This window comes from Geobacillus sp. BK01 (genome assembly GCF_052220245.1).
Classification (GTDB): domain Bacteria; phylum Bacillota; class Bacilli; order Bacillales; family Anoxybacillaceae; genus Geobacillus.
In genome coordinates this window covers 395,889-441,705 of the sequence record NZ_JBQPTH010000001.1, presented here as the reverse complement: position 1 = coordinate 441,705, position 45,817 = coordinate 395,889, and the positions used below count along the sequence as shown (strand labels likewise).

The window sequence follows — 45,817 nt, the reverse complement described above, 5'->3', positions numbered from 1 at the left end:
CGGGTTATGGCATTCGAAAATAAAATTGTCGAAGCGTTTATCGAAATTCCAACCGGCAGCCAAAACAAATACGAGTTCGACAAAGAGCGGGGCATCTTCAAGCTCGACCGCGTCTTGTACTCGCCGATGTTTTATCCGGCTGAATACGGCTACTTGCAAAATACATTGGCGCTTGACGGCGATCCGCTCGACATTTTGGTCATTACGACGAACCCGACGTTCCCGGGCTGTGTCATCGATACGCGCGTTATCGGCTTTTTAAACATGATCGACAGCGGGGAGGAAGATGCGAAACTAATCGGCGTGCCGGTTGAAGATCCCCGCTTTGATGAAGTCCGCTCGATCGAAGACTTGCCGCAGCACAAACTGAAAGAGATCGCCCACTTCTTTGAACGTTATAAAGACTTGCAAGGCAAGCGGACGGAAATCGGCACATGGGAAGGGCCGGAAGCCGCCGCGAAACTGATTGAAGAGTGCATCGCCCGCTACAATGAGCAAAAAAATCAGTAATTGACATTAGACACTCATCACCATCGAGACCGCAAACCTTGTTGATTTCCGAACTATCTCGCCCATATCTTTTGGTATGGGCGTTTTTCTTTTTCTAAACCCGAACATTCTTACACAAAAAAGCGCTTTCATTTGTATAACCTCTTCAGACCCCATTGACAGAACCCATTTTCGTATGTTAAATTATCAGAAATTTAACATCTCCGAAAAAGAAAGGGGCACCGACTGTGTTTCGCGTACTCGTTTCTGACGCCATTAGCGAAGAAGGCTTGGCGCCGTTGCGCACATCAGCGCATATTGACATCGTGCAGCAAAAAGTGAGTGAAGTGGAGGAACAATTGCATACGTTTGACGCCCTGCTTGTACGCAGCGCGACGAAAGTAACAGAAGAGCTATTGGAGAAAATGACGAACTTGAAAATTGTCGGCCGCGCCGGGGTTGGCGTCGACAACATCGATATTGACGCGGCAACAAAACGCGGCATTGTCGTCATTAATGCACCGAACGGCAATACGATTTCGGCTGCCGAACATACATTCGCGATGATGGCAGCGCTCGTCCGTCGCATTCCACAGGCGCACATTTCCGTCAAATCGCGGGAATGGAATCGTTCCGCGTTTGTCGGCAACGAGCTGCTCGGCAAAAAACTCGGCGTGATCGGCTTCGGCCGCATCGGATCGGAAGTCGCAAAGCGGGCGCGCGCGTTTGGCATGACCGTGCACGTCTACGACCCATTTTTGACAAAGGAGCGGGCGGAAAAACTCGGCGTCTCGATCCATTCGCTCGATGACGTGCTGGCTTCTGCCGACATCATCACCGTCCATACACCGTTGACGAAAGAAACAAGGGGCTTGCTTGGCACGGAAAATTTGGCGAAAACGAAAAAAGGAGTGTATTTAGTCAACTGCGCCCGCGGCGGCATCATCGACGAGCAGGCGCTCATTCCGTTTTTGGAAAACGGCCATGTCGCCGGCGTCGCCCTCGACGTCTTTGAACAAGAGCCGCCGGGCGACCATCCGCTTTTGGCGTTTGATAATGTCATCGTTACGCCGCATTTAGGGGCGTCGACGGTCGAAGCGCAGCTAAACGTCGCCACCCAAGTGGCCGAAGAGTTGCTCCACTTTTTCGAAGGGCAGCCGGTCACCTCGTCGATCAACTTGCCGGCTTTGTCGAAAGACGTCTATGAAAAAATTCAATCATTCTATCATTTAGGACGGAAACTCGGCTTAATCGCTTCGCAGTTTATGAACATCCCGGTGCAAGAGTTGTCCGTCACGTATGCTGGTACGGTCGCCGATTTGGAAACAACATACATCACCCGCAGCTTGCTAGCCGGCTTCTTGCAGCCGCGCGTCGCCTCTACCGTCAATGAGGTCAACGCCGCCATGGTTGCCAAAGAGCGCGGCATTACGTACGGTGAAAAATTTTCCGATGAAACGCATGGGTATGCGAACTCCATTTCGCTCACCGTCCATGGCGAGAACAAAACGTTCACGATCAAAGGAACGCACGTGCCGAACTACGGCGACCGCATCGTCCACTTTGACGGTGTCGCCATCGACTTCGCCCCGGAAGGCCATCTCCTTTACATTCAGCACCAAGACCGGCCTGGGATGATCGGCAAAGTCGGGAACGTGCTCGGGGCGCATGATATCAACATCGCGACGATGCAAGTCGGCCGGCAAGAAGCGGGTGGAAAGGCCATGATGATCCTCTCGCTTGACAAGCCGGTTGATGATGCCGTATTAAAAGCATTGACCCAAATTGCGGACATTGAAACCGTCAAACGGCTTGAGGCGTAATCATAAAAACGCAGGCTTCCTGTTTCGAAGCCTGCGTTTTCTCGTGATTATCGTTCCGTTCAGCCGAGCGGCACCGCTTTCCGCTCCCCTTTCGAGAACGTCATCAGCTCGGTGTAGCCGACGCTGCGGGCGAATTCGATCGCCTTGTCAAAGTCCGCACCGACATGTTCCGGCACGTGCGCGTCAGAGGAGAAGACGATAGGGATGCCTTTTTCATAGCACATTTTCAGCAAACGAGGATCCGGGTACAGCTCGCCGACCGGCTTGCGCAGTCCAGCCGTGCTGATTTCAACGCACGTTTTCGAATTGGCAAGCGCCGTCGTCGCCCGGTCGTATTGTTCGAGCAAAAATTCCTCATCTTCCGGGACATATTTAAAAATTTTCACCAAATCAAGGTGCCCGATAATATCAAATAAGTTCGATTCGGCTAGCGTCACGACTTGATCGAAATATTTGCGGTATGTATCGTACAAATCGCGCCGTTCCCACTCGCGGCGATATTCGACTAAATCGATGCCGAAATCGTCCACCCAATGAATGGAACCGATCACATAGTCAAAATCGTATGCGCGGATGAACGCCGCCATCTCTTCATGCTTGCCTGGCGTATAATCCATTTCGATCGACATTTTTACATCGATGCCGGCATCCCACGCTTCATGGAACAGCCGGACGTAGTCAGCCATATCGTAGCAGCGGCGCGCTTCCACCCATGGATTGGACAAAATGTTTTTTGTTTGGTAAAAATGATACGCGTGTTCGGAAATGCCGAAATGTCTAATCCCTTTTCTCGCTGCTTCGTCCGTAAACCGGCGCAAATAATCAAGCGTCAGCGTCCCCCGTTCGAGATGGTTATGGTAGTCGGTCAACATCTGCCCTTCTCCTCTCCTGATGTTTTCCTCATTATAACGCATCACCGCAAAAGAGGACAACCGTTTTGCGAATATTCATCCAATCATCCGCTAGCGCCAACAAGAAACAACAACCCGACACATACCGCCACACCGGCGACCGCCAAGAGCCTTCTCATGACATCGTCCATTCTTCACCCCTCCTTGCCTTCTTCATGCCATATATGTCTTATGTTAAAACGATGGCCGATAGAACAACACCGCGACGACATTAACAAAACTGTAACAAAATGCACGGCCGGAAAGCGGGCGAGGGCGGCACCGAACGCTATGGCCCGGCGGCTGTCAGCAGCCCGGCGTTCGGACCGGCCGGCACTTTGATCGCCTTCCCGAGCGGATACGGACCGATAGCCGAGCGGTCATTGGCCGCCAACGTCACCTCAAGCAAGCCGAACTCTTTCGCTGTCAATAAAATCGCTTCTGCCATGCGCGCTGCATCCGTTGTGTCAGGCGAGGCGGAAAAGCGAAGCGACACGGCGGCATACCGTCCGTTGACATCGACCCGCTCAACCTCCACTTCCGGTGGAATGGCCGGCTCAAGTCCGCGGCCGCCCGATTTTTTCATCCGCTGCACCGCCTCAGGAAACGAGCGGGCGTTGCTCGGGGCCGAGATGAGTACCGCATGGCCGAACGAAGAAAGGCGGTTTATATAATAAATTCGTTTTTGCTGATCCACTTTTGTCGTTTTAAGCTGTCCGGACGCCGACAGGTAAAGGCCTTCCTCCGCTCCGGTGAAAAAGCGGATGTTCTGCCCGCCCATCTGCCTCACTGTTTCCGCCACCGCCACTAAAAACAGCCGCTGCTCCTCGCGATCGGCAGTAAATATGCGATGGCGGGCCGGAACGTGCACCGCCCACACGCGCCCGTTGCCTGCTTCTGGCGCCATCGTGACGCCATCTAGCCATTTGGCTGCGCCCCGCAGCGCCGAGCGGCTGAGTTCATCCAGCGCTGCGGCCAGCCGTTCTCCCGGGGCAAAACGACCGAAAAGCGGGACGGCCACCGGTACAACCATGCCGATTTTCCGGTCAGGCAGGGCGATGACCGCTGTGCTTGCCGCTTCATTCGCCATGAGCGGCGCCACGTCAGCTGCCATCATCACTTCGGCGCGGGAAGAAGCGTCCTTCCTCTCCCATGTCTGGACAGCGGATGAAGAGGCTTCCTGTTTGTCTACCCGTTCTGGAATGATTAGACGGGAACCGGCAAACACAGTGACAATCAACACCGCCGCCGATGCGGCCGCCGGAAGCCAGCGTCGCCTCCAACGCGCGGCCCGCCGGGCGCGCTCCAGCCGCTCATAAACGTCCGCTTTCGCTCGGCGGTCTTTGACGACGGGCAACTGTCTAAGGCCGTGTTGGATGCATCGCTCATTCCAGTTGAGCTTTTTCATGTTGCCCCCCCTCTCGTTCTTCCTCTTCCTCCATATATTGCTTCAGCGCTTTTAGCGCACGATGTTGCGTCGTCTTCACCTTGCTCTCTGTCCAGCCGAGCGCCGCCGCCGTTTCCGCGATCGACAGTGACTGGATGAACCGGAGGACGAGCACAAGCTGCTGATCAACCGTACAGCGCGCCAAACAGCGGTACATAAGTTGAATTTCCTCCTTTTGAATGGCGACCTCCTCCGGCATCGGTTCATCCGCACCGATCGATTCCGCACTCCATTCCGGCGGACCGGCCCATTTGCGCCGATGCTTTTGCCGGCGGAAAAAATCGATCGCCACATGGCGCGCAATGGACAGCAGCCACGTTTTTTCACTGCATTGCCCTTTAAACCGCTTATACGAACGCAGTACTTTCACATACACTTCTTGGACTAAATCTTCGGCATGCTCTCGATTCCGCACCATGTAAAACAAAAAATTAAACAAATCATCATGATATTTTTCATACAACTGTTCAAAGACGGGGTCCATCGTCTCTCCCCCTATTCTTTCCATGGACTGCAGCCAAAAAAAATCCCATTATCTTCATGATAACGGGTGAAAAGCGAAAAGGGAACTGTTTTTTCGGTGAACGACTCACCGGTTAGCGAACGCTTGAAGCGGGAGCTTCTCTATTCCACGACGAACGCAACCTTTCGTCTCCCTGAGCGCGACTTCGGGTCGTTCCGACTCTAGGCATCCGATGATTCGGGGTTCTTTCGCGCCTTGGATCTTTTCCACATGGAAGGCGCTGCCTAGTTTTTGCATCGGATGTTCTCCATGCACCCCCTTCATCTCCCGTTCACAACGAACATGATCGATATGGATTGTATCATGCGTTTTGGCTGACGCCAGCCGACATTCCTCTCCCACCTACTGACCGGGTTACACCCTTCACGGTCCTTGAGGTGGGAGATTTCTTTCGGAAATTGCGTTAAAAACGACAGGCGGTTACAGCTCGGCAAACAGCGGAAAAAAAAGACGGCCAGCCCGTTTCCTTAACACTTGCTCTCCGGCCGGGTCATAGCTGATGAGCAAAGATGTCGCCGGACCACCGGAGACAAAGAGCGGCAGCGGGCACGCACAGGCGCGCCATTGGCGGCCATTGGCGGCCAACAGCTGTGTATATTCATAATAAATGCCTTTTGAACCAACCGGGATCAACTCATAAACATACGGCGAAGCGAGAAGTTCGGCAATCAGTGAAAGCGGCGCGATCCAATCCGGGTGCGCCAACACGGCCGGACCGACGAGCGGGCGGCCGATGACAGCAAACTTGGCCTCTTCCGGCGTGATGCCCATTCGCTTTTGTCCGCTGGCCACCGTTCCAATCGCCGTCACCCCAAGCGCCGACTGCACGGTGGCAAAGTTCGATTCACTGCTGCCGGTGATCGGGAGGGCGAGCCCCAGCTCACTGCCCGCCCGTCCGATGCCGCGGCACAGCGCTTCCCAACATTCATCGGCGATAAAGTTTTGCAGCACCATCGCCTTCGCTTCCGCCCCCACGCTTACTAACTCCATCAAGGCGACGCGGGCGGCAAAATAGGCGGTCGTCTCGGCCGGAACAAAAACAGCGTCGCCCGGTTTGTCTCCTACTGCCGCTGAACCGTCGGCGGCAATCGCTAGTTCAACACTATCGGTGAGCGGGAGAAAGAGCACATCACGCATGCGGCGCTCTCACCCCTGCTTTCGCAGCCAAACGGGTGACAGACGGCATAACCGTCATTGCCACCAATACATTGACGGCAGCGGCCGCCGACAGCGGCGGAATGACCGCGATAACGAACGGCCAGCCGAACGGAATCACAAGCGGCAGCGGCGCCAGCAACACGTTGCCGGCAAAAAAGGCGGCAGCTCCCGCGAAGCGCCAGCCCCGCTCATACATCGCGGCAAACAAAGCGCCAAGCCCCGCCATTTCACAGGCGATAAGCCAATGGAACGGACCGAGCGGCCAGCCGCCGACATAGGCGGAAATGAAGTGGCCAAGCCCGGCGACCATTGCGCCGGCGCGCGGGCCGAGAACAGCAGCAGCGACGAGCGCCGGCGCGCTGTCTAACGCGATGCTGCCGACAAACGTCGGCAGCTTGATGAACGATCCGATGATAGAAAGCGCCAAACAAACAGCCAGCCAGGCAAAACGGCGGTTCATTGCTTCTCCTCCTTGTCGCGGAACACGATGGCGCTCCGCTCGTACTCGACATCGCCCACCCCCAGGCGGGCGTTCACGACACGCGCAGCAGCGAACAAATAATCCGATAAACGGTTCATGTATTTAAGCACGACATCATTGATCGGCTCCGCTTTTTGCAACGAAACGATGCACCGCTCCGCCCTTCTTGTCACCGTACGCGCCAAATGAAGCGCAGCCGCCGCCTTCGAGCCGCCCGGCAAAATGAACTTCTCAAGCGGCGGTGCTTCCTGCACGTACGCATCAATGCGCCCCTCTAAAAACGTGACCATCTCCTCGGTCGCTTTATACGGCAGCTTGCCGTTGACAATGGCCAAGTCGCCGCCGCAGTCAAACAGCTCGTGTTGGATTTTTTGCAGCTCAGCGCAAAGGTCGCGAAACCGCGCATCGTCTGCCAATAAAGCGAGCGCCCAACCGATGAACGAATTGGCCTCATCGATCGTTCCGTACGCCTCAACCCGCAAGTGGTCTTTGTCGACGCGTCCGCCGACTAAACTCGTTTTTCCTTGGTCCCCCGTTCGTGTATACAGCTTCATTCGTCCTCTCCCCCTTATTTTAATCGTTCCGCCAACCCGCACCAAAGCCGGTCGACGCAGCAGCACATGGCAACAAGCCGCTGGTAACATACCCCAACTGCATCGCGCCAACGCCGATCCTCCCGATCGGTAGGAACGACACCTTGCGTTACGTCGGTTCCGATCCAGACGACCGTGCGGCCGCCTGCTCCTTCCTCCCACTGCTTCCAAGCGCAGAAAAACCGCTCCCATTCCTCCGGATCCGGAAGGCGGCGAATGGCGGCTTCGAGCCCGTCCAAGACAACCGTTTTCGCCGTCTTGGCGCCATCCGGCCACCCGTATGGCTCTTGATAACCGTCATGCCATACTATATGAACGCCATCGCTTATTCCGTATCGTTCCCGCACCCATTTTCGTTTTCCTTGGAACGCACCGCCGACAACGAAATGCATCGCTCTCCCCCTTTCCAGCGCTCGATCGTCGATTCCAGCGTATACCCGCCGGAAAACGGCACCTTCCATTCCCAAAACGGACGAGAAACCGGCGCATATTGCTCGAGCACGAAACGGATCGGGCCGCTGTGGGTGACGATCGCCACATGACGGGCGCCCGTTCGCTCAGCCAACGCGATCGTCTCGGCGAGCGCCCGTTTGATGCGCGCTTGAAACGCGGCATAGCTCTCCCCGCCGGGAGGCGCCGTCGAAAATGGCGCTTCGAGCCATCGATTGTACGCACGATCTGTTTTAAGCTCGGTGAACGTTTTCCCTTCCCAGGCACCGAAAAAAAGCTCGCGCCATCCGTTCGTACACCAATCCGGCCCGCGGCTGCCAAACAGCAGGGCCGCCGTTTCCCGGCAGCGGCGAAGATCGCTTGCCACGATGCGGTCAACCCGGCCCGGCCACTTGATCTGCAAACGGCGCAGCCTGCTATGTTCCGCAGCCGAAAGCGGCGCGTCCGTCCAGCCGATATATGCGTTGCGCCGATTCAGTTCCGTCATCCCATGACGGATGAGTGTAAGAGCCAAAGGACGCCCCATAGCACCGTCTCTCCTCCTTCGATGAGCGCGCCAAGCACATCGCCGGTTACGCCGCCAAACTGCTTTTCCGCCCACGGCTTTGCCGCAAGGGAACAAAGCGCCATCACCGCAGCCAGCGCCGCAACCGCCGCCGGCGGAACGCCCGCCGCCGGAAGAAGCAAAAGCACGAGGCACGCCAATCCGAGCGCCCATGCCGCGTCGCGCCATGAACTATATTCGCGCAGCGAAGCCGCCATTCCTGTCGGCTTCGCCAACTTGCCGGCGGAAAGAAGCCAGACGGCCCCGGCCCTTGACAACAGCGGAATGGCGATAAACAGCGCAGCAGAAATGTTTGCTTTGATCGCTTCATACAAAAACAGCCATCGAAACGATAACAAACAAACGAGCGCCAACACAGCAAACGCGCCGACGCGCGAATCGGACATAATCTCTTGCCGCCGCTTGGCGTCACGGTACGAAAAAAAGGCGTCGCTTACATCCATAAAGCCGTCAGCGTGCATCCCGCCGGCAAGCCAAATGCCGAGCCAAAGAAGAAGAAGCGCCAAAAAGGGCGGCGCGCCGAGTGAAAACGCGGCACATAAAGCATATATTCCGGCAACCAGCGCGCCGAGCAGCGCCCCAGCCAGCGGCATCGTGCGCACAAGCCAGCGAACATGGGCAGCGCTCCATTCGATCGGCCGTCGGACCGGGATGATCGTAAACAGCTGCAGCGCCAGCAGCCATCCATTCCATGCCCGCTTCATTGCGGCCACCGTCCTTTCTTCACGCGAAGAAGGCCGCATTCGACCACGGCGGCCGTCGCCGCTTCCGCAACCAACTGTTGATGAAGCCAGCCGAGCGTTTTCATGTAGCGGAACGTGCCACAGTCATCCGGCACGCCGCCGGAAAACAGCTCATTGGACACAACGACAACAGCGCGGCACGCCGCCGCCCACATCCGCACTTGGTCGAGCAGGCGACGGGCGGCGGCAAATGCTCTTTCCTCCGTTTTCCATTCATCGCCGGCAAATAACGCGTTGGCCCACCACACAGTCAAGCAGTCAACAAGCACCACATCAGACGGACGAAGCGCCGCTGACAGCCGATCCGGCCCTTCCGGCGCTTCCCACACCGTCCAAGATGCCGCCATCGCCATCCGCCGCGCTTGATGACGGCGAATGCGCTCTTTCATTTCCGCATCGGTGGCCCGGGCGGTAGCGACATAATGAAGCGTCCCGCCAGCGGCAAGCCGGATGGCGCACGCCTCTGCCGCTTCACTTTTGCCGCTGCGCACCGCACCGCTCACAAACACGATCATCCATCCCACCTCTCAAGCGCCTCAAGCAGCCGGTCGTTTTCGGCCGGCGTTTTGACGGCAAGCCGGATGTAGCGGCCGTCAAGCCCCGGGAAATTCATCGTATGGCGCGGCACAATCCCTTCCTTCAACAAATGAAAAAACAGCGCTTCGGTCCGTCCTGAACGCGGGCGCAACAAATAAAAGTTCACGACCGATAATGAGACATCGTACCGCCCGGCCGGAAGCGACCGGAACACCCGCTCCCGCTCGGCGGCGATCCGCTCTCTCGTTTCGTCAACGAACGATGCCATCGGCAAAAAACGAAGCGCCAACTGTTGGGCGACTTGGCTCGCACTCCAAGGCGGCTGCCGTGTTTTCAGCGCGGAAATCACTTCCTCATCGGCGGCGACATAACCGAGGCGCACCCCGGCCAAATGGTGGATTTTCGTCAACGACCGGAGCACGATAAGGCGCGGATAGCGCCCCAGCCAGCGCATTGCCGTAAACCCGCCGCGCCAAAACGGATAAAACGCCTCATCCACCACGATATACGTACCGGCTTGATCCGCCGCATCAATGAATGACCGAAGTTCATGCTCCGGCATCACCGTTCCGGTCGGGTTGTTCGGATGGCATAAAAAAATGATGTCTTGGCTTGCCGCCCACGCCGTCGCTTCATCAATGTCATATGAGAAACCACATTCTTTCCTAGCCATAAACACGGCCACTTCGCAATCGTAGGTGAGGCAGGCGCGCCGGTATTCGGAAAACGTCGGTTCGAACACGCCGACCTGGCGGCCGGCAAACAGCGACGCCAATAAATAAATAGCTTCTGCCGCCCCGTTGGTGGGGAGCACTTGCCCTGGCCGAATCCGCTCCTGCCCGGCGACGAGCTCCCTGAGCGCCCGCGTTTCCGGATCCGGATACTCGCCGGCCCAGTGAGCCCACTTCTCATCGTCCGGCCAAGCCGACGGCGGCAACCGGTACGGGTTCGTATTGACACTGAAGTCAATATACTCATTTGGGGGCGTTATCCCGCACTGCTCATAGAGTGCGCGCGGATTCGCCCCATGCGCCGGCCAACGCAACGATCATCCCCCCGATCCATAGCAATAGCGTAAACATAAGCACCGTTCCAATCATGATGCGGGTCGCCTGGTGAATATGCGCGGCGCGAAGCGGGACGTCCGGGTCGCCGATCGTCGGCCGCCTTGAGACAACGCCGCCGTATGTATTCGTTCCGCCGAGCTGTACGCCAAGCAATGCCGCCATCCCGGCCTCGGGCCAGCCGCTGTTCGGGCTCGGATGGCAGCGGGCGTCGCGAAACAAAACCGCCAAAGAGCGGCGAAGCCGGCGGCCGCCATAGGCGAGCACCATCACGAGCGCCGTCAGCCGCGCCGGAATGTAGTTAAGCATATCATCGAGCCGGGCGGCCGCCCAGCCAAATTCACGATACGTTTCATTTTTATAGCCGACCATCGAATCGCACGTGTTTACTGCCCGGTACAGCAAGGCGAGCGGCGCGCCGCCCAAGGCCGCATAAAAGAGCGGCGCGGTAACACCGTCACTCGTATTTTCCGCCACCGTCTCCACGCAGGCGCGGGCGATGCCGGCTTCATCAAGCCGCTCGGTGTCGCGGCCGACGATCATCGACAACGCACGCCGCGCCGACAGGAGATCGCCCGCTTCGAGCGGCCGGCGCACGTCTTCCGCCGCCTCCGCCAAACTTTTTGGCGCAATGGCAGTAAAAATGAGCACTGCCTCGACTGCCACTCCAACATACATCGATAAGGCGTAGCTAGCCTGGACAACGGCCGCCGAGAGTCCATAGACGATCACGAGCACCGCTGCCACGGCCGCCGCTCCTTTCAGGCGGCGGCCATTTCCACCGTTCCAGCGCCGGTCAAAATAGGTGATCAACCATCCCATCCCGCGCACCGGATGCGGCAGCCAGCGCGGATCGCCCATGAGGGCATCAAGACACAACGCCAACGTTAATGCAGCCAAATGGGTCACCGCCGTTTCCCCCGCTTCTCCCAACGGTCAAGCGCCTCAACCGTCGCCTCATACACAAGCCGGCCGATCTCCCGCCCAAGCTCCGTTGCCGTTCCGGCATAGGCAAAGACCCGACCAGTTTGCGTGGCCGCCACCGCCACCGAGTCGGTCGATGTTCCAGTGGCGATCGTTCCCGTTTCCCGATCGCCAATCAAACGGTCAGCAAGCGCTTTTGTCTTCGCTTCTGTCGCCGTCATGACCGCCTGAACGAACGCCGCCTCGGTCAGCGTGCCATCGATGACAATGATGAGATTGATCGTCCCCGGCTTGACCGCGAGCGGCTGATGCTGCCAAGCGCGGGCGGCGTCGACCGCATTGCCGACGCCGGCTGTCGCCAAAACCGAAACAGAAAAGGCTTCCCCGTTTTCTCGACGCCAGACGGCATCGCGCACATCGACCGCCGTCATCATCCCGACCGTCCGGGCGACGGGAAACCGATGCCGTTCCAAATAACGCCGCATTTCCTCTTCCGCGTCGCGGCAATCATAGTCGAGGCCGACATGGCGGTTGACGAAATGGGTCGCCCATTGAAACCCGGCGCCCACGAGCGCTGAAGACAAGACGCGCAGCGGTTGGCGGGCGGCAAGAACAACCGCGTCATCGAGAAATGACGGGCGCAGCCCGCCGGTGAGCAATGTCTCCTCGCGCTTGTGTTGCGGCACAAACGAAAACACTGGCTTGGCCGCCGCCGGATGGGCCTGGCGCACGACCGGGACGGCAAACACTTCATTCAGCAACCCCGGCGTCATGACGTCCGCCGGTGCACCGAGCGCAGCGGTTTTCCCCTCTTTTAAAACGAGCACCCGGTCGCAATATAAACTGGCAACACTCATATCGTGAAAGACAGCGACAACTGTCAAACCGCGCGCGTGTGCGGCTCGGGCGAGTTGGTTCAGAAGCCGGACTTGGCCGCTCATATCCATATGGTTCGTCGGCTCATCCAACAAAAGCAGCTGCGGCTCTTGGGCGAGCGCGCGGGCCAAATAGGCGCGCTGCCGCTCGCCGCCGCTCAACCGCTCAAGCGGCTCATCGATTTTGCCGGCCAAGCCGACAGCGGCAAGCGCCTGTTGAACCGCGGTTTCGTCCTCGGTCGTCCACGTCGGAAACAAGCCATGCTGATGGGCGTAGCGTCCGAGTGCCACCATCTCTTTCACCGTATAGCCGTGCGCCGTTTCCACTGTTTGCGGCAGGACGGCGGCCAACCGCGCCCATTGTTTCGCCGAAAGCGCCATCAGCGATCGGCCATCGATGACGATCTCCCCGCTTGTCAGCGGCAACTCTTTGCTGATGAGTTTGAGCAATGTCGTCTTCCCGCTGCCGTTCGGCCCTAAAATGCCGAATATTTCGCCCTTTTCCACGGAAAATGTCACGCCGTCAAGCACTTGTTTCTGTCCATACCGATGCGATATGGCACGCACGTCGAGCATGGTCATCCCATCTTTCGTTTCGTTTTTCGGAAAAATAGGGCGGCAAACAGCGGGGCGCCGATGAGCGATGTAATGACGCCGATCGGCAGCTCGCGCGGCTCAATGATCGTCCGTGCCGCCACATCGGCAAGCACAAGAAACGCTCCGCCGTACAAGAGCGACAGCGGCAAAAGCACCCGATAGTTCGGCCCGCACACAAGCCGGACCATGTGTGGAACGACAAGCCCGACAAAGCCGATCGTTCCCGACACCGACACTGCCGCGCCGGTGAGCAGCGCGGCCGCCGTTAAAATGATGATTTTGCGGCGTGTCACATCGACGCCGACGTGAAGCGCCGCCGCCTCGCCGAACGCGAACGCGTTCAGTTCGCGGCCGTTGGCGATAAGCGTTGCCGCACCAACGAGAAAAAACGGCAACAATAGCCCGCTATACTTCCATCCGCGCATCGCCACGCTCCCCATCAGCCAGGAGATGATTTGCCGCAGCTCCTCGCCCGTCAAGGCGATCATGAGCGAAATGAAGGCGCTGAAAAAGGCGCCGAAAATAATGCCGGCTAAAATGATCGTCTCGACCGACATTCGCCGTTCAACCATGCGGGTGAACGTCAAGACAGCGGCAAGTGTCGCCATGCCGCATAAAACGCTCACGATCGGCAGCGTAAACGTGCCGAGCAGCGGCCATTGCCAGCCGAGAAAAATAACGAGCACCGCCCCGACGGACGCGCCGGACGAGACGCCGAGCGTATACGGGTCGGCGAGCGCGTTTTTCAACAATCCTTGAAACGCCGCTCCGGCCAGCGCCAAGGAAGCCCCGACCAAAAAGGCAAGCACCACGCGCGGCAGGCGAATCGCCATCACAATCGGCACCCAATCCGCCGGAATGTCGGCTGGAAGCGGCACGCCAACCCATTCAGCAGCAACAATCCGGACAATAGAAGAAAAGGGAATCGACAGCGACCCGGTCGATATCCCCACGAGCAGTGAAAAGACAGCCGCAGCAGCGGCCACGATATACATCCACGTTTTACTTAAACACATCCGGGTAAATGGCTTTGGCAAGTTCCTCGACCCCTTCGACAAGACGCGGACCCGGCCGGCTCACTAGGTCGGTGTTGACATCATACACCCGCTTGTTTTTCACGGCCGGCACGTCCTTCCAAGCGGCGCGCTCAAGCACTTGTTTCGCTCCCCCGTATGTCGTGATGATGACGTCCGGTTTGTATGCGACCGCTTGTTCCTCGGTCACCATCGGCCAGCCTTCTAAGCTGCCGGCAACATTTTTGGCAGAAATCACCTTAAGCATCTCGTCCATAAACGTTCCTTTGCCGGTCGTATACAGTTGCGGCGGCGGCGACACTTCAATCCAGACATTCGCCTGCTTGTCAGCCGGAATTTGTTTGGCTTTTTCCTTCACCTCCGCCAGTTTCGCCTTCATGTCATTGATGACTTGCTCCGCTTTGTCCGCCGTTCCGGTCGCCTTGCCGATGAGTTCAATCGACGCATACACATCGTTAAACGACGCGGCGTTATGGACAACGAGCACGGTGATGCCGGCGTCTTTCAATTGCTGCAGGCCGTCCTTCGAGTTATGGGCGCTTGATGCGTGAGCGAGAACAAGATCCGGCTTCAGAGAAATAATTTTCTCGACGTTAAATTCCATGCCGCCGATTTTCGTTTTCGTTTTCACATCCTCTGGATAATTGTCAAAATCGCTGACGCCGACGATTTTCTCGCCAAGTCCCAACGCGTAGGCGATTTCCGTATTGCTTGGAATGAGCGAGACGATTTTTTGCGGTTCTGCTTTGATCGTCACCTCTTCCCCAAGCCCGTCTTTCACCGTCACCGGAAACGCCGTTTGTTCCGTTTTCGGTTCTTCTTTTTTCGCAGGCTCGGTGCTGCCATTCGCCCCGCCGCAGCCGACGAGCACGGCGGCCAAAAGGAAGAACACCGCCACCACCGCCGGCCATGTCCAACGTTTCATCCGTCATTCCCCCTTCAGTGATGTATGTACAATAAAAAACGCCCATTCCGCCTAAATCTGGGAATGAGCGCGAAACAGACCGCCAATGGGCACAACAATGCCCTATGCGACTGTTTCCGCGTCTCACCCCCCGAAGATTCGGAAACTGCGGCAAGCAAGGCAGGTCTACTGACTCATGCTTCATCCTACTCTGAAGCCTTCCCATGCAGAAGACGGCGCAAGCCATCAGGCCGCACAGTGGCGATTTCATTTCGTCCGCATTGACAGTTGCGGGGACAGTTCCGGATTCCCACCGGATTCCCTATTAAGCCTTTTCGGCACCTTGCTGCGAATGGATTCAGTTATGGGATATGGACATTTTTATAATAATGCAGCGTTTAGCATTTGACAACTATGAATTTACAGCACTTCACCTTCCCACTCTTGCAGATAATCGAGACGGATTCATGACCCATGCTTCATAAGGAACAGAGCATCCCCTTTTCATCGCATCGAGCACCCGCGATTTCAAATGCGGCCATGTCACATATTCATCAATATTCGACTCATCGATCAACACAAACTTCGCCTCTTGAATTTCCTCAGGCTGGGGAGAAACGTTTCCTTTCACATATGTCGCTTTAAATACAATGTTTATGATATTTTTAGTTTCATTGTAATACACGCCGCTGACCCCGATGAGACGGATGTCAACGCCAGTCTCTTCATGCACCTCACGATGAACGGCCCGATCGAGCGGCTCGCCTGGTTCAACTTGTCCGCCCGGCATTTCCCACGTATCGGAGCGGTCATAGCTTTTAACAAGCAAAACCTCTCCCGTGTCATTCGTAATATAGGCTGAAACGCTGATAATGGCTTGTTGGTGTTTATCCATCAAGCTCTCCTCCTACATCGCGGAATGATCCTAGCCCTCTCCTGCAGAAAAAAAGCAGCTGCCCCATCTATACTGCCATCTTGAAAAAAATAAGGAAAATCCGTGGTGCTAGTTGAACATTAACGCCTCACGTGATGACACAGCGCAAGAGGGACAAGATCTCCACAACAGCATAGGCATGATGTTGTCCGTGCCTCGCTAGTTGGTGACGGATCTATTAGAAAAACTCTATTTAACGGAAAAACGGAGCAACCGACAACAACAGTTATATCGAGAGCGTTCAGGGAACATCTCCCTAGTGAATAAGTTTCCAATGACATACTGATACCCTGCTCGTTCCGAAGTAAAACAAAACAACTTTCCAAGAATATGAATGGCGATTATGCCCCATTTCCTTGCTTTAACAAATGACGATTTCAGCGCTACAATACATTTAGAGCCGCCAGACAGTTGCGCTGATACCAAGAACAAGATCGCCGTATATTGCTTTTGAATTTCCGCTTGATCCGTTGTAAAATGAAGACGCTCTTGTATGGGATTTCTCCTTTCTAATGTTAGGTGAGCACTTTCATTTTATAAAGGAGATTTTCATACAAGGACTATTTTTATGCTCGTCTGATTTTATCTAGCACCACGGGTAACTAAACATCATGCAATACATATCTTTTTATATATATAAGTTGCCATTTTGTTTTCCATGGTATTGTTCGCTCTTCTTGTCACCGTGCCAGCTTGTCAGGTGATAAAGACGGGACATGGAGATCGGAAATTCTTTATTACAACCTATATATATTCAGAATTTAACTTCTTCTTATAATTGATAACGCGGTAAAAATAGAGTGTAAATTAAAAATTTCCAATAATGATTTATAATTGTACATGTAACAGATAGCAATGAAATCTATACCAACGCGGCTGCTCTACCCCGTTAATCTTTAATTGATCAAATACCCATTCAACGCATTATGGAGATCAAACAGACACTTTTCAAATCCAGTTTTCAAGAAGACAGCAATCACATAACCATAGGCACCTTTTGTTTCTCCACTATTCCAGCGGTTAATCGAGAAAACAAAAAGAATTCTCACTTGTTCAACCGTTCTTTATACCTTTAAACTAGTAATACCGAGTTGAAATGACCCATTTTGTTTGGGGATCATACTACAAGAATGTTTCAAAGGGCCGTACCATCCACCATGATCACTTTCAGAGATTAAACACATACATCGTTTAAGAGATGATGATGAACGTCAGAAAATTCTTGCTTTTGAAAGCATCGGCTGGTCCTTGAAAAGGTGGACAGATGAGAGACTCATAAATACATCAAAAATAGCAAAAACAGCGGAAGATGTTCATCAACTGCTACAAAGAATCGATCGTAAAGCACGTTTTCCAAAATAAACATTTAATCAATTGCCTTTTTAGACACCTGTGGTCTTCCCGCCACATAAGGTATTTCCAGAAAAAAGTTGATCGATGCATCGAAATAAAGCCTCTAAAAGAGGATCGATTTCATCGGTGTATTCGATCAAAGAATTGGAACTCTTGATAGTGTCACCCTTTTGAAGTTTTTTAGTAACTGTATATGATTCCCAATAAGAGTGGATTTTTTGTGTCCCTTTATTCATCCGTTATGCGTTTTGCAACCCGTTCCTTGATTTAAAATAATCTCGTTTTAGAATAGAGTATATAGCCATATCCCTAAATTTACCTTTAATATACCAATGTTCTCTCATAACCCCTTCAAATTGCATCCCTAACTTTTGTAAAACTCTTAAAGATTGAACATTTTCAATCATAGCAAATGCCTCAATTCTGTTTAATTCCATCTTGTCAAAACCAAATTCAATGATTTTATTAGCCGCTTCAACTGCTAATCCCTTCCCCCAATACTTATACGATAAAACAAAACCTATCTCAGCTTTATGATGATTGGGTAACCATTTAACTATATCAATTGTCCCGATCATTTTATTGTCTGCTTTTGAAACGATTCCCCACGGAGCTAAACTACCTTCTTTATAAGACTTAATTACAAATTCTAAAAATTGAATTGAATCTTCAATGGTATGATGAGGTCTCCAAGGTAAATATTTGCAGTTTTCCGGATTTGACGCATAATCAAATAAATCATATGCATCATCTAACGTTAATTTTCTTAATATTAAACGTTCAGTAGTAAGTGTAGGCAAATCCCCAAATACATCTTTAATCTTCAAATTCCTCAACCCTTTCTATACCTATATAAGTTGCCATTTTGTTTTCCATGGTATTGTTCGCTCTTCTTGTCACCGTGCCAGCTTGTCAGGTGATAAAGACGGGACATGGAGATCGGAAATTCTTTATTACAACCTATATATATTTTAATATTCCTTCTGTGTCTTAAAACACTTAATTCAAAAAAGTGTTTATCCACCAGACTCTCGGCATACTCGGCATTATATACTGGCTTGAACATTAATACAAAACCGTGGAAATTCTTTATTACAGCTTATATACCTTAAACCCGTGGTGCTAGTTGAGCGCTAGCGCTCAACTAGCCCGAGAACAACAAGTGAGTAAGCCAGTAAAATACCATCCAGTGCCGTTTCAAATCCAGAAACCGAGTTCGCGCGAATCTTGGTGATCCGATACGAATCGACTAAAATCGAAAACACGGTTTCCACCACTTTACGTTTTCGCTTCATCCATTGTTTCCATGCATCCGATTGGCGAATTCGCTGATTGTTTCGGACGGGCGTCCAAAACGCGACTCGGTGCTCTTCGTACAGCTTCTTTCGCAGCGTTTGGCTGATATACCCTTTGTCACCGAAGTTATACGGATGTGGAATTTGCGTCATGACGGTTTCAGCGGCCACCCGGTCGTGACAAGACGCTTCGGTGACAACATATCCCATCGGCAGCCCTTGATCAGTCACTTGAAGGTGCAGCTTCAATCCGTAGTACCATTGCTTTTTGGAAGCGCAATATCCGATGTCTGCCATCTCTTGAAATTGTTTGACGCGATGCATTCTTGCCGTATGGCACAACGGGAGCGGCAAGCTGTCAACGACGGCATAGGCATGATGTTGACCGCGTTTTGCCAGCTCATGACGGATCCATTTGATGGCGAAACCAAGCGCCCGGCAACGGCGGTTGTATCGGGAGCGTTCAAGAAACGAGCCGTTTGTGAACAAATTTCCCGTGACAAAACGATGCCATGCCCGTTCGGATGTAAAACCGAGCAGCTTTCCTAAAAGATGAATGGCGATGATGACAGCGTCCTCTTGCTTTACCAAATGGCGATTTCGACGGTGAAGATGCACCTGAATGCATGAAAGTTGGGCAGAAACAAAAACGAAAATGGCGGCATATTGCTTTTGAATCTTGGCTCGATCTGTAGTAAAATGAAAGTGCTCTTGCATGGGGATTCTCCTTTCGAATGGCAGGTCGCACTTTCATTCTACAGGAGATCCGCCAGCAAGGGCTATTTTTATGCTTGCTCAAGTTTATCTAGCACCACGGGTTAAGGAAAGATACCTCGCCTCTGGCACGGCGTCTTTCCCCGATACAACCTTCATCTCGTCACTGTTGAATATATTTGTCAAACACAAAGCCAAAATCTTTGACTGTATAGTTCTTTTTCGCTTCCGTCAGCCAGCGAAAAGCGTATTCATTCACGGCTTGAAAATCCGCCGACACATTGGCGCCGTCACCGCGCATGTTGGCCAACACCTTGGCCGCCAGTTCCAAACTCCGCTCCGCATAGTTGAACTTCGTTTCGTTTTCATGGCAAATGTCCGCGATCGCCATCAACGATTTATACAAATCTTTCAGTTCCTCAATATGCTTTTTATGCACATCAATGGAGTAGGAATGTGATCCAATTTTAAATTTAATTTCCGCGTCCAAATCGACCGTCCCGGCCGTTTCGAGCGATACGTCGGAAATCGGATGCTTGTAGTAATCGTAGCGGCGCAGCGTCCGTTTTTTGCTCGCGGCGCTCGTGCCGTCCAAATGAATGAGCGCGCGGTTGGTGAAGCAATACTCATCCGATTTCGATTTGATAAGAAAATAGATTTTTTCTCCATCCTCGTGCATCACATAATCATCGGCATCGACTTTGTCATAGTCTTTCGGTTGAATGACCGCACCGATGTCGCTTAACCCAAGCACATCGGCGGCGACTTTTCCAAACATGCTCATGTTCCTCCGGCTCCTTCCACGTTTTATCGGCGCTCGCCTATTGGCGGATGAACGGCGTTTTGCCTTAACAAGGCGCCGTAATCTCATACCTTTCATCTATGTAATACGTCGAGATCGGAAAAACGTTTCATCGCCTCTAAAAATCAAAGACCCAACGCCTTTTATGACGGCGTCAGGCCTTACAAGCGACTACAGTTCCCCGCTTAGACGGGAGTCTTTGTTCGTGAGTCGCAAAAAGACCAGATAAACGAGTCCAATCGCGATCCAAATCAATCCTAGCTTTTTGCTGAGCGGGTCCAGGTTCATCCATACATAGCCGATGATAACAAAACCGATGAGCGGAAACAAGAGATGATTGATATAATCGTTACTCTTTTGTTTGCGCAAGAAATAGTTCATCACTGATACATGCAAAAAGAGGAAAGCCGTCAGGGCGCCAAAGTTGACAAGCGAAGCGAGTTTATCAATTTGTGAGGCGAACACCGTCGTGACAATGAGCGAAATCACAGCTACAAGCAATGTGCTGACGTATGGCGTTTGAAATTTCGGATGCACTTTGGCTAGCACACTGGGCAGTTTACGGTCGCGACCCATGCTGTACAAAATGCGGGAGATGGCTGCCTGGGCGACGAGCGCGTTCGCGATCCCCCATGAAAGCGCAGTGGCGATGATCGTTGTCCATTTCAGCCATGGTCCGCCTGCCAGCTCCGCAATCTGATAAAACGCCACATCTGCGTTTTTAAACGTCGTATAATCAGGCCAAATGAGAGCGGCGACCCATGTTTGCACGATGAAAAGCGCACCGACAACGAGCAAAGCGAAAATGATCGCTTTGCCGATCGATGATTTCCCGTCCCTCGTTTCCTCAGCCAGCGTCGACACCGCATCAAAACCAAGGAAGCTCAAGACGGCCACCGACACCGCCCCCATCACCGTCTCCGCGCTGAAATGATTAGGATCGTACAGCGGTTTGAACGTAAACTGCGCTCCATTGACGCCTTTTATAATCGCAATCATTCCTGTGATCACAAACACTGCAAGGACGATGAGCTCTAAAACAACAATCACTTTGTTCGCTTTGGCCGTCATCTCGATTCCAAGAATATTAATGATCGTATTCATGCCAATGAACAGAATGAGCCACACGGAAATCGGCACTTGCGGCACAATATCGGCTAAGGCAGCAGCGCTGACCAAATAGAGAAGAGCCGGAACAAAAATGTAATCAAGCAAAATGACCCAGCCTGCCATAAAACCGACATATTCATTCATTCCCCGCTGGGCGTAAGAATACACGGAACCAGCGATTGGAAACGCTTCGGCCATTCTGGCGTAGCTCAAGGCGGTGAAAATCATCCCCACCATTCCGATTAAGTATGCTAAGGCGACCATCCCTTTTGACCCTTCCGCTACATACCCGTAAATGCCGAAAGGGGCAATCGGCACCATAAACACCATTCCGTAAATTAACAGGTCAACAAATGTTAATGACCGTTTCAATTCCTGTTTATAACCAAGCTGCTCGACTGATGTCTTCGTTTCAAGTTGTGCCATCGCCGTTTCCTCCTCAATCCTCGAACAGGCGGATGCCATATGCTTCAAGCACAAAGCGCGGTACAAAGAAGCGCGCCGTAACGAGCGGGTCGACGACTTGGCTGATTTGCGTCTGGCCGGCGGCGCTGAGCACCATCGTCAAATGATTAAGTGTCAACGGAGCATGCGGCAACAGCAAATCGACCATTTCCTCAACCGACTGTTTGACCGCTTCATCCAACGTTTTAGCTGAGACGATTGTCGCAATGCCATCATCGTTTTGCAAAAGCGGATATTTCAAAGAATGCCCTTTCATCACTCGGACAGTGACCGTCACTTCCCCCGGGATTTCAATGCCCGACACACCAATCTCACCGTCCCCCATCGCCGCATGCAAGTCACCCAATGCAAACAATGCACCTTTTACAAATACAGGGAAATAAACCGTTGCCCCTGTTGTAATAAGTTTTGTATCCATATTGCCGCCATGCGGCCCAGGCGTCCCGCACGATACATCCTCACCGCTCGGCGCTACCCCGATGACGCCGATCATCGGATTTAATGGAATAGAAAGATGTTCGTCAAATATAGCTTGGTTCTCTTCCACTGCAATGATCTTCGCCTCAAACTGTGAAATCCGGTCGCCAAGCACACCGAGACCTGGACCAACAGCCATGACCCCCTGCCCTTTGAGGCGAATCTGTTCAATTTTCACCGCCAAAACGTCACCAGGTTCTGCGTCTTCAATATAAATCGGTCCGGTCGCCGGATTGATATGGTTCCAATCGATCGAGTCAAACGGTGTTTCGCTTGACGTAATCTGATTTTGGAAACAGTCGTACGTTTCGATGACAAACGTTTCTCCCGACCGAACTGTTCGAACCGGCTGATGGTTTTTGCTAAACGCGTAAATCGCCGTCGCACATGGGACAAATGACATGTTCGTGTTCCTCCCTTTCGTTTTTGTCTCATTATAACAGGGAGCAAACAAACAGTTTTGCGTTTTTTTGACCCGTTTTTGTCATTTCTTTATTTTTTGAATTAACTGATAAAAATAGGTAAACAAGAAACTGCCAACCCCATTCCACGCTATAGCCTCCATCTCATTATGGCGCATTCCCCAGTACCAAGTGATAATGAGCAAACATATCCACCCAATCATGCCTATAACCCCCATCGGGTTCGCTTCTGTCCGTAAAACAATCAACCCAAAACACGAGGAGGCAATCAAGGCGGTCGAAAACATGACCATCCGCATTGGAAGCAAGGGAGCAATAACAAAGAGAGCTAACACAAGCAAAAAAGAAATAATATATGTCCATGAGAGATGCCTGCTCCAATTGTATGAAAAAAATTGCACAACGGAATGAAAAGAAAGAGATAAGCTAAGTGACAGAGCCGCGAGCAATGCAACGGTAAGCGGCCAAGAAATCCAGCTAGAAGAATGGAGCAGCCATTGTTTCACTATACCAGCGGTCGAAGCGGCCGCTGCATAGGGGACGCATAAAGCCGCGATGGCCAACAGCAGTGGAGCAAGGCAGACGGCGGCCATGGAAAATACCATCGCAGTGCGTTCTTGTTTCAACGTTGCTACTACATCCCAGACATACGTGTCAGCTAACCATTGTCCGGCAGCCGCTGTCAGCACACTTCCAAACAATATGCACAGCAGTGCGATATCCAAATTGAGAGAAGCCGGGACGACGCGCACAAGCACCTCATATTGCTGTGCTACACCACCTGTTAGATAATACACAAATGGAACGATTCCCATCACCATATACACAGTATATAGCAGAACGGTTCCGACTTTCCGCATCCCCAACCATCCTGCAAGCACGGTAAACACGTACACATACATGAGCCAAATGAACAAAAAATACTTGGAAAAATGGAAAAGCTGCTGCAATAAATATGCACATAACGCAACAATGGAAAGCAGTCGGCCGATAGCAAGAAGACAAACAAAAAATCGAAAGAAAAACAAAGCCCGCGCCGTAAAATAACAGTCCAGCCGGTGCCCCTGTTCCCCTGTCAAAGAGTAAGAACGGAAAGCCGCTGCTGAACGCCAAATCACAAAAACGGCGGCCCATACAGCCATAGCCGCCACTATTCCCGCCGCCACTCCGCCATAAATGAAGGCATAGCATCCCAACAGCAACAGTTCTCCGGATGCAAAACGCAGTAACAGGGCATTGACCCCTTTGCTCAATCCAAGTGAATCTGCCCTTACAGAACTGCCGTGGCCAATATGCGGCAAAGCGGCAAGCAACAATACACATGCCACAAATAAAAGCATATGCCAGTCCATTATCCGTTAATCTCCTTATACTTCGTGGGTGGAATGCCAACATATTTTCGAAACGAATGGCTGAAATGATACTGGCTGGAAAACCCTGTATCTTCTGCAATACGCGCCATAGACCAATCCGGCTTTTTGATCAATAGCTCTTTCGCCTTCTCAATTCGGTAGCGGTTGACGTAATCTTTAAAGTGGATGCCGACTTCCTCAAAAAATAGCTTGCTTAAATAAGCCGGATGGACGTGTACGGCGGCAGCCACATCGGTTAAGCTGATTTTTTGTGCATAATGGCGATGCACGTATTCAAGCGCCTCACGGATGGGTGAGGACGAAACAAGCACCTCCGGATGCTTTTGTTCAAATTTCGACAACGCTTGATCAAACTCACTTTCAATGAGTGGCTTCACTAAGTAGTCAAGTACTTCAAGTTGAATTGCCCGTTTGGCATAGGCAAAATCTTGATAGGCCGTAATAATGACTAGGGCGAGATCGGGCTGTTTTTGTTTAAGCTCGTGGGCCAAGTCCAATCCTGACTGTCCCGGAAGATGGATATCGATCAGCGCCAGCCGAAAATAATGGGACGCGGCCAACCGTTTCGCCTCTACGGCATCCTCCGCCGTACATATTTCCCAATGTGGATATTTCCGCTTCACCAAGTACGTGAGCTGCTCCAACTCCAAATATTCATCATCAACAATCAGCACCTTCATTGTTCATCCCCCGGAACATATGGCCAAACGACAAGAGCCTCTGTCCACCCGCGCTCATCTTTTTGCAACACAATCTGGGTTGGCAAGTCAAACAAAAGAGCAAACCGCTTGCGCAAATTATCCAAGCCGACACCTCCATTCGCGATAGATAACTCCTTCCCTTCATTCCCATTATCACAGACGCGCAAATATACCCAGTTTCCTTGACGTTGAAAATCGACCGTCAAACATTTTTCTCCCGTTTTTTTCTCAAGGCCATGTTTGAATGCATTTTCTACTAGCGTCTGCAGTGTATAAGAAGGAATAAGGGCGCGTGCGCCACCTGGATCGATTTGCACTGTCACCGACAGACGTGCGCCAAAGCGAAGCTGCTGCACCGCCAGATAGTTGTTGGTGTGCGCCCATTCCTGCTCGAATGGAATAAGCGGCTGTTTCGGTTCGTAACTATCGCGTAAAAACATCGCAAAATGTTCGAGCCCCCGAATCATTTCCTTATTTTTTCCTAGACGAGCCAAGGATAAGAAAGCATTTAACGCGTTAAAAAAGAAATGCGGGCGGATTTGTTGGTGGAGCTGCATATACTTGGTTTCTTGGAGCTCTTTTTCCAGACGAATGCGTGTATGTTCCAACTGCCAATAGTCCACCTCCTTCTCCGCCACCCCCAATAATGCTAAAACAATCGACGAAACGAGCGGCAACAACACATAGAAAATAAGAATAATGTGAAATAATGGCTCGGTAATCATCATGTTTTCCTGCCACCCACAACGTTTTTTCTCCTGTTTTGCTCTTTATTTTATCACAAAATGAAAACAGAAGCTGCGGTGCAATGATAGCTGTTTTCCACGGAAGCAACCCGTTCCTCCAACTCTCTGATCTGTGTTCTAAAATGACGTTTCCCTCCATTTCGCTCCCATAAAAAAAGGCCGACCCAAAACGTGAGTATGCTTTGGGTCAGCCTCATCGTTTCATTGTCTTCTCATGGCATTGGCCAAAAATTCGACATCCGTGCCAATAATCACTTGCAAGTCCGTCTGGTTGAGGCGAAGAACTCCTTTCGCTCCCAAACGCTTCAATTCTGTTTCATTGACTTTTGCCATGTCTTTTACTTTTAGGCGCAAGCGTGTCACACAGTTGTCAATTTGCGTAAGATTTTCTTTTCCTCCCAGCGCCTTAATATACTTCACCGCGAGCTCTTCGTATTTGACGCCCGACTTTGCCGCACCGCTGTCGGCAAACTCGCCCTCTACCTCATCTTCACGGCCCGGCGTTTTCAAATCGAGCTTTGTAATAAGGAAATAGAAGACAACGAAATAGACAACGGCATACACAAGTCCTTGAATGAGCAACAAATACGGCTTTTGCGCAATGCCGTAGTTTAAGAAAAAGTCGATCGCCCCGGCCGAGAACGTAAACCCGTGGCGGATATCAAGCATCGTCGCCACCGCCAGCGACAGCCCGGTCAGCACGGCATGGACGACGTACAGCAATGGCGACAAAAACATGAAGAGAAATTCAATCGGCTCTGTAATCCCCGTTAAAAACGACGTCAATGCCACACCAAGAAGCGCGCCCGCCACTGCCTTGCGCCGCTCTTTTTTCGCTGCGGCAATCATCGCCAGCGCCGCTGCCGGGAGGCCGAACATCATCACCGGGAAAAAGCCGGCCATGAAAATGCCCGCATCGGGGTCGCCGGCGAAAAAGCGGCTTAAATCGCCCGTTTTCCCGTTATACTCGCCAAACACAAACCAAACGAAGCTGTTTAATACATGGTGCAATCCGACCGGAATGAGCAACCGGTTGAGGAACCCGAAAATGCCGACGCCAACCGCACCGGCGCCAACGATCCAATGGCCGACCGCGTTGATGCCATCTTGAATCGGCGGCCAAATGTAGCCGAAAACGAGAGCGAGAACGAGCATAACAAGCGATGTCACGATCGGCACAAACCGCCGGCCGCCGAAGAAACCAAGCCAATCCGGCAGCTTGATATCATGGTAACGGTTGTATAAAAGCCCGGCGATCACCCCGGAGATGATGCCGCCCAACACGGACATATTGATGTCTTTATCAATCGCCGCGGCGCCTTTCGTCAACACAAAATAGCCGATCGCTCCGGCCAGTGCCGCCGCACCGTTGCCGTCCTTTGAAAAACCGATGGCCACACCGATGGCAAAAATGAGCGCTAAATTGGAAAACACCGCATCGCCTGCGGCGGCGATAAATGGCACGTTCAATAAATCAGGCTGGCCGAGCCGGAGCAACAGCCCCGCCGCCGGCAATACGGCAATCGGCAACATTAATGCTTTTCCTAAACGCTGTAAAAATCCTAACATAAGGAATCTATTCCTCCTCTTTTTTACTATTTTCGCCGCTCCATTTCAACCGTGAACTTGTATCGATCCCCGCGATACACCGATTTGACGACTTCAACCGGCCGGCCATCGGCGAGGCACGTGCGCCGCTCAAGCAGCAGCACGGGCGCTCCTTCTTTGATCTGCAAGCATTCCGCTTCCAGTTGGCGCGCGACCGACGCTTCAAGCGCCTGAACCGCTGTGCCGATTGAAAGCCCGAGCGTTTTTTCAATAAATTCATAGACGGAACCGCTTACAACATCACGCGTCAGTCCGGGGACGAGATTGACCGGAATGTACAGCGTCTCCAACGCCATCGGCGCCCCGTCGGCCAGGCGGAGGCGGCGGATTTCGTAAAGAGGGGCGCCTTCGCTGACGCTAAGCCATGCTGCCAGCGTCAAAGAGGCGGGGATCGTTTCAAAGCCAAGAACAACGGTGCCCGGCTCCATGCCGCGCGCCCGCATATCTTCCGAAAAACTCGTCAGCCCTTTGAGCGGCTGCTCGATTTTGTTCGCAGCGACAAACGTCCCTTTTCCGCGCCGGCGGATGAGATAGCCATCGTTCACCAAATTGTTGACCGCCTGCCTTACCGTCATCCGGCTGATGGCATGCATTTCGGCCAGTTCGCGCTCGGACGGAATCATCTCCCCCGGCCGCCATTCTCCCTTTTCGATCTTTTCTTTCATATATTGCTCGAGCTGATAGTAAATCGGAATTGGCGATTGTTTATCGATCATGGCGCATCCACCCGCCGCTTTTCCTTCGGAATGAGCGTGAGCGCCGCCTGGTCGGCAATGATGGTGACGTCCGGATGAAGGTGAAGCGCTGAAGCCGGCAGTTCGGGCGATACGATGCCTTCAACCAGCCGGGCGATCGCCTCTGCTTTTGCCGCTCCCGACGCCAACAGCACGATGCGGCGGCTTCGCAAAATGGTAGCGATTCCCATCGTAATCGCCTGGCGCGGCACCGCATCAAGCGACGGGAAAAAACGGGCGTTCGCCTCGCGCGTGGAAGCGGCGAGCTTGACGACGTGGGTGGCGGATGAAAACGGCGTCCCTGGCTCGTTAAAGCCGATATGGCCGTTGCGGCCGATGCCCAAAAGCTGCAAGTCGATGCCGCCCAATTCGTCGATGAGCCGCTCATAGCGGCGGCATTCTTCATCAAGATCAGCGGCCAACCCATTCGGCACATGCGTCTGATGAAGCGGGATGTCAAGCTTTGAAAACAAATGCTCATTCATATAATGGCGATAGCTGTTCGGATGATCCGGGCCAAGGCCTACGTATTCATCCAAATTGACCGTGCGCACGAGCCGATACGATGTCCCATGTTGCCGGTGATCGGCGGCCAATTGACGGTACACGCCGAGCATCGTTGAGCCCGTCGCCAAGCCAAGGACGGCGTCGGCCTTTTCCCTGACCTGTCCAGTGATGATTTCTGCCGCCCGGCGGCTCATGTCGGCGTAATCAGCTGTTTCGATGAGCTTCATGGCCGTTCCCCCCTGTTCCTAGCCTTTCTGTTCCGATTGGCTTGCTGTAGGCAAGCACACCGCGGCAAAACGTCATGATCACTTCGTATTGTTCGTTCAAGATGACAAGGTCGGCATCTTTGCCCGGATGCAAACTTCCTTTCCGGTCAGACACACGGAGCTGCTTAGCCGGATTCCAGCTCGCCATGCGGATGACCTCTTCGAGCGTGCAGCCGGTATAGTCGAGCACATGGCGAATGGCCTCGCCAAGCTTGAGTACGCTTCCCGCCAGCGTGCCGTCGGCAAGCCGGGCCTCCCCGCCGCGGACGGACACTTCCTGGCCGCCGAGATCGTATTGCCCGTCGCCAAGACATTTGGCGCGCATCGCATCGGTGATTAATATGAGTCCCTCGCTTCCTTTATTCCGGTAAGCGAAACGAACCATTGGCGGCGCGACGTGCAGCCCGTCGGCGATCAGTTCGCACATGACTTCCTCATGCATGAGCACTCCGCCGGCCACGCCCGGCTCGCGGTGGTGAATGCCGCGCATCCCGTTAAATAAATGAGTAGCGTGCGTCACCCCGGCGGCGATGGCCGCTTTCACTTCTTCGTAGACGGCATCGGAATGGCCGATCGAAGCGATCACCCCCGTTTCCTTTAAATAGGCGGTGAGCGCAAGCCCCTCGTCCCGCTCCGGGGCAAGCGTCACAAGGCGAATGTGTCCGCCGGCTGCTTCTTGCCAGCGCTGAAACAGCGAAACGTCAGGGTCGACGAGATGGCGCGGGTGTTGCGCCCCGGCGCGCTTCGGCGACAAAAACGGCCCTTCCAAATGAACGCCGAGCACCTCCGCCGCCCCCGGGCGATTCGCCTCAGCCATATAACGGGCGACATTTCGAAGCGCCGCTTCAATTTGTTCACTTGGCGCCGTCATTGTCGTCGCCAGGAAACTTGTCGTCCCTTCCGCCGGCAAGGTGTTGGCCATCGTGTGAAGCGCCGCCGGCGTTGCATCCATCACATCGGCCCCCGCCGCCCCATGGATATGAACGTCAATGAAACCAGGCACGACAGCAAACTGCGGGGAAAGCTCGACCACTTTCGCATCGATATCGGTTGGGCATAACGACATCGGACCGATGTCGGCCACTTTCTCTCCTGCGATCAGCACATACCCTTGTTCGATTTTCCCCGTTTCCGCATACACTGTAGCGTTTTTCAGCAGCCACCGTTTCATGGCCATCTCTCCTTCCACCTTGATCATAACATCATATATTCTAGTTGTCTATACCAGTTAAACAAACGTCGCCGTAAAAAAAGAGGGAAACGGTCAACCGCCCCCCTTTGCGCAACGTCAAGTTCCTTTCGGCCCGCGGGCCGGCAAATAAAGCGAAAACGTCGTTCCTTCGTTCTGCTTGCTGTGAACGGTAATGAGCCCTTTATGCGCTTCGACGATGTTTTTGGCGATGGCAAGTCCTAATCCGGTGCCGGAGCGGCCGCGCGTGCGCGCTTTATCCGCTTTGTAAAACCGCTCGAACACAAACGGCAAGTCTTCTTCCGGGATGCCGGAGCCCGAGTCCTGAACGTGGATCGTCACGCCGTCGCCGCTCCGTTCGGCAATCAGCCGGACGGAGCCGCCTGTTTCCGTATGACGGATGGCGTTGTCAATTAAATTGGTCAATACTTGCTCAATCCGATCCGGGTCAAACGCGATGTCCATGTCGCCATCGCGAAGTTCAGCCGCCAACTCGATCCCTTTTTCTCTCGCCAACCCGTGAAACTTGCGGATCACCCGCTCAATGTAAGGAGCGAGCTTCACCTGTTCATAGTGCAGCTCAATATGGCCGGCCTCCATGCGGGCAAGATCGAGCAAATCGTTAACAAGGCGGCCCATGCGCAATGATTCGTCGTAAATGACTTTCGCCATTTCTTTTTTCTCTTCTTCGCTCGCTGCGATGTCATCGATGATCGCCTCGCTGTAGCCTTGCAGCATGGCGATCGGCGTGCGCAGTTCATGGGAAACGTTGGCGATAAAATCTTTGCGCAATTTGTCAAGCCGCCGCTCCTCAGTCATGTCGCGCAAGACGGCAACCGCGCCGCGCACCGTCGTTTTGCCGTACAACGGCGTCATTAAAATGACCCACGTCCGCCCTTGCAGCGTCACTTCGATCGATTGCTCCTTCTCCTCGCGGACGACGCGGGCGAACAGTTCTTTCACTTGCGGCGGCAGCGGCGCCATGGCCTCGACATCGTTTCCTTGTTCAAAGTACCACGCCTGCAAAAATCGCTCAGCCGGCGGGTTCGTAATCAAAATTTCCCCGTCGCGGTTGAACGTAATGACACCGTCGGCCATGCTGCTTAAAATGCTGGCGAGCTGTTCTTTCTCTTGGTTCAACGCGTTGATGTTAAATTGGAGCCGCCTTCCCATTTGGTTGAACGCCATCGCCAACCCCCCGATTTCATCGTTCGTTAAAATCGGCACTTTCGTGTCAAAATGGCCGCGCGCCACTTCAAACGCAGCTTGGCGCATTTTCCGGAGCGGGGCGGTGATGCGCGTCGATAAGAAGAAAGCGAAAAACGTCGTCATAATAATGGCGATAAAGGCGGCGAGAAAAATGAGCTCTTTCGTATGCTCCGTCGCGTCAGCGATCGCTTCGAGCGACTGGTAAATGAAAACGGCGCCGCGGCTGCCGTCCGGCATCGACATCGGCACGCCAACGATAATCATGTCGTAAGGCAGCTCTTCATTTTGTTGCCACTCCGGCGCGTACAGGCGTTTTTTCACCGTCGTCTGATCGGTGAGGACGCGCCGCAAGTCGGCATCTTGGCGGATGAACGACAGCGGCACGTCATGCAGGTCAGCACCATCGGGTGAATACCAATAGTGCGACTCGTCAGCGACGATAACTGCCTTCGAGCGGTTGTCAACGAGCGTCCAGGCGATCGAACGGGCGAGCTGTTCATCGCGGTAATCGTGCATCACATCCGCCACTTTTGTCGCCAGGCGGGTTAAATCGTTCTCTGCCTCTTGGACATAGTAATCCTCGAAAAATTTAATGAGCAAAATCGTTAGAATAAAGAGAACACATGCCACAAGCAGCAAAATCGTAAACCAAAGCTTGCCGACGACACTGCGAAACAGCCACATCAGTCGCTCACTGCCTCAAACTTGTAGCCGACGCCCCAGACGGTGACGATCATTTTCCCGGCTTGCGCCGACGCCTTGTTCAGCTTTTCGCGCAGCCGTTTAATATGGGTGTCCACTGTGCGCAAATCGCCGAAAAACTCATAATGCCAGACTTCTTTCAGCAGCTGCTCGCGGTCAAACACTTTGTCCGGCGAGCGGGCTAAAAAGAGAAGCAACTCGTATTCTTTCGGCGTCAAGCTTACTTCTTGGCCGTCAACCGTCACCCGGTGGGCGTCATTGTCAATCGTCAAGTGCGGAAACACGAGCACGTCTTTCGCTGTCGTCTCCGCCGGCACGTAAGCGGCATTGGCCGCGCGGCGCAGCAGCGCTTTGACGCGCAAGACGACTTCGCGCGGGCTAAACGGCTTGACGATATAGTCGTCCGTGCCGACTTCAAATCCTTGAACGCGGTTCGACTCCTCGCCTTTGGCCGTCAGCATAATGATCGGCGTCGTTTTTTGCTCGCGAATTTCTTTGCAGACGTCAATGCCGTCTTTACCCGGCAGCATCAAATCAAGCAAAATGACATCGTAGTCGTTGGTCAACGCCTTCTCGAGCGCTTCATTTCCATCACCGGCTTCATCAATGACATAATGTTCCCGTTCCAAATACATTTTCAACAGCCGACGGATGCGCTCCTCATCATCCACCACCAAAATATGAACCGGCTTTTCTTGCTTCTCCATGCCAAAACACCCTCCTTCATCAGCTAGAAACAGTCCCCCATTTTCTAGTTTACTGAAAAAACGGATGCCCGCCAATAGGGCATCCGTTTGCCTTGCGCTTACATTCCGGCGTACGAGTGCAGCCCCGCGATGACGAGGTTGACCGCCACTAAGTTGAACATGATGATGGCAAAGCCGATGACGGCAAGCCATGCCGACTTTTCCCCATGCCACCCTTTTGACAGCCGGAGGTGCAAAAAAGCGGCGTAAAACAGCCACGTAATGAGCGCCCATACTTCTTTCGGATCCCAGCCCCAAAAGCGCGTCCAGGCGATTTGCGCCCAAATCATGGCGAAAATGAGCGCCCCAAGCGTAAACACCGGAAACCCGATCGCCACCGCCCGGTAGCCGATTTCATCGGTCAAATCCAAGTTGACGTTTTTCACAAGCGGCTTGAGCGCGGCGGCGATGCGCTTGCGCAATAGAAGACGAAGAGCGGCATACAGCACCGCGCCCGCCATGAGCGACCAAATGACCGTGTTCAGCTTTTTCGCGTTAATGATCGCCGGCATCTCAACAAGCGGCGTCAATCGGTCTGCGCTTTCTTCCATCAGCTTCCCTTCGTGCGGCCCGACAAGCGCCGGCATATGGTACTCGACTTCAGCCGGCTGGCCGTTTTTATCAACCCATGCAAACTTCGCCTCATACCCGGAAAGCCCGAACGACGTCGAGACGATGACAAAGCCGAGCGTCGCCACGAGGCAAAACATGACGACTTCCAGCCAAAACGTGCGCTTGGACGGCTTCGACTGATCGACAACGCGAATCAAGTAAATTAACCCGGCGACAAAGCTGATCGCCAAAATCGCCTCCCCGGCGGCCGCCGTTGTCACGTGAATGTGCAGCCAGTCGCTTTGCAAAGCGGGGATGAGCGGCGAAATCTCACGCGGAAACATGCTCGCATAGGCGATGATCAGCAACGCAACCGGAAGCGCAAACAGGCCGAGTACGCTCAACCGGTAAATGAAATAAACGATGATAAAAGCGGCGACAAGCATCATGCCAAAAAACGTCGTAAACTCGAACAAGTTGCTCACCGGAGCATGCCCGGCAGCGATCCAGCGCGTCACAAAATAACCGACCTGGGTGAGAAAGCCGATGATCGTCACGGCAATGCCAAGCTGCGACCAACGGTCCTTTCCTTGCCGTTCCTTCCGTTTATCGCGAATGGCACCGCCAAAAAGAAACGTGCCGATCAAATATAACACAAACGAAATATAGAGCAATGTGCTGCTAAGCTGTGCCATGTCCATGAGCTTGTCCCTCCTGTCCGGCTTGTTTTCCTTCTTCGAGCCGATCGGCCGGCATCGTTAAGCCGGTGCCGTCAAGCAGGCGGCGCAGCTCGTTTTTCAGGCCGAACCAGTTTTTATTCGTATGGGCGGCGATCCATAGTTCGCCGTTTACCCGCTGCACCCAAACGCGGCGGTGGTTCCAATACATTCCTTGAATCAATCCGATCATGAAAATCGCGCCGCCCACCCCTAAAATCCAAAGCGTGAAATCACGGCGGACGGTTAAGCCGGAGACGTTGCGCGTCTCCAGTCCGGCAAACGCCATTTTGTATTTGTTGTCGCCAAACGGTTCGATCGTTTGCTGAATGGCAACGAAACTGACTTCCCCTTCCGGCCGGTCCGGCGCATACATTTTAAAGACGAATGCCGGGTTGTTCGGCACGCGCGATTTCGTCGACGGATTGCCGTCTTCGTCAAACTCAAAGTCAGGAAAATAGCTTAATAGTTCGACGCGGTAACCTTGTCCAAGATCGTATGATTCTTTCGGATCGTACAAATCTATCGTCACCGTACCGAACGTTTTGCCCGATGATTTGTCGGCCAGCTCAAACGACATCGACTTCGGTTCGTTCAGCCGGAAATCGACTTGATAGAGTGCGTAATGATTAAATTTCAACGGTTCATTGACGCGAATCGGGTATTCTTTCACTTTTTCAAGCTCCGGCTTGGCGCCGGCGACCGCCGGGTCGACACGCTTATACAAGACGACATTCGTCTGGTAGTTTTCCGCAATCATTCCATTTCCGACGCGGTCGATGGCGGCGTTGAACACCTCGTTGTCCTCGCCTTTTTTGTACGTATCAAAAATAAACTTTTCGCTTTTTAGAAAATATTGACCGTCAGTCCCGGGAATTTCTTTCGTTTCCCCTTCGCGAATCCACATCACTTCATCAATGTACATGCCCGGCACCGAGCGGAGCATCGCCCCGATTAAAAAAATGATCAAGCCGACATGATTCACATACGGCCCCCAGCGGGAAAAGCGCCCTTTTTCGGCCAACAGATGGCCGCCTTCTTCCCGGACGCGGTAACGCTGCCCGGCAAGCCGCTCCTTCAGCACAGCAACCGCTTTGTCCATATCGCTGACGCGCGAAACGCCAAACAGCCGCTGCCGCTCCAAAAAGTGCGGATGGCGCTTCACCCCTTGCCGTTTCAAGGCGCGGTAAAGCGGCACGACGCGGTCCAAGCTGCAAATGACGAGTGAGACGCCGATCAAGGCGATGAGCAAAATGTACCACCACGAGCCGTATAAATTGTTAAAGCCGAGCTCGTAATATAGTTTTCCCGCCCAGCCGTACTGCTCTTCGTAATAATCGGCCGGATTGGCGTTGGGCGGGATGTACATTTCTTGCGGAAAAATCGTGCCGATCGCCGAGGCGATGAGTGTGATGACGATGAGCGCCACTCCGACTTTGACCGACGAAAAAAACGCCCAAATTTGATCGACGATCGTTCGCTTGTACGTTTGTGACCGGCGCGCGCTCCCTTCGTAGCGCATGTCTAAAAGCGGTTTCTCTCCCTGCTCCTCAAGCGGCTTGCCGCACGACTCGCAAAACGCTGTGCCGTGCGGGTTAACGTGGCCGCATTCGCATTTCACGTGTTCCATCGCGCAAAACTCCTCACGGTTTAATGCTTTCTAGATGCTGCCTGATATCTTCTTTTGTCATCGTGCCGGTAATGATTTTCTTCACTTCGCCGTTTTTATCGATCAAAAACGTCGTCGGCAGCGGCCCGACGTTATACGCATTCAGCACTTGGTCTTGGCGGTCGATGACAATCGGAAACATTAAGCCGAACCGTTCGGCAAACTTTTCGACGCTTAGCTTCGGTTCGCCGACATTGACGGCTAAAATTTCCACTCCTTGCTTTTGATAGACCGGATACAGTTCATTCATATACGGCATTTCCCGTTCACACGGTTTGCACCACGTTCCCCAAAAATTCAAAAAGACGCCTTTGCCGCGGTAGTCCGAGAGACGGTGTTCGCGCCCTTCCAAGTCGACCAGCACAAAATCAGGCGCTGTTGAGCCGATCGCGACCGCCGTTTTCTCGGTAAAAAAGTTGGCGTAAATCGTATAGCCGAGCGCGGCGAGCAATGCGAGCAAAATGGCCGTTCTCATCACTAAGCGCTGTTGTTTTTTCATCACTCAAACCCCTTTAGTTTCTCATCCCCCCCTGCGGTCGCTGCCGCAGAGGTCCTGCATGGCGGTTCACAATCTCCCATTTTCCATTATAGCAAAGTTTCACTTTGCCCTATGCATGTGGATATGAACGTTATGTGACAAAGTTCATCACTATTTTTTCCCCCCGGATTGGGCAATCGCCCGCAGCAGTTTCACTTCATGCGGTGACAGCTCGCGATATTCGCCAGGGCGGAGCCCTTTTAAATCGAGAAACGCGTACCGCTCTCTCTTCAGCTTCAGCACTTCACAGCCGATCGCCTCAAACATGCGGCGCACTTGCCGATTCCGTCCCTCATGGATGCGAATTTCGACAATCGCCGTCCGCTTTTTCCGGTCGACTGAGAGCAGTTTCACTTTCGCCGGCGCCGTCACGCCATCTTCGAGCAGCACCCCTTTCTCGAGCTGCTTCAGCTGCTCGCGCGTCGGGATGCCTTTCACTTTTGCGACATACACCTTCTCGATCTCATAGCGCGGATGCATCAACAAGTTGGCAAAATCGCCGTCATTCGTCAGCAAGAGGAGGCCGGACGTATCATAGTCAAGCCGCCCGACTGGGTAAATGCGTTGGTGAAGGTCTTTAAAAAAATCGGTCACCACTTTGCGCCCTTTCTCATCTTTAACGCTTGAGATGACGCCGCGCGGCTTGTAGAGCAAATAATATACCGGTTCCTCGCGCTCAACCGGGATGCCGTCGACTTCAACATCGTCGCGCGGCCCGACTTTGACGCCAAGTTCGGTGACGATGCGGCCGTTGACTTTCACCCGCCCTTGCAAAATCATTTCTTCCGCCTTGCGCCTTGACGCGATGCCGGCGCGGGCAATCACTTTTTGCAGCCGTTCCATGTTTGCCTCACCTCTTTCATCATCTTACCCTTTCCGTCTAACAGATACAAGTTTGCCGATTTTATTTTTAACATATCCCGCCTGTCTTGCAAACAAAAAAACCCGCCGGTTTTCGGAAAATAAAAAACGGACGCGGTCAGCGCCCGAATACAAGCAAAACGATCAAAACGGAGACGATAAAGCTGAGGATGTCCGCTAAAATGCCGACTTTTAACGCATCGCCCATTTTTTTGACGCCGACGGCGCCAAAATAGACCGTAAGGACGTAAAGCGTCGTTTCCGTGCTGCCTTGAATGGTGGAAGCGAGACGCCCGATAAACGAGTCAGGACCATATGTCGCGATCAAATCGGTCGTCATCCCGAGCGCCGCTGTGCCGGAAATCGTGCGAATGGCGGCGAGCGGAACAACTTCCGCCGGCAGCCCGACGGCGGCCGCAAACGGCTTGATCACCTCCATCAGCGCATCAAGCGCCCCTGAGGCGCGGAAGATGGCGACGGAGACAAGCATGCCAACCAAATACGGAATGAGTGAAAAGGCGATGTCGATCCCTTCCTTGCCACCCTCGACAAACGCCTCATACGTCGGCACTTTTTTCGCTGTACCATAAAGCAAAATAAACGCGATCAACGCTGGAATGAGCCAAACTGACAAAAGTTGGACGATGGCCATTATGGCTTCCTGCCTTTCCGCATTCGTCTCCAATAATAATACCGGTCAATCAATACGGCTCCGAGTGTCGAAATCGTCGAGGCGACAACCGTCGTGCCGATAATCTCGCCCGGCGACGCCGACCCGTACGTCATGCGGATTGAAATGACAGTCGCCGGAATGAGTGTAATGCTTGACGTATTAATGGCTAGAAACGTCACCATCGATCGGCTCGCTTCATCGCGGCCGCCGTTAAGCCTTTTTAGCTGCTCCATCGCCTTAATGCCCATCGGCGTCGCCGCATTGCCGAGTCCGAACATGTTGGCGACCATGTTCGAGACGATATACCCGAGCGCCGGATGGCCGGGCGGCACTTCCGGGAACAGGCGGCGCACAAGCGGCATAAACAAGCGCGCGACTTTAGTAAGCAAGCCAGCCCGCTCAGCGATCGCCATCAGCCCAAGCCAGAACACTAAAATGCTGATCATGCCGATGCTGATCGTCACCGCCTCTTTCGCGCTTTCAAACACCGCTTTGTTCACTTCCTCCATCGTGCCGTTGACCGCCGCAAAGGCGATGCCGATGACGGCCATCATCACCCAAATCACGTTAACCATCGATTCTCACACCTAACAGCCGGAACAAATGAAAAAAAAATCCTTGCCCGCTTTCCTCGTGCTCCGGCTCGTAGAAAAGCGGCACAACATCGACCGCCTTCTTGCGCAAGTAAAGCACCGCCTTCCCAACCGCCGCCGGCGCGCGGCCCGGGTCGTCTTTCCATTCGTCGCGCGGCTTGAGCAAATACACTTTCACCCGCAGCCCGTCCATCTCCTTTTCGGTCACCGGATATTGCAAATCGCGGGCTGCACGCAGCCGTCCTTCGTAAAACGGGTCGGAAATTTTCTTCACGACCCGCTCGCCGCTGATTTTTGCAATATGGTAGTTGGAAAATCCGTATTCGTACATGGCAATATGATCGTTCCAGTCATCCGGGGCGTCCAACGTTACGGCAATCAAATCGACCCCGTCTTTGGACGCTGTCGTCACAAGCGTGCGATGCGCCCGTTTCGTATAGCCGGTTTTGCCGCCGGTGCAATATTCGTAAAGGCTTGTCAGCAGCTTGTTTTTATTCCGCCATACACGCGCCCCGTCTTCGCCGGGCGGAGCGGGGGCGCGGTATACTTTCGTCCCGGAAATGCGGCGAAACTCTTCATTTTTCATCGCATATTGCATGAGCAGCGCCATATCGTAAGCAGTCGAATAATGGTTTTCCGCATCGTCCAGCCCGTGCGGGTTGGCGAATTCCGTATCGCGCATCCCGATTTCAACCGCCTTTTCATTCATTAAAAACACAAACCCCTCGACACTGCCGCCGACATGTTCAGCAATGGCGACCGCGGCGTCATTGCCGGAACGAAGCATCAGTCCGTATACGAGATCGCGCAGTTTCATTTTCTCCCCTTGGCGCAAGTAAATTGACGACCCTTCCGTCCGGACGGCGCGGGCGCTGACTGTGACCGTATCATCAAGCTTTCCGGATTCAATCGCCAAAATGGCGGTCATAATTTTCGTAATGCTGGCGATGCGCCGTTTTGTATAGGCATCTTTGGCGAACAAAATCCGCCCGGAATGCTGCTCTATTAAAATCGCGCTTTTCGCGCTCACCCCTTCCATGGCGTGCAACCGCCCCGGAATGCATGACATGATCCCCGCAGCGAGCGCAATGAGCCAAACGAGTCGCTTCCATCTCTTCATCCGATATTGGCGAGGATCCCCCTCCTTCGGCAAGCGGGGAGGAATCGCCTGTTCCTCCTTTCCGATTAGGCTGAAATGAGCGCAACAGAGAAAACATTGCAACGGAAACAGGCTGAGCATGGAGGCCATGCTTTGTACAAGTGTATGCGCCGATCGGACAAATATGATGAAAAAATATCGCTATAGAAGCGCGCAACCCCCGCCAAAAGAGGGGAAGTACGGCGAGCGCATCATCTGTATGAAGCGCATCACCTTTCCGGAAAAACCGCCCTCCAGGCAGCGTTTGCCCGCTCAAAAAAAACAGGCGGGAGATCCCCCGCCCGTTTAAAATGGCTGCCAGCGCAGCTTCCGCGCTTCGACAAAGCGCGCTTCGACGTTGCGCCAGTTGACGACGTTCCACCAATGTTCGATATACGCCCCTCGGTCGTTTTTGTATTGCAAGTAGTAGGCATGCTCCCACACATCGAGCACAAGAAGCGGAATCACATCCCATTGCGCCATGAGCTGGTGTTTTTCCGCCTGTAAAATCTCGAGCCGATGTGCTCGCGGCGCCCAAACGAGCAGCGCCCAACCAACCCCCTCGGCACTTTTCGCCGCTTCGGTAAAGTGACGCCGGAAGGCAGCAAAGCTGCCGAAGTCTCGTTCCATTTGCGCCCGCAGCTCGCCGCGCGGCTCGCCGCCGCCTTCCGGATGCATGTTATGCCAAAAAATTGTATGCAAATAGTGGCCTGAGCCGTTGAACGCCGCCTCCCGCTCCCAATGTTTCAACAGCTCAAAATTGTTCGTACGGCGCGCCTCAGCCATCATGCGCTCCGCCTTGTTCAGACCGTCGACGTAGCTTTGATGATGCTTCGTATGGTGGAGACGCATAATTTCTTCGGAAATATGGGGCTCAAGCGCATCGTAGCTATATGGCAGCGGCGGCAGCACATGCTTGCCGGGCGGGATCGCCCGCTGCTGTTCGCTGTCCGCAGCATCCGCCTTGTGCGGCTGTTCTCCGCCAGGAGAATCCACTGATGGGGATATGACCGGCTCCGCCCGTTCCACCGCGACGGCCGGCTCTTGTTCGATATCCCCCTCGTGTTTGGTTACACCTTCAACAATTGCCCTTCCATCGTCATCACCTTCCTGCTCAGGCGAAACAGCTCCTTCTTCCCGCCGCGACAAGTCTTCCTCCTGCCCATCGGCGGACGAATCGGCAAGGCGGACGGCTCGTGCGTACACATCGTCAACAAGACGCTGCAATTCATCAATTTCCGTCTCCGTCCATTCGTCTCCGTGTTCTTCAATGTACGCCAACAAAGAAGAAAGGCCGACGTCCTCCGCCACTCCGCGCGCGGACAAGGCGAGCTCTACTTGTTTCCCCCACTCGGCCGCTTCGAGGGCATAGTGACGAAGCGCGGCGGCGTACACATCATCAACAAAGCGCATGAGCTCGCGAACCGCCTCTTCCGTCCATGCGCCGTCATGTTCAGCGATAAACTGCAACAGCGATGAAGCGCCATCAGTGCTTGCCCCGCGCAGAGCCAGCACGTGCTTGACTTTCTCTCCCCATTCGTTCACCCCGGCTGCATATTGGGCGAACCTCATTTGATCGTCCATTTGGTAAAAACCTCCTCCTGCTTTTTTCGCCATATCGTATGCCGGCTTAGGGAAATCGTTCTTGTCCGCATTCACCCAAAATTCCGGCCACTCATACATATAAGAGCGGGGCGATATCCATTGAAAAACAGAAGGAGGGAAAAAGCGGAATCATCGCGCTTCTCCCGGGCGATCGGTTCCGCGAATTACAGATGAGCAAACCGCTGGAACAAGAGGCGCTTTTTGAACTCCGTTTTTGGATGCAAATTCTCGGCGATCACTGCCGTTTTCTTCTTGAAGCGCTCGCCGAAAGGGAGCAAGCGGAAATTAACGAAGCAAAACAGCTGCAGCGCCTGTTTGACGACTTGCTGGCCGAAGCGCGCCGGCCGGAAACTATCGGAACGTGGTCCGCGCTCATCGCCCGCGGAAAAGAGGCCGGGGAACGGCTGCGGACGTTTAAGCTGCACGTGCTGCGGCGCCATTTGACTGGACAAATTCGTCTTTCATTGCCACCGACGTTTGTCAACCATATGGTAAACGAACTTGATGAATGGCTGCGGCTCGCCAACTGTTACGTCCAAGGCGCGCGGCCGCCGCACGTTCATCCGCTCCACCACGATTTGCTTTGGCTGCTTGACGCTGCCGGCCATGCCGGGGCGATTCACGACCGGCTCGACCATACGGAAAAACAATTGAAAAAGCAAAGTCATATGTTTACAAAAGAATGGGAGGCGTTCTACTTAAAAGCCATTGAAATGGCCGGCTACTTGCGGACCAACATTCATCAGTTCCCGGCGCTTTCCCGCTTCCACCAACAAATCGAACTCGAGATGGCCATTTTCCAAAGCTTTTTGCATGAGCTTGAGGAAATGGAATTGAACAATGAGGTGCTCGGCGTGCTGTCGCCGCTGATGGCCGACCATATGGCGCGCGAGGAATGTTATTACTTGCAAAAGCTAGCGGAAACAACCGGCGAAGTAAAGCCGCCGGCGTGCGACCCGAAGAAGCCGCGGACAGAGTAGCCGACATGAGAAAAAGCGGTCCGCCGACGGAAACCGCTTTTTCGTGAAAATGCATGCGTCTTGATGCGTCATTTTCATGCCCGGGTGGAGGGCAAAACGTTGCCCATGGAACGTTTCCATGGAATAAGTGATGGGGCTTGGCGGGCAGCAAGCAACGCCCGTCCGCCGACCGGCTCCGGCTGCTCCCCAAACCGGTCGTGTCGGTCAGCGTAAAAAGCGCTGTACTTCCGGACGTTCTCCCGTTACGACGACAACGGCAGACGGCAGGCGCCGGAGGCCGCCCATTCGCTGACTAACGCCTGCAACGTTTTGGCATCAACGGCGGCAAAATAGCGGCACAGTTCGCCTTCATCACGAATATAGACGCGCCGGCGCTGCCGGTAAGCCGGATTTTTCCATAGGCAAACGAGGGCGACGATCTCGCGTAAATGGATGTCACGTCCGGCGGCAGTAAACAGCGGGTCTCCTTCGTATGGCAACAGGTCGAACAGCGCTGTCTCAAAATGACGCAAATACAAAACGGACAGCGTCCGCTCTTCACCGCCGTCACGATAGGTGACTTCCGAGCGGTTAAAATAGTCTTCAAACGTGTTGGACTGCGACTTTTGCAGCTCTTCGCCGTACAAGCGGCAAACGTCCATGAGCGCACCCCTTCCCGATCAGCCGTTTTTTCTTTAGTTTACCATATTACATCCTTTCGTCGCTCAAATTTTCAGCCAATTTTTCAAAAAACAAGTCCGCTTCCCGCTCGAGCTCGCCATCATCTGCCCATTCAGGCAGCGGCGGCAGCTCCTCGAGCGTGTTGAGCCCAAAATAGTCGAGAAATTCCGCCGTTGTGCCGTACAAAATCGGTCGGCCGGTTCCTTCAGCGCGCCCGACTTCTTTAATGAGCGCCCGGGCCATCAGCGTCTGCAGCGGCTTGTCGCTTTTCACGCCGCGAATTTCCTCAATTTCCGCACGTGTAATCGGCTGGCGGTAGGCGATGATGGCCAGCGTCTCAAGCGCCGCCTGTGACAGCGATGACGCCCCCGGCGCCTCAACGAGCTTTTTTAAGTATAGAGCGTGCTCTTTTTTCGTTGTCAGCAAAAACACGCCGGCCAGCTCCATGAGCTGAACGCCGCGCTCTTCCCGGCTGTAATCTTCCTGCAGCGCCGCGATGACTGCTTTCGCCTCCGATTCGCCGACATCGAGCACAGCGGCGATTTGCGCGAGCGACAGCCCCTCGTCGCCGGCGGCAAACAGCAGCGCTTCAACGATCGCCTTTGCCGGGCGCACCGCGCTGGCACCATCTTGTTTCACTGTTTCCCGGTGTTCCATCGCGCTTCGTTGCACCAAGCTTTCCTAGTTGGCGCAACAGTCCCCCTTTCCGTCTGTTTCCCATGGCTGCGGAGACGGCAGCCGCTTCGCACGGGTGGCGTGCACCGTCTGTGAATATCCCTATGGGGCAACGTTCACACCATTCCCCAAGTCAACGGTGCAGCCGGCCCGCCGCAGCCAAACCGGCGCCGCTTTAGACGGCCGGATGTTTGGCCGCAATAAATAAATCACCGAAATTCCGCTCTTGTTCAATGATAATCTCATTTTGCTTCATCAATTCCAAAATCGCTAAAAAGGTGACGACGATATACGAACGGTCATAGGACGGAAACAGCTCATAAAAATTTTTCCGCCCTTTCGTTTGCCTAAGTTCATGCAAAAGTTCTGCCATCCGCTTTTCGACGGAAATATCTTGCCGGGTAATTTTCGTCCGCACCGGCTTTTGCAGCTTTTTGCGGCGCAGCAGCTTCGATAAGGCGCCGAGCATATCGTATACGTTGACGTCCAGCGGTACGGCCGCCTTTTTTTCACCGGCATACGCGCTTAAGTCGCTCGGCGGCTTCGTAAATAAAAGCGCCCGCTCTTCTTCGCGCCGCTTCAGCTCGCGCGCCGCTTCTTTAAATTTTTTGTACTCAAGCAGCCGCTGCATCAACTCTTCGCGCGGATCGTCCGGCTCGGCAAACTCCATGTCGCCATCGGCCTCTTCCTCCGGCGCCGGCAGCAGCATTTTGCTTTTTATTGCCAACAGCGTAGCCGCCATCACTAAATATTCGCTGGCGATATCCAGCTCGAGCTCTTGCATGGCGTGAATGTACGCCATATACTGTTCTGTAATTTGCGCTACCGGAATATTGTAAATATCAATCTCATAGCGATTGATTAAATGCAAAAGCAAATCAAGCGGTCCTTCAAACGCCTCAATTTTGACATTGTACGGCAATTGCACATCCATCCCACCATTTTTTCCACAGCCATCGTCCGTGCATCCTGTTCCCGGTTGCGGTATATTTATTGTACCATAATCACACGATGAAGCGAACGGAAACTAACCGCTTTTTGCCCTTGGAACCGCCGCGGCGTATAATGAAGAAGAAGTCCCTCCCCTTCACCGCGACAACCGTTGCCGTCAGACAGAAGGAAGGATAGCAGTCTCCACTTCGCACCGCCGGCAAGGCTGCTTTCCAACCGGTTAGGCCTTTACGAAAGGAACGATGGTTGATGTATCCGAAAGCATATATTGATTATTTAGTTCATTTCCATGGTGACCGCGACTATTTTGAATGCCATGAAATTTTAGAAGAACAATGGAAACAAGACGGCCGAAAAAAAGGATGGCTTGTGCTCATCCAAATCGCAGTCGCTTTCTATCATTACCGGCGCGGCAACATTTCAGGGGCGCTGCGCCTTATTAAACGGGCGCGGGGACTGCTTGAAGAAACGGGGGGGATGGTTCGCCAGCTCGGCCTCGATGATCAGACGCTCGCTGCCTTGCTTGATAACACGGCTAGACGCATCGCCCGAGGCGAACCGTATGAAAGCATCGAACTGCCGATTGCTGACCGCTCGCTCTATGAACAATGCCGGGCCGCCTGCGCCGAGCGGCAGCTCGTTTGGGGGCAGGCAAGCGATGTCGCTGACGTTGATCTCGTCGATAAACACCGGCGTCGCGACCGCTCGGGGGTTATCGCCGCCCGCGAGCAAAAAAAGCGGGCCAAAGCAGAGGGGAAGTAAGCCTTCCCTTCCGCCGCCCGCGAAAGCGCGGCGCCGCGCCGGGTTTCTTATTCAGCTAGCACGTTTGACATTTATCGAAAAACGAGGCGGTCCACTCGTTGGCGCATAGCCGGCGGTCAGGGTACGCCTCTTGTAACGCCTTGACCATCTGTTTCCCGATCCCTTGATGGCGGTGTGACGGGTTGACGCTAATGTGTTGGATTTGCACAACATCGGGAGCGCGCAGCAGGACGCCGATAATGCCGACGATGTCATCCCCTTCTTTCCATAAAAACAATTGCCAATCGCTGTTCGTTTCGTATTGTTTGATCGTCTGCTGCAGCCGTTTCAAGTCTTTTTCCGTCGGCATAAACGACAACAGTCCCATGGCGATTTTCTCATAGTTTTTTCGGTAACGGATTAACATAAAAATCCCTCATTATCGACAAACGCTTTTCCGAAACGGAAAAGGTTTTGTCATTTTCTCTATACGTATTATAAACATTCTCACCGATATTGTGAACCATTTCATGCCTTTTTACGCAAATTACGCAAGCGTCCGCAGGACGTTCGCCATTTCGATCGCGGACACAGCCGCCTCCCATCCTTTATTGCCCGCTTTTGTACCCGCCCGCTCGATCGCCTGCTCGATCGTATCGGTGGTCAAAACGCCGAAAATGACGGGGACGCCGCTTGAGAGCGCCGCATGGGAAACACCTTTGGCCGCCTCGCTGCACACGTAGTCGAAATGGCTTGTTGCGCCGCGGATGACGGCGCCAAGCGTAATGACAGCATCAAATTGCTTCGACTCGGCCATTTTTTTCGCCATGAGCGGAATTTCAAACGCGCCGGGCACCCATGCGACGGTGATGTCGTTATCGCTGACGCCATGCCGCGTCAATCCGTCGATGGCACCGGACAAGAGCTTGCCGGTAATAAATTCGTTAAAGCGCGCGACGACGATGCCGATTTTCAACCCGGTGCCGACTAAGTTTCCTTCGATGATGTTCATGTT

At 53.5% G+C, this 45,817-nt stretch carries 47 protein-coding genes, 1 pseudogene and 1 riboswitch; of the genes and pseudogenes, 4 read left to right on the top strand and 44 right to left on the bottom strand.

Annotated elements, in window-relative coordinates; genetic code table 11:
- Positions 1 to 6 precede the first annotated feature (6 nt).
- Together ACTVDO_RS02340 and serA are read left to right on the top strand one after the other, a co-directional pair.
- Entirely contained in the window at positions 7 to 510 is a 504-nt protein-coding gene (locus ACTVDO_RS02340) for an inorganic diphosphatase (RefSeq protein WP_020960367.1), read from the top strand.
- A 227-nt stretch (positions 511 to 737) separates the two neighbouring features.
- Entirely contained in the window at positions 738 to 2,312 is a 1,575-nt protein-coding gene (gene serA / locus ACTVDO_RS02335) for a phosphoglycerate dehydrogenase (RefSeq protein ID WP_020960368.1), read from the top strand.
- A gap of 59 nt (positions 2,313 to 2,371) precedes the next feature.
- On the opposite strand, the gene ACTVDO_RS02330 is transcribed toward serA, so the two are convergent.
- From ACTVDO_RS02330 to ACTVDO_RS02140, 39 genes and pseudogenes are all read right to left on the bottom strand, one after another.
- Positions 2,372 to 3,184, bottom strand: a complete 813-nt coding sequence (locus ACTVDO_RS02330) for a histidinol-phosphatase (protein ID WP_020960369.1) — start codon at positions 3,182 to 3,184, stop codon at positions 2,372 to 2,374.
- A 307-nt stretch (positions 3,185 to 3,491) separates the two neighbouring features.
- A complete protein-coding gene (locus tag ACTVDO_RS02325; RefSeq protein ID WP_020960371.1) occupies positions 3,492 to 4,610 on the bottom strand; it encodes a GerMN domain-containing protein in 1,119 nt (372 codons plus the stop codon).
- The gene (gene sigX / locus ACTVDO_RS02320) at positions 4,588 to 5,133 is read right to left on the bottom strand and encodes an RNA polymerase sigma factor SigX (RefSeq protein ID WP_442900956.1); all 546 of its coding nucleotides are present in this window, start codon (positions 5,131 to 5,133) and stop codon (positions 4,588 to 4,590) included. The genes ACTVDO_RS02325 and sigX overlap by 23 nt, the downstream gene beginning before the upstream one ends.
- 459 nt (positions 5,134 to 5,592) lie before the next feature.
- Complete coding sequence (locus tag ACTVDO_RS02315) at positions 5,593 to 6,309, bottom strand: hypothetical protein (protein ID WP_020960374.1); 717 nt, start codon at positions 6,307 to 6,309, stop codon at positions 5,593 to 5,595.
- Positions 6,302 to 6,790: an ECF transporter S component gene (locus ACTVDO_RS02310; RefSeq protein WP_020960375.1), complete on the bottom strand. Its 489-nt coding sequence runs from the start codon at positions 6,788 to 6,790 to the stop codon at positions 6,302 to 6,304. The genes ACTVDO_RS02315 and ACTVDO_RS02310 overlap by 8 nt, the downstream gene beginning before the upstream one ends.
- Complete coding sequence (locus ACTVDO_RS02305; protein ID WP_020960376.1) at positions 6,787 to 7,365, bottom strand: cob(I)yrinic acid a,c-diamide adenosyltransferase; 579 nt, start codon at positions 7,363 to 7,365, stop codon at positions 6,787 to 6,789. Before ACTVDO_RS02305 ends, ACTVDO_RS02310 begins: the two co-directional genes overlap by 4 nt.
- A 14-nt stretch (positions 7,366 to 7,379) precedes the next feature.
- Entirely contained in the window at positions 7,380 to 7,796 is a 417-nt protein-coding gene (locus ACTVDO_RS02300; RefSeq protein ID WP_023817671.1) for a bifunctional adenosylcobinamide kinase/adenosylcobinamide-phosphate guanylyltransferase, read from the bottom strand.
- Positions 7,730 to 8,380, bottom strand: a complete 651-nt coding sequence (locus tag ACTVDO_RS02295) for a histidine phosphatase family protein (RefSeq protein ID WP_442900955.1) — start codon at positions 8,378 to 8,380, stop codon at positions 7,730 to 7,732. Before ACTVDO_RS02295 ends, ACTVDO_RS02300 begins: the two co-directional genes overlap by 67 nt.
- Positions 8,338 to 9,123 carry an adenosylcobinamide-GDP ribazoletransferase gene (cobS, locus tag ACTVDO_RS02290; RefSeq protein ID WP_020960379.1) on the bottom strand — a complete coding sequence of 262 codons (786 nt, stop codon included), beginning with the start codon at positions 9,121 to 9,123 and terminating at the stop codon, positions 8,338 to 8,340. Before cobS ends, ACTVDO_RS02295 begins: the two co-directional genes overlap by 43 nt.
- Positions 9,120 to 9,677, bottom strand: a complete 558-nt coding sequence (locus ACTVDO_RS02285) for a bifunctional adenosylcobinamide kinase/adenosylcobinamide-phosphate guanylyltransferase (RefSeq protein ID WP_020960380.1) — start codon at positions 9,675 to 9,677, stop codon at positions 9,120 to 9,122. Before ACTVDO_RS02285 ends, cobS begins: the two co-directional genes overlap by 4 nt.
- Positions 9,674 to 10,744, bottom strand: a complete 1,071-nt coding sequence (cobD, locus tag ACTVDO_RS02280; RefSeq protein ID WP_442900954.1) for a threonine-phosphate decarboxylase CobD — start codon at positions 10,742 to 10,744, stop codon at positions 9,674 to 9,676. Before cobD ends, ACTVDO_RS02285 begins: the two co-directional genes overlap by 4 nt.
- Positions 10,701 to 11,672, bottom strand: coding sequence for an adenosylcobinamide-phosphate synthase CbiB (gene cbiB / locus ACTVDO_RS02275; RefSeq protein WP_442900967.1), 972 nt, complete (start codon positions 11,670 to 11,672; stop codon positions 10,701 to 10,703). Before cbiB ends, cobD begins: the two co-directional genes overlap by 44 nt.
- On the bottom strand, positions 11,669 to 13,144 hold the full coding sequence (locus tag ACTVDO_RS02270; protein ID WP_442900953.1) for an adenosylcobinamide amidohydrolase: 1,476 nt from the start codon (positions 13,142 to 13,144) through the stop codon (positions 11,669 to 11,671). The genes cbiB and ACTVDO_RS02270 overlap by 4 nt, the downstream gene beginning before the upstream one ends.
- Positions 13,141 to 14,175 carry a FecCD family ABC transporter permease gene (locus ACTVDO_RS02265; RefSeq protein ID WP_442900966.1) on the bottom strand — a complete coding sequence of 345 codons (1,035 nt, stop codon included), beginning with the start codon at positions 14,173 to 14,175 and terminating at the stop codon, positions 13,141 to 13,143. Before ACTVDO_RS02265 ends, ACTVDO_RS02270 begins: the two co-directional genes overlap by 4 nt.
- Entirely contained in the window at positions 14,162 to 15,118 is a 957-nt protein-coding gene (locus tag ACTVDO_RS02260) for an ABC transporter substrate-binding protein (protein WP_168368729.1), read from the bottom strand. The genes ACTVDO_RS02265 and ACTVDO_RS02260 overlap by 14 nt, the downstream gene beginning before the upstream one ends.
- 141 nt (positions 15,119 to 15,259) lie before the next feature.
- A riboswitch (cobalamin riboswitch) is annotated at positions 15,260 to 15,458 on the bottom strand.
- Positions 15,459 to 15,527: 69 nt separating this feature from the next.
- Positions 15,528 to 15,995, bottom strand: coding sequence for an NUDIX hydrolase (locus tag ACTVDO_RS02255; protein ID WP_442900952.1), 468 nt, complete (start codon positions 15,993 to 15,995; stop codon positions 15,528 to 15,530).
- 122 nt (positions 15,996 to 16,117) lie between these two features.
- Positions 16,118 to 16,526: pseudogene (locus ACTVDO_RS02250) on the bottom strand (IS982 family transposase); the annotation flags it as partial.
- A gap of 1,097 nt (positions 16,527 to 17,623) precedes the next feature.
- Positions 17,624 to 18,211: a GNAT family N-acetyltransferase gene (locus ACTVDO_RS02245; protein ID WP_015375298.1), complete on the bottom strand. Its 588-nt coding sequence runs from the start codon at positions 18,209 to 18,211 to the stop codon at positions 17,624 to 17,626.
- A gap of 306 nt (positions 18,212 to 18,517) precedes the next feature.
- The gene (locus tag ACTVDO_RS02240; RefSeq protein ID WP_238980475.1) at positions 18,518 to 19,396 is read right to left on the bottom strand and encodes an IS982 family transposase; all 879 of its coding nucleotides are present in this window, start codon (positions 19,394 to 19,396) and stop codon (positions 18,518 to 18,520) included.
- A gap of 160 nt (positions 19,397 to 19,556) precedes the next feature.
- Positions 19,557 to 20,171, bottom strand: coding sequence for a PH domain-containing protein (locus ACTVDO_RS02235; protein WP_442900965.1), 615 nt, complete (start codon positions 20,169 to 20,171; stop codon positions 19,557 to 19,559).
- Between the two features lie 195 nt (positions 20,172 to 20,366).
- A complete protein-coding gene (locus tag ACTVDO_RS02230; protein ID WP_442900951.1) occupies positions 20,367 to 21,731 on the bottom strand; it encodes an APC family permease in 1,365 nt (454 codons plus the stop codon).
- A gap of 13 nt (positions 21,732 to 21,744) precedes the next feature.
- The gene (locus tag ACTVDO_RS02225; protein ID WP_442900950.1) at positions 21,745 to 22,650 is read right to left on the bottom strand and encodes an acetamidase/formamidase family protein; all 906 of its coding nucleotides are present in this window, start codon (positions 22,648 to 22,650) and stop codon (positions 21,745 to 21,747) included.
- A gap of 81 nt (positions 22,651 to 22,731) precedes the next feature.
- On the bottom strand, positions 22,732 to 24,021 hold the full coding sequence (locus ACTVDO_RS02220; protein WP_442900949.1) for a hypothetical protein: 1,290 nt from the start codon (positions 24,019 to 24,021) through the stop codon (positions 22,732 to 22,734).
- Entirely contained in the window at positions 24,021 to 24,722 is a 702-nt protein-coding gene (locus tag ACTVDO_RS02215; protein ID WP_442900948.1) for a response regulator transcription factor, read from the bottom strand. Before ACTVDO_RS02215 ends, ACTVDO_RS02220 begins: the two co-directional genes overlap by 1 nt.
- Positions 24,719 to 25,471, bottom strand: a complete 753-nt coding sequence (locus ACTVDO_RS02210; RefSeq protein ID WP_442900947.1) for a sensor histidine kinase — start codon at positions 25,469 to 25,471, stop codon at positions 24,719 to 24,721. Before ACTVDO_RS02210 ends, ACTVDO_RS02215 begins: the two co-directional genes overlap by 4 nt.
- A gap of 219 nt (positions 25,472 to 25,690) precedes the next feature.
- Positions 25,691 to 27,058, bottom strand: a complete 1,368-nt coding sequence (nagE, locus tag ACTVDO_RS02205) for an N-acetylglucosamine-specific PTS transporter subunit IIBC (protein ID WP_442900946.1) — start codon at positions 27,056 to 27,058, stop codon at positions 25,691 to 25,693.
- Positions 27,059 to 27,084: 26 nt separating this feature from the next.
- Positions 27,085 to 27,813, bottom strand: a complete 729-nt coding sequence (locus ACTVDO_RS02200) for a GntR family transcriptional regulator (protein ID WP_020960390.1) — start codon at positions 27,811 to 27,813, stop codon at positions 27,085 to 27,087.
- Positions 27,810 to 28,565: a glucosamine-6-phosphate deaminase gene (gene nagB / locus ACTVDO_RS02195; RefSeq protein WP_020960391.1), complete on the bottom strand. Its 756-nt coding sequence runs from the start codon at positions 28,563 to 28,565 to the stop codon at positions 27,810 to 27,812. Before nagB ends, ACTVDO_RS02200 begins: the two co-directional genes overlap by 4 nt.
- Positions 28,543 to 29,775 carry an N-acetylglucosamine-6-phosphate deacetylase gene (gene nagA / locus ACTVDO_RS02190; protein WP_020960392.1) on the bottom strand — a complete coding sequence of 411 codons (1,233 nt, stop codon included), beginning with the start codon at positions 29,773 to 29,775 and terminating at the stop codon, positions 28,543 to 28,545. Before nagA ends, nagB begins: the two co-directional genes overlap by 23 nt.
- Positions 29,776 to 29,892: 117 nt before the next feature.
- Positions 29,893 to 31,686 (bottom strand): ATP-binding protein, encoded by a 1,794-nt coding sequence (locus tag ACTVDO_RS02185; RefSeq protein ID WP_020960393.1) that lies wholly within the window; start codon positions 31,684 to 31,686, stop codon positions 29,893 to 29,895.
- Positions 31,686 to 32,411, bottom strand: coding sequence for a response regulator transcription factor (locus ACTVDO_RS02180; protein WP_020960394.1), 726 nt, complete (start codon positions 32,409 to 32,411; stop codon positions 31,686 to 31,688). The genes ACTVDO_RS02185 and ACTVDO_RS02180 overlap by 1 nt, the downstream gene beginning before the upstream one ends.
- Before the next feature lie 98 nt (positions 32,412 to 32,509).
- Complete coding sequence (gene ccsB / locus ACTVDO_RS02175) at positions 32,510 to 33,697, bottom strand: c-type cytochrome biogenesis protein CcsB (RefSeq protein ID WP_041267950.1); 1,188 nt, start codon at positions 33,695 to 33,697, stop codon at positions 32,510 to 32,512.
- On the bottom strand, positions 33,684 to 35,348 hold the full coding sequence (locus tag ACTVDO_RS02170; protein WP_020960396.1) for a cytochrome c biogenesis protein ResB: 1,665 nt from the start codon (positions 35,346 to 35,348) through the stop codon (positions 33,684 to 33,686). The genes ccsB and ACTVDO_RS02170 overlap by 14 nt, the downstream gene beginning before the upstream one ends.
- A gap of 13 nt (positions 35,349 to 35,361) precedes the next feature.
- Positions 35,362 to 35,886: a thiol-disulfide oxidoreductase ResA gene (gene resA, locus ACTVDO_RS02165; protein WP_442900945.1), complete on the bottom strand. Its 525-nt coding sequence runs from the start codon at positions 35,884 to 35,886 to the stop codon at positions 35,362 to 35,364.
- Positions 35,887 to 36,036: 150 nt separating this feature from the next.
- Complete coding sequence (locus ACTVDO_RS02160; protein WP_020960398.1) at positions 36,037 to 36,768, bottom strand: pseudouridine synthase; 732 nt, start codon at positions 36,766 to 36,768, stop codon at positions 36,037 to 36,039.
- Positions 36,769 to 36,904: 136 nt separating this feature from the next.
- The gene (locus ACTVDO_RS02155) at positions 36,905 to 37,438 is read right to left on the bottom strand and encodes a spore maturation protein (RefSeq protein ID WP_020960399.1); all 534 of its coding nucleotides are present in this window, start codon (positions 37,436 to 37,438) and stop codon (positions 36,905 to 36,907) included.
- Entirely contained in the window at positions 37,438 to 38,034 is a 597-nt protein-coding gene (locus ACTVDO_RS02150) for a nucleoside recognition domain-containing protein (protein ID WP_020960400.1), read from the bottom strand. The genes ACTVDO_RS02155 and ACTVDO_RS02150 overlap by 1 nt, the downstream gene beginning before the upstream one ends.
- On the bottom strand, positions 38,027 to 39,172 hold the full coding sequence (locus ACTVDO_RS02145; protein ID WP_442900964.1) for a D-alanyl-D-alanine carboxypeptidase family protein: 1,146 nt from the start codon (positions 39,170 to 39,172) through the stop codon (positions 38,027 to 38,029). Before ACTVDO_RS02145 ends, ACTVDO_RS02150 begins: the two co-directional genes overlap by 8 nt.
- Positions 39,173 to 39,496: 324 nt before the next feature.
- Positions 39,497 to 40,774 carry a superoxide dismutase gene (locus ACTVDO_RS02140; RefSeq protein ID WP_023817674.1) on the bottom strand — a complete coding sequence of 426 codons (1,278 nt, stop codon included), beginning with the start codon at positions 40,772 to 40,774 and terminating at the stop codon, positions 39,497 to 39,499.
- Positions 40,775 to 40,965: 191 nt separating this feature from the next.
- On the opposite strand from ACTVDO_RS02140, the gene ACTVDO_RS02135 reads away from it, so the two are divergent.
- The gene (locus ACTVDO_RS02135) at positions 40,966 to 41,775 is read left to right on the top strand and encodes a DUF2935 domain-containing protein (RefSeq protein ID WP_442900944.1); all 810 of its coding nucleotides are present in this window, start codon (positions 40,966 to 40,968) and stop codon (positions 41,773 to 41,775) included.
- Positions 41,776 to 42,017: 242 nt separating this feature from the next.
- On the opposite strand, the gene ACTVDO_RS02130 is transcribed toward ACTVDO_RS02135, so the two are convergent.
- The 3 genes from ACTVDO_RS02130 to ACTVDO_RS02120 form a co-directional block, all read right to left on the bottom strand.
- The gene (locus tag ACTVDO_RS02130; protein ID WP_020960404.1) at positions 42,018 to 42,416 is read right to left on the bottom strand and encodes a hypothetical protein; all 399 of its coding nucleotides are present in this window, start codon (positions 42,414 to 42,416) and stop codon (positions 42,018 to 42,020) included.
- 46 nt (positions 42,417 to 42,462) lie between these two features.
- On the bottom strand, positions 42,463 to 43,092 hold the full coding sequence (gene scpB, locus ACTVDO_RS02125) for an SMC-Scp complex subunit ScpB (protein WP_442900963.1): 630 nt from the start codon (positions 43,090 to 43,092) through the stop codon (positions 42,463 to 42,465).
- A gap of 193 nt (positions 43,093 to 43,285) precedes the next feature.
- A complete protein-coding gene (locus ACTVDO_RS02120) occupies positions 43,286 to 44,044 on the bottom strand; it encodes a segregation/condensation protein A (protein ID WP_020960406.1) in 759 nt (252 codons plus the stop codon).
- A gap of 266 nt (positions 44,045 to 44,310) precedes the next feature.
- Here ACTVDO_RS02120 and ACTVDO_RS02115 point away from each other — a divergent pair, with 266 nt between their 5' ends.
- On the top strand, positions 44,311 to 44,823 hold the full coding sequence (locus ACTVDO_RS02115; RefSeq protein ID WP_020960407.1) for a DUF309 domain-containing protein: 513 nt from the start codon (positions 44,311 to 44,313) through the stop codon (positions 44,821 to 44,823).
- A gap of 55 nt (positions 44,824 to 44,878) precedes the next feature.
- On the opposite strand, the gene ACTVDO_RS02110 is transcribed toward ACTVDO_RS02115, so the two are convergent.
- Both ACTVDO_RS02110 and ribH read right to left on the bottom strand, forming a co-directional pair.
- Positions 44,879 to 45,229 carry a GNAT family N-acetyltransferase gene (locus ACTVDO_RS02110; protein ID WP_020960408.1) on the bottom strand — a complete coding sequence of 117 codons (351 nt, stop codon included), beginning with the start codon at positions 45,227 to 45,229 and terminating at the stop codon, positions 44,879 to 44,881.
- A gap of 120 nt (positions 45,230 to 45,349) precedes the next feature.
- Entirely contained in the window at positions 45,350 to 45,814 is a 465-nt protein-coding gene (gene ribH, locus ACTVDO_RS02105) for a 6,7-dimethyl-8-ribityllumazine synthase (protein ID WP_020960409.1), read from the bottom strand.
- Positions 45,815 to 45,817: the final 3 nt, after the last annotated feature.

What these genes read in the sequence shown, in the direction of transcription:
- ccsB (WP_041267950.1), bottom strand. Translation starts at nt 33,697, where the DNA reads ATGGCACAGCTTAGCAGCACATTGCTCTATATTTCGTTTGTGTTATAT.
- ACTVDO_RS02155 (WP_020960399.1), bottom strand. Translation starts at nt 37,438, where the DNA reads ATGGCCATCGTCCAACTTTTGTCAGTTTGGCTCATTCCAGCGTTGATC.
- ACTVDO_RS02200 (WP_020960390.1), bottom strand. Translation starts at nt 27,813, where the DNA reads ATGATCGATAAACAATCGCCAATTCCGATTTACTATCAGCTCGAGCAA.
- ACTVDO_RS02120 (WP_020960406.1), bottom strand. Translation starts at nt 44,044, where the DNA reads ATGGATGTGCAATTGCCGTACAATGTCAAAATTGAGGCGTTTGAAGGA.
- nagB (WP_020960391.1), bottom strand. Translation starts at nt 28,565, where the DNA reads ATGAAGCTCATCGAAACAGCTGATTACGCCGACATGAGCCGCCGGGCG.
- ACTVDO_RS02315 (WP_020960374.1), bottom strand. Translation starts at nt 6,309, where the DNA reads ATGCGTGATGTGCTCTTTCTCCCGCTCACCGATAGTGTTGAACTAGCG.
- ACTVDO_RS02270 (WP_442900953.1), bottom strand. Translation starts at nt 13,144, where the DNA reads ATGACCATGCTCGACGTGCGTGCCATATCGCATCGGTATGGACAGAAA.
- ribH (WP_020960409.1), bottom strand. Translation starts at nt 45,814, where the DNA reads ATGAACATCATCGAAGGAAACTTAGTCGGCACCGGGTTGAAAATCGGC.
- ACTVDO_RS02150 (WP_020960400.1), bottom strand. Translation starts at nt 38,034, where the DNA reads ATGGTTAACGTGATTTGGGTGATGATGGCCGTCATCGGCATCGCCTTT.
- ACTVDO_RS02130 (WP_020960404.1), bottom strand. Translation starts at nt 42,416, where the DNA reads ATGGACGTTTGCCGCTTGTACGGCGAAGAGCTGCAAAAGTCGCAGTCC.
- resA (WP_442900945.1), bottom strand. Translation starts at nt 35,886, where the DNA reads ATGAAAAAACAACAGCGCTTAGTGATGAGAACGGCCATTTTGCTCGCA.
- cobS (WP_020960379.1), bottom strand. Translation starts at nt 9,123, where the DNA reads ATGAAGCGGGCATGGAATGGATGGCTGCTGGCGCTGCAGCTGTTTACG.
- ACTVDO_RS02300 (WP_023817671.1), bottom strand. Translation starts at nt 7,796, where the DNA reads ATGCATTTCGTTGTCGGCGGTGCGTTCCAAGGAAAACGAAAATGGGTG.
- ACTVDO_RS02160 (WP_020960398.1), bottom strand. Translation starts at nt 36,768, where the DNA reads ATGGAACGGCTGCAAAAAGTGATTGCCCGCGCCGGCATCGCGTCAAGG.
- nagE (WP_442900946.1), bottom strand. Translation starts at nt 27,058, where the DNA reads ATGTTAGGATTTTTACAGCGTTTAGGAAAAGCATTAATGTTGCCGATT.
- ACTVDO_RS02240 (WP_238980475.1), bottom strand. Translation starts at nt 19,396, where the DNA reads ATGCAAGAGCACTTTCATTTTACTACAGATCGAGCCAAGATTCAAAAG.
- ACTVDO_RS02145 (WP_442900964.1), bottom strand. Translation starts at nt 39,172, where the DNA reads ATGAAGAGATGGAAGCGACTCGTTTGGCTCATTGCGCTCGCTGCGGGG.
- ACTVDO_RS02260 (WP_168368729.1), bottom strand. Translation starts at nt 15,118, where the DNA reads ATGAAACGTTGGACATGGCCGGCGGTGGTGGCGGTGTTCTTCCTTTTG.
- nagA (WP_020960392.1), bottom strand. Translation starts at nt 29,775, where the DNA reads ATGAAACGGTGGCTGCTGAAAAACGCTACAGTGTATGCGGAAACGGGG.
- ACTVDO_RS02340 (WP_020960367.1), top strand. Translation starts at nt 7, where the DNA reads ATGGCATTCGAAAATAAAATTGTCGAAGCGTTTATCGAAATTCCAACC.
- ACTVDO_RS02265 (WP_442900966.1), bottom strand. Translation starts at nt 14,175, where the DNA reads ATGTGTTTAAGTAAAACGTGGATGTATATCGTGGCCGCTGCTGCGGCT.
- scpB (WP_442900963.1), bottom strand. Translation starts at nt 43,092, where the DNA reads ATGGAACACCGGGAAACAGTGAAACAAGATGGTGCCAGCGCGGTGCGC.
- ACTVDO_RS02330 (WP_020960369.1), bottom strand. Translation starts at nt 3,184, where the DNA reads ATGTTGACCGACTACCATAACCATCTCGAACGGGGGACGCTGACGCTT.
- ACTVDO_RS02310 (WP_020960375.1), bottom strand. Translation starts at nt 6,790, where the DNA reads ATGAACCGCCGTTTTGCCTGGCTGGCTGTTTGTTTGGCGCTTTCTATC.
- ACTVDO_RS02220 (WP_442900949.1), bottom strand. Translation starts at nt 24,021, where the DNA reads ATGGACTGGCATATGCTTTTATTTGTGGCATGTGTATTGTTGCTTGCC.
- ACTVDO_RS02210 (WP_442900947.1), bottom strand. Translation starts at nt 25,471, where the DNA reads ATGATGATTACCGAGCCATTATTTCACATTATTCTTATTTTCTATGTG.
- sigX (WP_442900956.1), bottom strand. Translation starts at nt 5,133, where the DNA reads ATGGACCCCGTCTTTGAACAGTTGTATGAAAAATATCATGATGATTTG.
- ACTVDO_RS02235 (WP_442900965.1), bottom strand. Translation starts at nt 20,171, where the DNA reads ATGTTTGGAAAAGTCGCCGCCGATGTGCTTGGGTTAAGCGACATCGGT.
- ACTVDO_RS02170 (WP_020960396.1), bottom strand. Translation starts at nt 35,348, where the DNA reads ATGGAACACGTGAAATGCGAATGCGGCCACGTTAACCCGCACGGCACA.
- ACTVDO_RS02230 (WP_442900951.1), bottom strand. Translation starts at nt 21,731, where the DNA reads ATGGCACAACTTGAAACGAAGACATCAGTCGAGCAGCTTGGTTATAAA.
- ACTVDO_RS02135 (WP_442900944.1), top strand. Translation starts at nt 40,966, where the DNA reads ATGAGCAAACCGCTGGAACAAGAGGCGCTTTTTGAACTCCGTTTTTGG.
- ACTVDO_RS02225 (WP_442900950.1), bottom strand. Translation starts at nt 22,650, where the DNA reads ATGTCATTTGTCCCATGTGCGACGGCGATTTACGCGTTTAGCAAAAAC.
- ACTVDO_RS02180 (WP_020960394.1), bottom strand. Translation starts at nt 32,411, where the DNA reads ATGGAGAAGCAAGAAAAGCCGGTTCATATTTTGGTGGTGGATGATGAG.
- ACTVDO_RS02140 (WP_023817674.1), bottom strand. Translation starts at nt 40,774, where the DNA reads ATGGACGATCAAATGAGGTTCGCCCAATATGCAGCCGGGGTGAACGAA.
- ACTVDO_RS02285 (WP_020960380.1), bottom strand. Translation starts at nt 9,677, where the DNA reads ATGATCGTGTTTGTGAGCGGTGCGGTGCGCAGCGGCAAAAGTGAAGCG.
- ACTVDO_RS02325 (WP_020960371.1), bottom strand. Translation starts at nt 4,610, where the DNA reads ATGAAAAAGCTCAACTGGAATGAGCGATGCATCCAACACGGCCTTAGA.
- ACTVDO_RS02305 (WP_020960376.1), bottom strand. Translation starts at nt 7,365, where the DNA reads ATGAAGCTGTATACACGAACGGGGGACCAAGGAAAAACGAGTTTAGTC.
- ACTVDO_RS02215 (WP_442900948.1), bottom strand. Translation starts at nt 24,722, where the DNA reads ATGAAGGTGCTGATTGTTGATGATGAATATTTGGAGTTGGAGCAGCTC.
- ACTVDO_RS02110 (WP_020960408.1), bottom strand. Translation starts at nt 45,229, where the DNA reads ATGTTAATCCGTTACCGAAAAAACTATGAGAAAATCGCCATGGGACTG.
- ACTVDO_RS02295 (WP_442900955.1), bottom strand. Translation starts at nt 8,380, where the DNA reads ATGGGGCGTCCTTTGGCTCTTACACTCATCCGTCATGGGATGACGGAA.
- ACTVDO_RS02185 (WP_020960393.1), bottom strand. Translation starts at nt 31,686, where the DNA reads ATGTGGCTGTTTCGCAGTGTCGTCGGCAAGCTTTGGTTTACGATTTTG.
- ACTVDO_RS02115 (WP_020960407.1), top strand. Translation starts at nt 44,311, where the DNA reads ATGTATCCGAAAGCATATATTGATTATTTAGTTCATTTCCATGGTGAC.